Here is a 43214-nt window from a genome sequence, read left to right as displayed (position 1 = left end):
ACAGCATTAACTTTGGTGCAATTCATCAATAAATTTATTTTTGAAAGACCAATAAACAATATTAAAACACAAATAATTTAATTGCACCCAACGGGTTAATTATACTCTTTTTATTCCTCCTCATTATTTAATTTATCTTCTATTACCTACGGATGATGCAATTTTCTATATAAATTGCATCATTTTTTTTATATTATTATTACTGATTTAATTACTTAAATGTGTGAATAATGTAATATTAACAAAAAATTATGTAAGGCAAAACAAAGGAAATGCTCTCACCTTTGTGTTGTGACAATTAAGTCACAACCCAAATCTTTTATAATGAAATTAAAAAATGTTTTTTCAACCGTAGCAATGCTTGCGGTTGTTTTACTGTCCAGTTGTGATAATCAAGAAAGCTACCCTACAGCTTCTACAACAACTCCAGAAACTTTATTAACAGCTCCATTATCTACAGAACTTTCTGCAGAAGCCAACTCCATTGAGGGAGTAAACCTTGGTGTTGCCGGTAATTTTGTAATTCTGTCAAAAACAGGAATTACCAGTGTTTACAAATCTACTATAACTGGAGATATTGGTACAAGCCCAATCACTGGTGCAGCTATGGTAGTAAGTTGTGGCGAAGTAACAGGAAATGTGTTTTCTGTTGATGCTGCTGGCCCTGCATGTAAGACTACTAGTGCTACTATGTTAACGGCTGCCATAGGTGATATGCAAACAGCATACACTGATGCTGCCGGACGATCTAATCCTGATTTTTTGAATTTGGGTGCTGGAACCATAGGCGGAAAAACACTTACTCCTGGATTGTATAAATGGACAAGCTCAGTTAACATTCCAACAGATATTACCATTTCTGGAAGCTCAACTGATGTATTTATTTTCCAAGTTGCTGGTACTCTAAAAATGAGTTCTTCTGTTAGGGTTACTCTAGCTGGAGGAGTACAAGCTAAAAATATTTTTTGGGTAGTTTCTGATGCAGTTACTTTCGGAACCACTAGTCATTTTGAAGGAAATATTCTTGGAATGACAGGAATAAATATGCAAACAGGCGCAACGATTAACGGAAGAATGTTGGCTCAAACTGCTGTAACACTTCAAATGAATACCGTTACACGTCCACAATAAATTAAAGTTTTTAATATCAAAGAGGCTATCGAGAGATAGCCTCTTTTTTATTGTCCTAAAATCAAGATTATCAGACATCAAGTGTGAATGATATAACTTTTAGGAGAAATTGTGTAACACATTTTGCCGCAAACAAGCGCAACTTTGTACTGTCAATATTAATTAATTAATTTGAAGGAGTGAATATTGATTTATGTTAATAATATAAAGAGCTTAAAGATTGTCATTCGATAATGTATAAAAGACTCAAAATAATTTAATTCATTAAAAAACAAGATTATGAAAAAATTCATTTTTTTTGCTAGTATGGTAGTAATGGTAACATTATTTAATTCCTGTTCAGTAGGCTATGTTGCCCAGGAACCGGTGTATCATACCTATAACAGACCACAACGTCCAAGCAACGATTATATTTGGATAGAAGGCGGCTGGAACTGGAACAGCGGAACCAATTCGTATACTCAGGTGAATGGTAACTGGGAGAGACATGATAATGGTCGTAAACACAAACAAGGTCATTGGAAAAAAAATAAACATGGTTCCAGATGGGTAAACGGTTCACATAGATAAACCTTGTATAAATTCTAAAGAAAGTCTGAAAACACAAAGTTGTTTTCTTTCTTTAAAAAATAAAAAAGGGTGTCTAAAAAAGGGGTTAAACCACAAGGTACAGTAGCAGTTATTTAGACTATATTGTATTGTTATTTAAAATCAGCATAATGTATTCTTGTTGAACACTATTGTACTTTTTGTGGTTTATTACTTTCTTTATTTGATATCCTTTTTTTAAAATATTTTAATTATCCTTTTTTCGCCAAATTTTATTACCTATTACTTCAAAAGAAACACCAAACCCTACGCTAGCTTTTAGCGGTGTTTTTTTTATAATATCATTAAATTCAAACATTATGAAAACATTAAGTAAAACATTTATCCTAATCTTTGCTCTCAATGCACTTGTTTGGCTAGCGCCACAAAAAGCATCTGCACAAGTATCCATTAACTTTCAAATCTTTTATGATAATTTAAGTCCTTACGGGGATTGGGTATATAATTCAGACTATGGATATGTTTGGATTCCTGATGTGTCTAATGGGTTTACTCCTTATGGCACAAATGGATATTGGACATTCACTAATGTAGGCTGGACATGGGTTTCCAATTATTCATGGGGATGGGCTCCTTTTCACTATGGCCGCTGGATGCATGATAATTATTACGGATGGGTTTGGGTTCCTGGAGACGAATGGGGTCCGGGATGGGTTAGTTGGAGAAGATCTGAAGGTTATTATGGCTGGGCACCAATAGGACCTGGCATCAATATTACTTTTGCTTATAGCAGCGGTTACAGATTGCCTTACAATCAGTGGACCTTTGTCAGAGATAGAGATTTTGGAAGAACAAATATCAATAATTACTATATCAATTCCTCCAGTAACATTACAATCTTTAACAATTCAACAGTCATCAATAATGTTCAGATAGATAAATCAAGTCGTGTACGATATAATACAGGACCTAGTAAAACAGAGGTTCAAAAGAGAACCGGTAAGTCAGTAGCTCCTGTTATGCTAAGAGAAAGAAATATTCCCGGACAAGCTGTAGACAGAGGGGAACTTCAGATATACAGACCACGTGTACAAAAAAGTACTGCAGGTGGAAATAAACCTGTTCCAAACAGAGTGTCAAGAAAGGAAGAAGTGAAGTCTGTAAGTCAAAGGAATAGTAATACTCAACAAGAAAGAAACAATCAACAAGCTAAACAACAGCAAGAGCAACAACGTAATAATCAACAAGAAAGAAACAATCAGCAGGCTAAACAACAGCAAGAGCAACAGCAAAGTAATAACCAGCAAGCTAAACAACAACAAGAGCAACAGCAACGTAATAATCAGCAGGCTAAACAACAGCAAGAGCAACAGCAACGTAACAATCAGCAGGCTAAACAGCAGCAAGAGCAACAACGTAATGCTCAACCTACTAAACAACGTAATAACCAGCAGTCTAGACAACAGCAACAGCAAAGCAATAATCAAAAAGCTCAAGAACAGCAAGCACAACAACAACTTAATAATCAGCAGGCTCAACAACAACAAGAGCAACAACAACGTAACAATCAGCAGGCTCAAGAACAACAAGCGCAACAACAACGTAACAATCAGCAGGTTCAAGAGCAACAAGCACAACAACAACGTAACAATCAGCAAGCACAACAACAGCAAGCAGAACAACAAAATAATAATCAGCGAGCACAACAACAGCAAGCAGAACAGCAAAATAATAATCAGCGAGCTCAAGAACAGCAAGAGCAACAGCAAAATAATAATCAGCAGGCTCAAGAACAGCAAGTTCAACAGCAAAAAAATAATCAGCAGGCTCAACAGCAGCAAGACAAAAAGAAGAAAAAATAATTAGTCTGGCTCTGATACATTTGAATAATTAGAATCTATATATTAAATAATGCTGCCTTTTTTTAAATATTAAAGGCAGCATTCCTAAAAAAAATCATTTATTAAACATTACTAACCTTTAAAATTTAACAACATGAATATCAAAAGAATCTTCGGAGCATTGCTCACAGCCTTAGGAATAGGTGGTCTTATCTATACTGCCGTAGTTTTTGCCGATACATCAGGTGATACGCGAGATGTAAAAGATCTTATCATTTACGGAGTATTAGGTATTATATTCTTCATTTCAGGCATTAGTCTTGTACGTACCACAAAAGACGAATCATAATTAAAATTTTTATAATAAACAAAAGACTAAAAAGTATGCAACAGCAAATACTTAGGTAATATAAAACTGTTGCTACTTTTTTTTTTCGAGCTTGGATTATGCCAAATTCTCTCATTGCCTAAAAAAAATATAATTATGAATTTCATTTCCATCATTTCATCCACCTCCAAAAGCAAAATTGTTTTTGTTTTATTAATTGCTTTAACAATTTTGGGATGCAAGGATAAAGGATCTTCCAAAACAAGTATTTACAAAGATCAAAACTACACGGATTTAGTTCTTGATGAAACTTCTGTAAATGACTATTTTGACGCATTTCCAGAAAGCGATACCATTAAAAATGAAGTTATTCGGTTTTATGAAAACCGGGAATATCAATTTGCCTGGTTCAATAAAAAAGGAATGACCGCTTCGGTTCCGATTTTCTACAACCAAATCCAAAATTACAGTGCTGATTTTAATGATAAAAGTTTCAAAAATATCCCATTAGATTCTTTAATTACTCTAATTGAAACCGATGAGAAATCTTCTCTTGTTAAAGAAAACAGAGTGAAAGAATTAGAATTGTTGCTTACAACCACCTTTTTTAAGTATTCAAAAAAAGTGTATGGAGGAATATCAAAAAATCCGAAGGAACTGGAATGGTTTATTCCAAGAAAAAAGAAAAATTATCAAATTCTGCTCGATTCCTTGGTTGATTTAGATAAAGGAGAAAGAATATCGGAACCAGTTAATCCGTACTACAAAACCTTAAAAGAAAAACTAAGAGACTATCGCGACATCTATAAAAAAGGAGGATTCCCGGTCGTGGTTACCACAAAAAAACTTTTATCGGTTTCAGAAAGTGATTCTTGTTTACTAGCAGTAAAAAAGCACCTATTCCTGACAGGCGATTTAAAAACAAATGATGGTTCAATTGTTTTTACAGATCAATTGGCCAAAGCGGTTACTAATTTTCAGCATCGAATGGGATTAATTGAAAACGGAAAGATAAATGCCCAAACCATAACTCAATTAAATAAACCTGTCGCGTTTCGCATTAAACAAATGATGATGAATTTAGAGCGATTGCGCTGGGTTCCTGTAGCAATGGAAAACGAATTTTTAATCGTCAATATTCCAGAATATAAACTGCATATTATTGAAAACGGCAAATTAGTCTGGACTACTAATGTAGTGGTAGGAAAAGACGTAAAACAAACCAGTATTTTCAAAGGGAATATTTCCAGCATCATCCTTAATCCCTATTGGAATATCCCCAACAGCATCATAAAAAGCGAAATTATCCCAAATATAAAAGAAAATCCAAATTATCTTAAAGACAATAATATGGAAGTGCTTTCCGGCGATAAAGTTATCAATTCGTCAAACATAAATTGGAATAAATACAAAGGAGATGTTCCTTTTACCATTCGACAAAAACCTGGTCTGGACAACGCTTTAGGAAAAATGAAGTTTTTATTTCCCAATAATTTCAATATTTATTTACACGATACACCTTCAAAAGGGCTGTTCAACGAATCAAAACGTGCTTTTAGTCACGGTTGTATCAGAGTTGAAAACCCTAAAAAATTACTAATGTATTTCCTTCGAAACGATACCTCTTGGAATCCGGAAAAAGTGGAATCCGTTTTTAAAACCGGCAAAGAAACTGGCATTCCAATTAAGCCAACAGTTCCTGTTTATATTGTTTATTTCACTTCCTGGGTTGACAATGCCGGGCAATTGAATTTCAGAAATGATATTTATAATTTAGATGAACAACTATCCAATGAAATTTTTGGAGAATGATTTTTTTTTGGTTTTTTGGTTGGGAGGCTGTCTTTTTAAGACGGCCTCTTTTTTTTGAAATTTTAGACTAGGGTGCTTTTTATGGCAAAAGTGTGAATGATATAACTTATTCAAAAAGTTATATAACTTCTTTGTTTTTATAAAATCGACCTTTATAATTCATTTAAATTAAGTAATTCCTTGAATTAAAAGTTATGATAGCAGTAAAAAAAGACGGAATAATACTCACGAAGACAGCGCTTATTTTTGAAAATGAAGGTGTTTTAAATCCAGCAGCCATTAGAGAAGGAGGCTTTGTTCATATGTTTTATAGAGCGGTGAGCGAAGGAAACCATTCCAGTATTGGCTATTGCAAACTTATGGGACCATTAGAAGTAGAACAACGGCTGGACGTACCTTTGATCTCCCCTGAATTTGAGTATGAAAAACACGGTATTGAAGATCCAAGAATCGTAAAAATAGAAGATTTGTATTATCTCACCTACACGGCTTATGATGGTGTAAACGCATTGGGTGCATTGGCAACTTCGAAAGATTTAATTCATTTTGACAAAAAAGGAATCATTGTTCCTCAAATGACTTATGAAGAATTTAATCGTTTGGCTGAAACAGATGTGGTCATGGACGAAAAGTATTATCGCTTCAATCAGCACAATCATATTGTTGAAAAAGAAGGTCTAAAAATGTTGCTCTGGGACAAAAATGTTATTTTCTTTCCAAGAAAAATCAATGGCAAATTATGTTTCTTTCATCGCATTCGACCCGAAATACAAGTTTTGGTTCAAATTGAATCATTAGAAGAGTTAACCAAAGAATTTTGGAAAGAGTACTTCATCCATTTTAATGATTATGTAGTTCTTTCACCAAAATACGACCACGAAATAAGCTATGTAGGTGGAGGTTGTCCGCCAATAGAGACTGAATTGGGCTGGCTTATCATTTATCACGGTGTTCACGAATCTATAAAAGGCTATGTGTATTCGGCTTGTGCCTCTATGTTGGATTTAGAACATCCACAGATAGAAATTGCCAGATTGCCTTATCCATTATTCAAACCCGAGGAAATTTGGGAATTAAAAGGCGAAGTAAACAATGTGTGTTTTCCAACAGGAGCCGTAGTTTTTGACGATACTTTATATATCTATTACGGTGCTGCCGACGAAAGAATTGCTTGTGCCTCTATGAGTTTATCTGAATTATTAAAAGAAGTAATGCTAAATAAAAAAATAAAATGAGAACTAAAAGAACAATCAATCCTAACAATTTGCTTTCCATAAAAAAACAGCTTCAAAATAGTTCTGAAAATGAATTAAATTTTAAGAAAAACAAAATCAAGTTACCTGAGATTTTAATTATCACCACTTTCCCACCTCGAGAATGCGGTATTGCAACGTATTCTCAAGATTTAATTTTTGCCTTAAAAAACAAATTCAAAAAATCGTTTGCCTTAGAAATTGTTGCTTTAGAATTAGAAAAAGAAAAGCACACTTATGCGGAAGATATCTATGCAGTTTTAGAAACTGACAATCAAAATTCGTATTTGGAATTAGCTGAAAATATTAATGAGAATACCAATATTGAAATTGTTTTAATTCAACACGAATTTGGTTTATTCAGAACCAATGAAGCTGATTTTATATCTTTTTTAAAATCGGTTCATAAACCAAAAATTGTAGTTTTTCATACCGTTTTACCACGTCCGGGAGAAAAACTTAAATTGCAAGTTCAGCAAATTAATAATGCTGTTGATGCATTTATCGTAATGACAAATACATCTGCAAAAATATTAGAAAATGATTATGATGTTTTGCAGGATAAAATCACTGTAATTCCACACGGAACGCATTTAGTAGAACATTCGAACAAGGAAGTTCTCAAAGAAAAATACAATTTAACGGGACGAAAGATTATTTCGACCTTTGGATTATTGAGTTCCGGAAAATGTATTGAAACTTCTATAGATGCTTTGCAAACCATTGTTAAAGAACAACCCGAAGTATTATTTCTTGTTATCGGAAAAACACATCCAACGGTTGTTAAAAACGAGGGTGAAATATACCGAGATTCGCTAGAAGCTAAAATTATTGCATTAGGATTACAAAAAAATGTAAAATTCATCAATCAATATTTGCCGTTAGATGCACTTTTAGAATACTTGCAGCTAACTGATATTTACCTTTTTACAACCAAAGATAGAAATCAGGCTGTAAGCGGTACTTTCTCTTATGCTATAAGTTGCGGTTGTCCCATTATTTCTACACCAATTCCGCATGCTGTCGAAGTATTGCAAAACGGAACAGGAATTATTATCGATTTTGAAAATCCAGAACAATTAGCCGAACAAGTTATTCGTTTGTTGAATGATAATAAATTGCGCAAAAGTATTTCTGCAAATGGCATTCATAAATTAGCCCCAACTGCCTGGGAAAACTCGGCAATTGCACACGCTATGTTATTTAAAAAAATTTCTGATAAAGGAATAGTTTTAAATTATAGAATTCCTAAGATCAACCTCAACCATTTCAAAAATTTAACAACTCCATTTGGAATGATTCAGTTTTCTAAGATCAATCAGCCAGATTTAGATTCGGGCTATACTTTAGATGACAATTCACGAGCTTTGGTGGCGATTTGCCAACATTACGAATTGACAAATGATGAAGCAGATCTGGAATACATTAAACTTTATTTCAATTTTATAAAATTCTGTTTTCAATCTGATGGTTCTTTCTTGAATTATGTAGATGAAAATGAAAAATTCACAATACAAAATAGTGAAAACCTTGATGATGCAAACGGAAGAGCTATTTGGGCTTTGGGATATCTTATTTCGATAGGTGATATATTGCCAACAGTATTATATGAAAAAGCAGTGTTAACCTTCCAAATAGCATTGATTAATGTCGGTGAAATACATTCCACTCGAGCCATGGCTTTTATTATAAAAGGAATTTATTATAGTAGTTTAAACAGCAATTTTATTCAAAATATAGATTTATTGAAGCAACTTACCAATAAATTAGTTCAGATGTACAAACACGAAGCAGAGGAGAACTGGCATTGGTTCGAGAGTTATCTCACGTATGCTAATAGTATTTTGCCTGAAGCGATGTTGTGTGCCTATTTAGCAACTGGCGATAATGGCTATAAGCAAATTGCTATAAAATCTTTTGATTTCTTATTGTCAAAAATATTTAGAAACAATAGTATTAAAGTAATATCAAATAAGGGTTGGCATACCAAAGGAGAAGTATTAAATTATGCAAAAGTGGGTGGAGAACAACCCATAGACGTCTCTTATACTATTCTTGCGCTGAGTAAATTTTACACTACTTTCAAGGACGAAAAGTATTTGCAAAAAATGGAAACAGGTTTCAGCTGGTTTTTAGGAAACAACCATTTACACCAAATTATCTACAATCCTTGTACCGGAGGTTGTTATGACGGCTTAGAAGACCTTTATATCAATTTGAATCAAGGTGCCGAATCCACAGTGAGTTATTTAATGGCAAGATTTACGATGGAAAAATATTTGAACAATAGAGTTAAAATAGGCACCGATAAAAAGGTTGTTTCTAGGAAAATCAAGTCAAAATCAAGTCTTTATGACTTAAAATGAGGCACTTATGAATCCAATAAACTAGGAATTATATAACTTTTCTCAAAAATTATGTAACAGTTTAACGATTTAATTTAATGAATTTTACAGTGTAGAAAGTTAATAGCAATTAATTTCTAAATAAAAATGATCAGTGTTGTTTAGTCAAGAGAAGAAGAAACTCACCACAATTTAATGCGTGGTACTAACAAATGGCATTGATGATTTTTAGAGTTATTCTGAAAAGAATAGTTAAAAGTTTTGAAAAAAGGTCGAGGTTGTTTAGTCAAGAGAAGAAGAAACTCACCAAAATTTAATACGTTGGTACTAACAAATGACATTGATGATTTTTTAAAATTATTCTGAAGAGAATAGTTAAAAGTATTGAAAAAATAATCAGTGTTGTTTAGTCAAGAGAAGAAGATCCTCACCAAAATTTAAATTTGATGGTACTAACAAATGACATCGATTATTTTGAAAATTATTCTGAAAAGAATAGTTAAAAGTATTGAAAAAAATAATCAGTGTTGTTTAGTCAAGAGAAGAAGAAACTCACCAGAAATTAAATTTGATGGTACTAACAAATGACATTGATGATTTTTTTTAAATATTTTAAAAAATTAAAATATTGAAAATTAATAAATTAAATAATATGATCCCTAAAATTGGAATTACCGAAATTCATTTACAAAAAAGCAACAGTCTTCTTTCCGTTATATTATCAGATGAAATGACGCTTTACATCAAAACCAGAAAATTTCACTGGAATGTAGCTGGCGAAAGTTTTATGGAATTGCATAAATTATTTGAAGCACAATACACAGAATTAGAAGCTCTTATTGATACTGTTGCAGAACGAATCGGAAAATTGGGAGGAAAAACCATTGGTACAATGAACGAGTTTTCATTGCTTTCCAGAATTGTGGAACATCCCAACAAATATCCAGTTCAAAAAGCAATGCTTTCAGAGTTGCTATCTGATCACGAAACTCTTATAAGCGAATTGCGTAAAGATATCGATATCTGTACTAACGATAATCACGATGCTGGGACAGCTGATTTACTTACGGGAATTATGCAACAACACGAATCCATTGCCTGGATTTTAAGACGCTATTTGAGTTAATATCATTATAAACAAATACATCGTTATAAAAATAAATAGTTAGAATTGGTTTTTGGTTAGTAGCTGCCTCTCAGAGGCAGCTACTTTTTTTATACGACACCAGACTTGGTATTTCATAAGGCAAAAAGTGTGAATAATGTAACTTATTTCTAAAGTTATATAACATTATTTAAGGTTAATAGGCTCAACTTTACCCTTTTATAATTTAATTGTCATCATATGATAAGAATGCGTTCTCATTCTAAAAATTAAAAACCAAAAACTATGAAACCAACAAAAAAATTAGGGATATGGATGGATCATTCCATTGCTTATCTAATGGAGTTTACCTCTAATCCATTTGAGATTAAAACCATTGAATCAAAATTTACCCATCTCAAAAAGATGGAAGCTTTAGCTAAAAGTGAAAGTCTAATGCATAATAAAGAGCAGCAATATCTTTCAAGTTATTATAGAAAATTGAGTGAAGTAATAAAAGATTACAAGCGAGTTCTGCTTTTTGGTCCTACCAATGCAAAAACGGAATTATTTGATTTTTTAAGCGAAGATGAGCGTTTCGTAAATATAAAAATCGAAATCAAAGAAACGGACAAAATGACCACAAATCAAAAAGATGCATTTGTAAAGATCTATTTTTCGAAAGCTTAATTTCAGTTTTTCGAAAAGAATTTATAGGAATAAGAAACAAGTTTAAAACGAGAAAAATGAATACAAAAAATCTTGGAATAGGATTAATAATATTGGGGATAATAATGACAGTGTATACTGGATTCAATTATGTGACTACTGAAAAAGTTGTTGAAATAGGTCCAATTAAAATAAACAAAGAAAAAAACCATCCTGTACAATGGACGCCTATTATTGGGGTGTTAATAATTGTTGGAGGGATTGTCATCATTGGGGGCAGTAGAAAAAAACAATAGAACTTAATTTACAATCCTGCAATCTCGATTTAGCCAACATAGCACTGACATGGGTTACATAAGTTCTTTTGCCCAAAATCACATTCTTTTTTATAGTTTAAAAATTCTGGTACTATTAGAATTGACTCTTAAATAATTTAAAAAATTATTAACATCCAAATAACAAAATAAAATTTTGATATTATATCTAAAAAATATTTTTAATGATGCAGGCAATATTACCCAATTTGCCTTAAGGTTTTATAAAGAACTTTTTAAACCTGCTTTTCAATTCAGAGAATTTGTCAGGCAGTGCTTCGCTGTTGGATACAAAACATTACCATTAATAAGCATTACAGGATTTATAATGGGATTAGTGCTCACTATTCAATCACGGCCAACTTTATTAAAATTTGGAGCTGAATCCTGGTTGCCAAGTATGGTTTCGTTGTCCTTAATCAGAGAAATTGCACCTGTGGTTACCGCTTTAATTTGTGCCGGAAAAATAGCTTCCGGAATTGGTGCTGAATTAGGTTCTATGAAAGTTACAGAACAAATTGACGCTATGGAAGTTTCTGCAATAAATCCTTATAAATATCTAGTAGTTACCCGAATTTTAGCCACTACTCTTATGGTTCCACTTTTAGTGCTATATGCTGATTTTATTGGAATTTATGGAGGTTATGTAGGTTACAACATACACGGAAGTATGGGTTTGTATCCTTATTTCTCAGATGTAATGGAACATCTTGAATATTTAGATTTTCTGCCAGCATTTATTAAAACCTTTTTCTTCGGTTTTTTTATAGGATTAATAGGTTGTTACAAAGGTTTTAATGCCTCAAATGGAACAGCAAGTGTAGGAATTGCGGCTAATGAAGCGGTTGTATCTGCTTCACTTTCTGTTTTTATTATTGATATGATGGCTGTACAATTAACCGATTTATTTTTCTAAAATTATGGAAAAACAAGCTATTATAGCCATTAGTAATTTATATAAATCTTTTGGAAAAAATAAAATTTTAAAAGGAATTAATATTACTGTAAACAAAGGAGAAAGTTTGGTGATTCTTGGTCGTTCCGGTTGCGGAAAATCAGTGACCATAAAATGTCTAGTCGGATTAGTTGGAGCGGATAAGGGTAAAATAAAAATTTTTGGCACAGAAATCACCTCATTAAACAACAACGAACTCAACGAAATCAGGGTTAGGATTGGTTTTATGTTTCAAAATGGCGCCTTGTATGATTCGATGTCCATAAGACAAAACCTGGCATTCACCTTAAAACATCATACTCGAAATTTGCCTGAACCTGAAATAGAAAGTCTGATTATTGAAGCATTGGACAGTGTTGGTCTGAAAGAATCTATTGATAAAATGCCTGCAGAATTATCGGGCGGAATGAAAAAGAGAATTGCCTTGGCAAGAGCCATTATCATCAATCCCGAAATTATTTTGTATGACGAACCCACTTCGGGTCTGGACACCATAACCTCAAGAGAAATCAGTGAATTGATATTGTCTGTCCAAAAAAAATACAAGACAACATCCATCATAATTACCCACGACATGGCTTGTGCAAAAATGACAGGAAACCGGATTTTGATTCTGAAAGACGGAGTAATTAATGCCGAAGGTACTTATGCGGCCTTGGAAAAAAGTAAGGACGAATGGGTACGTTCTTTTTTTATTTAAACAAAAAACATAAATCATGAATAAAGATACCGGATCAAATTGGAAATTAGGAATGTTTGTAATAATTGGATTAATACTATTGGTTCTAACCATTTATCTTATTGGGAAACAACAAAATTTGTTTGGTTCCACCTTTTACTTAAAATCAAAATTTAAAACTGTAAGTGGACTCACCGTGGGAAATAATGTGCGCTTTTCAGGAATAAATGTTGGAACAGTAGACGGAATTGAACTTATAACAGATTCCAGTGTAGTAGTTGTTTTAAAGATAAAAAAAGAGGTACAAAAGTTTATTAAAACGGATGCTATGGCCAGTATAGGTTCAGACGGATTAATGGGCGATAAAGTCCTGACAGTTTCACCTGGAACTTCATCCAATAAAATAATCAAAGACAATGATTTTATTGTCTCAAAAAGTGCTGTGGAAGTAGAAGATCTTATGAATAGCATAAAAATTACTTTAGATAATGCTGGGGTAATTACGACTCAATTAGCTCAATTTACCTATAGTATGAATAATGGAAATGGGACTTTGTCAAAATTGATGAATGACAAAGAATTTGCCATCAGTTTAAAAAATACGCTTGCCAATCTAGAAGTTAGTACTAATGAATTTTCCAAATTCACAACAAGTATGAATAACGGAAAAGGTGTATTGTCAAAACTGGTCAGTGATGAAGAGTTAGGAAAAAAATTAGATTCCACAATGTCAAATCTTCAATCAGGAACAAAAGGACTAAGTGAAAATATGGATGCGGCAAAAGAAAATTTCTTATTAAAAGGCTATTTCAATAAGAAGAAAAAAGCCGAAGCAAAAAAGCAGGAAGAATTAAAAAAGAAAAAGGATTCAACAAAGTCTGAAAAGATAATTCCAAAAAAATAATTTGTTTGTTATTGTACTGAAAAAACAAAAGCGTAAATAATATAACTTAATACTAAAGTTATGTAACACTTCGTTATATTAATGTAATCACCTTTACAAGATTGTAAAAATTAATTTGCAACACTAAATAAATTGAAAATGAAAAAGTTAAATTTTATTCTAATGATCCTATTTTTTGGATTTATGATGAATTCGTGCAGTAATGACAGCACAAAATCTTCTTACCCAGTCGCCATAAAAATGACAGATGCACCTGGTCCTTATGAAGCCGTATTTGTTGATGTGCAAGGAGTGGAAATAACTGGAAGCGGTGGAGAAACAGTAACCTTGAACGCAAAAAAAGGTATTTACGACTTACTTAAACTTTCAAATGGCGTTAGCACATTAATTGCTACCGATACCTTAGAAACTTCTAAGATAGAGCAAATACGACTGATACTTGGAACAAACAACACAGTAGTTCTTGGTGGTGTTAGTTATCCATTAAGTACTCCAAGTGCAGATCAATCCGGATTGAAACTCCAAGTACATCAAACGCTTCAGCAAGGTATTTTGTATGCGATACTTCTTGATTTTGATGCTAATAAGTCTATCGTGACAACTGGAAACGGAAGCTATAAACTGAAACCAGTTATCAGAACCATTCAAACCGCAACCAGTGGCTCCATAAAAGGAAAAATTTCACCTATTGGATTAGCAACTGTTAGCGTAGTCAGTGCCACAGATGCTACTCTTACTTTTTCAACAAATGTAAATGCCGAAGGTAATTTTACGGTTATGGGACTTCCTCCTGGAACTTATAACCTGACCATTACTCCAGTATTGCCTTTACTTCCTGTTGTCAAAAGTAATATTGTAGTTACTGCGGGAATTAATACAGATATTGGAACTATTATATTATAAGGTTTTAAAAAAGCATTCTAAAAACACCTCGGTTTCTTAAAAAAAGCTGAGGTGTTTTTTTGTATCATAAATAAATTGTTTTTTGTAAAATGCACATTTACAATACTCGATTCCCTTTTTTAAAATATGTGAATGATGTAACTTTTTCTAAAAGTTATGTAACCCTTCCTATACAAAACCAAGTCATCTTTGTAACGTCATGAAAATTCATTCATGGCAAAAATTAAAAACAAAATGGCAGATATGACAAACCTATTTAAAGCAGCAGAATTTCAAGATGCTTTAGCAGAAAATCAAGATTTATTTGATAGTAACAATAGTAATGCACGTTGTCACGAAGGTTTCTCCATGTATCCTGATGAAGTTTCCAATCAGTTGGAAAAAGAATATTATGACAGAGCCAGTGGATGTTCTGTAAAAGCTCAGGAAAATAATATTTTTGATTATCAAGTTTATCTAAAAAATTATTAAAGTTAAGCTTTAGTTCAATAATCAAAAAAAATATTTATCATGAAAACAGAAAATAAAATCAACAATGCCATTCTGAAAATTACCATGAAAATAAAGGAACAATTTCCGGAATTATCAAAATATATTTTAGAGATGCCAGTCACTATTCCGAATGTGGAAAATCCAGAAATGAACAGTAAAGCATTACAAGATTACTATGATTCATTAAATGTGTTATTAAAAGATTACACCGAAAATCACAAAATAGTTTCAAAACAAAATGAATAAATTAAAAGATATATACGGTTTCACAGAGAAAATTTTTGAAAGACTAGTTTCTTTGGCAACCTCCATTTTGGGTAACTCCATCACTTTTATTCTGGCTTTATGCTTGGTATTATTCTGGTGGGCTAACAATCTATTTACCACTCGGGATGTTCATCAAATTATTGGTGATATCATTTTTGGAACAACATTTTTGAGTTTGTTTATTATTCAAAAATCATTCAACAGGTTTTCGGGTTCAATAAATTTAAAAATAAATGAATTGGTTTCTTCACACGAACCAGCCAACAATTCGGTGATAAATGCCGAAGAAAAAACAGAACGAGAAATAACGGAACTTTCTAAAGAGTATGCCGAATTAGCTGAACAAGTCAAAGGGCTAGAGGAAGAAAATGATAAAAATTAATTTTTACTTCTCAGTCAAATTCAATCTATAATTCTTGTAAGTCCAGTTTAACTTTACTGCTGACTTTCTACTGAAATGTGTGAATAATGTAAGTTCTTACTAAAGTTATGTAACACTTTAAACATGTTAAGCAACCACCTTTGTATCGTTGTGAAAATCCTTTCACATATAAATTAAAAAAAAATGAATACTACAGAACTAAAAGGGGACTGGGAACAACAAAAGGGTAAACTAAAACAAAAGTTTGCCGCTTTAACTGACAATGATTTGCTATTTGTAAAAGGCAAAAAAGAAGAAATGCTAGGAAAACTTCAAATTAAACTTGGCAAAACAAAAGAAGAATTATTTAAAATCATTGGAAAATTATAATATAAAAACTTAAAAACTAAAAAAAATTAAAATCATGAAAAAAAATATTTTATTAGCTACTATGCTATTCGGTTTAGCAATTAGCGTACAGGCACAAGACATTTCGAAAAATGCAATTGGTTTGCGATTGGGCGATAATGACGGATTTGGAACTGAAGTTTCTTATCAGGCTAGACTTTCTCCTAAAAACAGATTAGAGTTGGATTTAGGTTTTAGAAACAACAACAATGAAAATAATATAAAATTAGCAGGTTTATACCAATGGGTTTGGAATATTGACGGTGGTTTCAATTGGTATGCCGGAGTAGGTGGAGGAATTGGAAGCTGGAGATACGATAATAATAATGGTGTAACTGACAATGGCTCATTTGCTTTTGCAGCAGGTGATGTAGGAATTGAATATAATTTTGATTTTCCATTACAACTTTCATTGGATGTACGTCCGGAATTGTATTTTGCTTCAAATTCATACGTAGATAACAATTTTGGACCAGACGTAGCATTAGGAGTGAGATACAGATTTTAATAACTTATTGACAAATAAGCTATACAATAGTATTGGTAATTTCAATTTTCAAACAAACTTAGGATTCTACTTTTAGACAAAAGCCAAAAAATTTCTGACATTGTCTAAAAGTGTGAATCTTGTAATTCTACTTTAAAATTGTATAAAATTTTATAATTCAGCTGGTTGTATCTTTGTATTGTTAAGATAAAACATAATATAATAAAAAATGGACACTACAAATATAAACGGTAGCTGGGAAGAACTAAAAAGTAAATTGAAACAAAAATTTACCGATTTGAATGACGATGATTTGCAATTAGAAGACAGCAAAAAAGAAGAAATAATTGAAAAAATACAATTGCAAGTTGGTAAAACCAAAGAGGAATTATACAAAATAATAAGAGGTTTTTAAACTGTATCTATTAATTAAGAGATATGTCGAGTTTAAAATTCAATCGAAAAATCACAAAAATGAAAAAGTCAATTTCTACCCTGGCATTTTTAATATTTATTGCAGGAACACTAATGATAAGTTGTAAATCTTCAACAAAAGAAGAAACAGAATCACAGGAAAAAGTACAAGACGCCAGAGAAAATGTACAAGATGCAAAAGATAGTCTGGTAGTGGCAAAAAAGGCTGCAACCGCCGAAGAATGGAAAGCTTTCAAGAATGAAACAGATTCAGTAATCAATGATAACAAAGCCAGAATCGCTGAATTAAAATTGAAAATGAAAAAGACTGATGAATCTATTGATGCTAAGTACCAAAAAAATATTGATATCCTTGAACAAAAAAACAAGGATCTTAAAGTTAAAATGGATACTTATAAAAATGATGCAAATAGTGACTGGCAATCTTTTAAACGAGAATTCAATCACGATATGGACGAAATTGGTCAAGCCTTTAAAGATCTTACAGTTGACAACAAAAAATAATAAAAAGGCGAGTTGATTCTCGCCTTTTTTATTAGATTAAATTGAAAAAAGTGTGAATGTTATAACTATTGAAAATAGTTATGTAACAGTTTTAAATTCTATTCAGCTGACCTTTGTATTATGATTCATTGCTAATATTGGGTGAAGAAAAAACCTATTTAGGAATCAATATTAATTTTTCTTATTCCAATTTTTAACTTTTAAAAACAATTATTATGAGCAATCTACTTTACACAATCGCAGTTATCCTAATCATTTTTTGGGCAATCGGATTTTTCGCCTATAGTGCGGGATCCATCATTCACATTCTTCTAGTTATAGCCATAGTTGCTATTTTATTAAGACTTATTCAAGGTAGAAGATTATAAATAAATTAAACATTAAAAATAAAAATCATGAATTCAAGTAAAGTATTATTAGGCGTTTTAGGTGGAGTAGCTGTTGGAGCATTAGCGGGAATCTTGTTAGCACCCGATAAAGGATCAAAAACAAGAAAAAAAATCATGAATAAAGGCAAAGATTTTGCCGATGACATGAAAGAAAAATTTGAAGATTTGTATGAAAATGTAGCTGACAAATATGATACTCTTTTGCAAGATGCAAAAGGATTAGTTTCAAACCATGAAGTTAAAGTGAAATAAAATTTCATTTCAATATCGTTTTAAAGATTCAATTATGAAAAATAGTGCTACAACAATAGGAATTTACTCTGAAAAAAAAGAGAATTCTAGAGGGGAAAATTCAAAAATGTTACCCCTAAGTTTGAAAGACAAAATAGCCGATGCTTTATCGTCTTTTTTGTCAGAATTGGTAATTTCTATTGTTGTTACTCTATTTAATCAACTTATAAAAATCAAAGCATTAGAATGCCTCTCTGGTTTTTGTTATCATAATATATCTGAATCACGATTAATAAAAAGCAAGATAAAATGAATACTGTTAAAGAAGCCGAATTTATGAAAGAATCCATCCTTTTGATGGAAACTAAACTTGACAGGAAATTATCCTTAGCCACAAAAAAATTAGTGCTTAAAAACGAAGAAATAGAAAAAAATTCAAAAGAATTAATTTTTGCAAACAAAGAACTCAGTTTTCAATACAAAGAAAGAGGTAATCTTGCTGCCGAGTTAATCTTGGCTAACAAAAATCTTGCCTTTCAATATGAGGAGAAGGAAAAACGAGCTGCCGAGTTAGATGTTGCAAATACTGAACTTGCCTATCAAAATGTTGAGAAAGAGAAACGTGCCTCAGAGTTAGTTATTGCAAACAATGAGATTGCATTTCAAAATGAAGAGAAAGAAAAAAGGGCAGTAGAATTAATTATTGCGAACCGGGAACTTGCTTTTCAGAAATTAGAAAAAAACATACGGTCATCAGAGCTTATTATTGCTAATAAAAAGCTGATTTTTAAAACTCAGGAAAGGGAAATAAAAACAGCCGAACTCAATATTGTAAACCGAGACCTTAAAATAGCCAGAGAAAATCAAAAAGAATATATAAGAGGCTTAGAAGAAATGATATTTATGACTTCACATAAAGTGAGGCAACCTATTGCTAATATTATAGGATTTTCTAATATTCTGGATGAATCCACAATTTCACCTGACGATTTAAAACGATCAATAGACAGTATCAAAGAATCAGCTCTTGCTCTTGACCTTTTTACAAGAGAATTGACAACATTAATTTGTGAATTAAGTGAAAAAATGGGAAAAATAAAAAATAAGAAATAACACCATTATTTTAACATATAGTAGAACTAAATATTTGAAACCTACTTTAGTTCTTTAAAAGAAATCGAGGCTTATAAACCTCGATTTTTTTTGTGATATACCTAATTTAAATATTTTCAATTGGAAAAAAAAGAAACTGTAAATATTTTTTAATGATTTGGTAGTTAATTAAATATGATTTTTTTAGCAATACTTATTTTTTTAAAATGTGTGAATGATATAACTCTTTGCTAGAATTGTATAATACTTCTAAACTAAAACTGTCTAACCTTTGTACCATAAATATTTAATATTTTAAAAAAATTAATAAAAAACCCAAAAAAAAATGAAAACAAGAAAATTACTCTCGATCCTTGCAATACTGTTTATTGCTTTAATGTCGGGTTGTGCCAGTGATGATTTCAATGAAGTCGTTGGCATATGCCCAATTGTAGTATCAACGAACCCGCTTGATGGTGCCACTGGTGTTCCTTTTAACCAGATTGTTTCAGCCACTTTCAACGAAGAGATGAATCCTGCAACTATTAATCAATCCTCATTTATCTTAACAGTAGGAGGAACACCTGTCTCTGGAACGGTAACGCTTTCTGGAGCAGTCGCATCATTTACCCCAAGCAGCCTTCTTATAGCTAACACTATTTATACTGCAAAAGTGACAACATTATCAAAGGATTTAGATGGAAATGCATTGCAAGCAGATCATATTTGGACATTTACAACAGGTATTTTACCTGTAGTTGTTTCAACTAGCCCAATAAACCTTGCTACTGGTGTTGCACTTAATAAGATAATTACAGCAACTTTTAATATGCCAATGGATCCTTTGACATTGACCAATCTTACCTATACAGTTAAACAAGGAACAACTACTATACTAGGGACAATTTCCTATTCTGGATCAACAGTTTCTTTCACGCCAACTTCTCAATTAGTAGGTAATAAAGTTTATACTTGTACTATTACTACAGGCGCTAAAAATGTTGCCGGTACTTCATTAGCCAATGATTATGTTTGGAGCTTTACAACAGTGATTGCAGTAATTGTAACACCTCCACCAACAGGAACAAGCGGTTTATTCTTTGGAGTTTTCGGAGGTAATGCAGGAATAACCAATCAAGGATTATTTACAGTAGTTAATGGTAAAATAGGAACTACTGCTGCCTCAACTTTGGTAACAGGTTTCAAAGATGGTATGACTGCTGATGTTTATACTGTAACACCTCTTAATAACGGACTTGTTACTGGTGGAATATACGCTGCTGCGCCACCTCCAGGAAATGCTGTAAATGCAGCAATCGCAACTCAAGGACTTGTTGATGCAACAGCTGCTTATCTAAGTATTTCTCCAGCTTCAATGCCTGGTGGAATTGATCCAGGTGCTGGCGAATTAGGTTCATTAACTTTGGCCCCTGGTGTTTATAAATCTGCAAGCGGTACTTTCAAGATAACAAATGGAGATCTTACATTAGATGCTCAAGGTGATCCTAATGCAGTATTCGTTTTTCAATGTGCTTCTGCTTTGACAGTAGGGGATTCAGCTCCAAGTAATGTTAAATTAATAGGCGGAGCCTTGGCTAAAAATGTGTACTGGTATGTAGGTAGTACAGCTGTTATTAACTACGCCGGAGGTGGAATTATGACTGGAAATATTATCGCTAATTCGGGAGTGACTTTGTCTTCTCCAGCTAACAGCACAAATTCAAGTGTAACAACATTAAACGGTAGAGCAATTTCATTAGTATCTTCGGTTACTATGGTAAATACAGTGATTAACGTACCTAACTAAGGCGTAAAAAAAATAATTTAATATTCAAGAAATATATCCCGTCTCAGGGCGGGATTTATTCTAAACCAAAAAAAATTAAATAAAAAATAAAAAAAATGAAAGTTAAAACTAATTTTAAAGTGGATTCCTGTAAGACATGGTTTCCTAATCTTACCCTTAAAAGCATTATATTAATTGCTTTGGTATGGTTCAATATTCAAACGCCTGTTCAGGCTCAGGAAATACAATATACGAAACCATCATGGTGGTTTGGAGTTGCAGGCGGTGCCAATTTTAATTTCTATCGCGGTTCAACAAACCAGTTGAATGCTGATTTAACTCCTCCGGTAACTTTTCACGATGGTAAAGGTGTTGGTCTTTTTATTGCGCCTCTTATGGAATTTCACCGTCCGGATTCAAGATGGGGATTTATGCTACAAGCAGGATATGACAATCGTAAAGCGAAGTTTGACCAAGTAGTTTCTCCGTGTAACTGCCCTGCAGATTTAACGGCTAACATAAGTTACATTACTGTAGAACCAAGTTTGCGTTTGGCTCCTTTTAAATCAAATTTTTATTTGTATGGAGGTCCACGTTTGGCATTCAATATGGATAAATCATTTACTTACCAATTAGGAATCAACCCTGCTTATCCTAATCAAGTTCCAAGTCCTGAAGTAAAAGGAGATTTAAGTGACATCAATAAAACTATTATTTCGATGCAAGTTGGATTAGGATATGATATTCCGCTTTCTTCACAAAATCACAAAACACAATTCGTTCTTTCCCCTTTTGCCTCATTTCAACCCTACTTCGGGCAAAATCCACGTTCTATAGAAACATTGAACATTACAACTGTTAGAGCTGGTGTTGCACTTAAATTTGGCCGAGGAAAACTAATCACGACACCAGAAGAAAAAGCTGCAGTGGTTGTAGAACCAGAAGTTCAATTTTCAGTTTATGCTCCCGCTAATGTTCCTACACAGAGACGTGTAAGAGAAGTATTTCCACTACGTAACTATATTTTCTTTAACATTGGTTCAACTGAAATACCAAATCGTTATGTAATGCTTAAAAAAGAAGATGTAAAATCATTCAGAGAAGATCAACTTGAAATGGTAACCCCTATAGATCAATCTGGTCGTTCAAAAAGACAAATGAATGTGTATTATAATGTTATCAATATCCTTGGTGACAGAATGATAAAAAATCCTACAACAACAATTACCTTAGTCGGATCATCAGAAAAAGGACCTAAAGAAGGTAAAGAAATGGCTGAATCAGTTAAATTCTACTTGGTAAACACTTTCGAAATTAGTGCTTCAAGAATTAAAACTAAAGGTCAGTTTAAACCAAATATCCCATCAGAACAACCAGGAGGAACTCGTGAATTAGATCTTCTTCGTGAAGGTGACAGAAGAGTCTCTATCGAAAGTAGTTCTCCTGTATTATTGGTAGAATTTCAAAGTGGTTCTAACGCTGCTATGCCTTCTGAAAATGTAACAATGCAAGAAGCACCAATTGAAAGTTATGTAGTATTTGATGTAAAAGGAGCCAACGAAGCTTTCTCAGCGTGGTCAATCCAAGTTGTAGATGAATCAGGAAAAATGCAGTCTTTTGGACCATATACTCAAGAAAGTGTAAGTTTATCCGGAAAAGATATTTTGGGTACACGAACTGAAGGAGATTATAAAATAACTTTGATTGGTCAAACCAAAAGCGGCAAAGTTGTAAACAAAGAAACAACTGCACATGTAGTTCTTTGGGAACCAGCCAGAATTGACGAAGGTTTAAGATATAGTATCATTTTTGAATTCAACGAATCAAAAGCGATTTCAATTTATGAAAAATACTTGAGAGACGTTGTAGCACCTAAGATTCCTATAAATGGAACTGTTATTATCCACGGTCATGCTGACATTATTGGAGATGATGCTTACAATTTAAAATTGTCTATTGCTCGTGCAAACGAGGTGAAAAACATTATTGAAAGTGCCTTGACAAAATCTGGAAGAACTGATGTTAAATTTGAATTAAGCGGTTATGGTGAGGATTTAAATTATTCTCCTTTTAAAAATGAATTCCCAGAGGAACGTTTTTATAATCGTACAGTAATCATTGATATTTTTAACAATGGTAAATAAAATGAGAGAAAACTAGACAATACTTTTGTCAAGACAGCAAAGAGGATAGGGATTTAAATTCCTATCCTCTTTTTGATTGTATTAAAAGGTTTTTTTAAATGTGTGAATTTTGCAAATAACAATAATAAATGTGTAACATATTAATTTTGAATGATTCGCACCTTTACATCATAAATAATTTAATAAAATAGAAATGAAAACTTTAAAATTAATTACCCTAGGGATAGTAATGTTTTTCGCATCGAGTACGATGCACTCACAAGTGTCAATAAGTGTCAATTTAGGATTGCAACCCTCTTGGGGTCCAGTAGGATATTCTTCAGTAAACTATTATTATCTTCCGGATATTCAGGCCTATTATGACATAAGATCTTCTCAGTTTATTTATATCAGTGGAGGAACCTGGATTCGATCAAGATATTTACCAAGACAATATAGAAACTATGATTTAGACAATGGTTATAAAGTCGTATTGAATGATTACCACGGTTCAAGACCTTATTCTAATTACAAATATGACAAAATAAAATATTATAAAGGATATAGCAGACCACAAGAATCTATTGGGCATAGAAAAGAGAACCATGGAAATAATGGAAATTATAAAAATCAAGGAAATAATGGAAACAATGAGCATTATAATGGAGGAAGAAATGAAGGTCGTGGAAACGAAGGTCATGGAAATGGTGGACGTGGACACGGAAAAAAATAATTTCCTATTCTCCTAAAGATATCAATTGTATAAATATACAGGTTAAAAAATATCGGGATTTAAATCCCGATATTTTTGTGTTTTATACTTTTATTTGGATAAAGTAAAGATTAATCTAGTTTTCAATATCGTTATTCTTGATTTGTTTGGCATCTAAAAAATTAAGCATTCTGGTATTTACAGTTTCAGCCTGGTCAATTGATAAAAAGTGACCTGCATTTTTTATAATGCCAGTTTCAGAATGTGGCAATAACTCTTTTGCTTTTTCAACACTTTTTTCATTATTGACGATGTCATGGTCTCCTATCAATACTAAAATAGGCATAGTAAGCGATTTTAATTCCTTATCCGAAAATGGAATCATTTTTAAAAGAAACATACTGTTTGTTGCTTTTTGTGTGGCAATAAAATATTGGTCAATATATGCCTTTTTGATTTTATCAACATCAAAGGATATTGTTTCTAAAACATTTCTTAAGCGCTTTCGTTTTGGCGTAATCATATAAGTTAAATTAGTCAAAACTTTGGCTCCGGGACGAATCCATATAAATGTTTGTGCAGGACTTAAGAGAATAATTTTTTTGATTTGGTACTTTTGTTGTAGTGCTATATTTATGGACAGCCATCCTCCTCTGGAAGCTCCAATTAAACTGAATTTTTTAAGATTCAGCTGGTTGAATATTTCATCGTACCAATTCATAACTTCCTTCATCTCCTTTACTTCTCCATTCATGTGAGATTTTCCCGGTTCGAGCAAAAAATCTATAGCATACACTCTGTGATTTTCTGAAAGTGCTTTTATATTAGGGTACCACATTGTAGAACTGGCATTCATTCCGTGTAGCAATACCAAGGGTTCGGCATTTTTAGGGCCGCTTACAATTACATGTGCATTCCCAAAGTTTGTTTTGATATTCAGTTCATGAAAAGGTATTTTCCAAAGTTTTAAAGCTTTATCATAAGCCTTATAATAGCCAAGATCTTCGGGTTTTACTTCTTCTTTGTATTCCCCAAACTCCTCCCTTAATTGCTCTTGTAAGTCTTTATGAATTTCTCTCTTTTCAGGAATTGTTTTGACTCCTTTTCTTTCTTTCTTTTCACAGCTGGATAATGCCAAAACAATGACAGCTAATGCAATATATTTTATAAAAAAGTTCATAGATTTTTATTCGTTAGAGAAATCAAAGATACTCAATTAAAGGCTGCATCCCGCCTTTCATTTATTTAGCTGTTGCCATTATTGAAAATAGAAATCTCCTATTTAGAGATTGTTTTTGTGCATAAACAGGTTTAACCTATTTGGAAAACACTAAAAATCAAAAGTTAGTTGTAAATAGCAAAAATTGAATATTTAAGTTCTGAAATCCGGCAATTTTGACTTATTTTTGTAGCGTTTAAAAATATAAAAGAAACTTTCTATGTCAACTACAATCGAAAAAATTAAATGCCTAATTATTGGGTCTGGTCCTGCTGGTTATACAGCAGCCATTTATGCAGCTCGTGCTAATATGAATCCTGTTTTATATCAAGGAATGCAACCTGGAGGCCAACTAACCACTACTAATGAAGTTGAAAATTGGCCTGGAAATCCTGAAGGAATAACCGGTCCACAAATGATGGTGGGTATACAAGAACAAGCAGAACGATTTGGTGCTGATATCCGAGATGGCTGGGCAACTAAAGTTGATTTTAGCGGTGATGTTCATAAAGTATGGATTAATGACAGCATCGAATTGCATTGTGAAACTGTCATTATATCCACTGGAGCATCTGCAAAATATTTAGGATTGGATTCCGAACAACATTACTTAAAAATGGGTGGTGGCGTTTCAGCTTGTGCTGTTTGTGACGGATTTTTCTACAGAAACCAAGAGGTAGTAATTGTTGGTGCAGGAGATTCTGCTTGTGAGGAAGCCCATTATTTGTCTAAATTGTGTTCTAAAGTAACTATGTTAGTGCGAAGTGAGAAATTTAGAGCTTCAAAAATTATGGAAGCCCGAGTTCGCAAAACTGAAAACATTACCATTTTAATGAACCACGATACCGTTGAGGTTTTAGGAGATGGTCAGGTGGTTACTGGAGTGAAAGCAAAAAATAAAACTACAGGAGACATTTTTGATATTCCTGCAACGGGTTTCTTTGCAGCCATTGGTCATACACCTAACACAGTTATTTTCAAAGATTTTCTTACCCTTGATGAAACGGGTTACATAATCAATATTGCTGGAACTTCAAAAACAAATATTGAGGGTGTTTTTGTATCTGGAGATGCTGCAGACCATGTTTATCGTCAGGCTATTACTGCTGCCGGAACTGGTTGTATGGCTGCTTTGGATGCCGAAAGATATTTGGCTTCAAAAGAATAATCCTGATAGGATAATGTATTGCATAAAAAAGTCCCAATTTTTTTAGTTGGGACTTTTTGTTTGTGATTATTTCGTAGGTTTCTTGTTCAAATTTGCATTATCCATAAATCGCTTGATTTCTACCTTTTGTTCCCCATAAATTTTAATGTCTGAATTTCCGGAAGCTTCAACACTTAGATTCGTATTTACATTAATGCTACAATGCGAATAACCTTCGGCTATTAATTCTGCGGTTTTTATAACTAGATTATTTCCGGAAAATTCAGCATTGTTATCCAACCGAATGACTGCATTGGTTATGTCTCCTTCCAGATTTGCTTTTGATTTTTGATACATGTCGCATTTTAAATTAATAGATGTGATTAAGGCTTTCAAAGTTGAATTTTTACTCAATTCAATTGTTGCTTTCTCGGATTTTAAATTGAGTTCCGTTTTTGAATCGTTGTCTGTCTGCAAAATAAAATCATTTGAATTCACATTTAAATTAAGTTTAGAATCATCGAATGCTTTTAAAGTAATTTCGTTCAGTTGAATTTCCTGAATTGCATTTATGATGGCGCTATTTTTTGAAGTTACCATTTTCAACTCATTGGTATACGTAACTCTTACAATAAGTTTCTTGAAGTTTACTGCTTTTTTTGAAGTGTTTATTCTTAGCGTATTAGAACTTAAATCGATATTGATAATATCGTGAAGATTATCATCGGCTTCAATTTTTAATTCGCTTTTTTCGCCTCTATCCAAATAAACTTCAATATTGCCTCCAACTTCAAGTGAGTCAAAACTACCAATTTCCTTTTGCTCTATTGTCACTATTTTAGAGCCTTTTATTTTTTCGTTTTTTTGTGCCAATGCAAATGTGGAAACGAATAAGAACATCAGCAAAACAGAATAATTTTTCATTTTTTATTGAATTAAGAATACTACAAATATAAAAAAATCATCCACTTTTAGTGAATGATTTTTTATTTTTTTGGCAAAAGGAAATTCTTATTTTTCGTCTACGCTTCCGCCTGATGATTCTTCTTTTGATATTGTTTTCGGGATTTTATGATAACTTATAGAGCTACCACTTGAGGCTTTTGCATCAAGTTTTACAATCGGATTAACTGAAGTGCTACTTCCGCTAGAGGTTTGTGAAATCACTTCGTTTGCCATTAAATTTTCGGCGTTAATTTCACTTCCACTTGAAGAAGACGTTTCTAATTTTAATGCTTTTCCGCCTGCTTCAATACTGCTTCCACTAGTGCTTTCCAGAGAAATAGCATCGGCTTCGACATCAATATTTATTTGACTTCCACTACTCGATTTTACATCGATGTTTTCGGTTGTTAATACATTAGAACTTGTAATTTCAGATCCGCTACTAGCGCTCAAGCCATTGATAACAACCATTTTTACATTTACAACTGGTGTTTCGGTTGAATTGTAGTTTTTATCGGATTCAATTATCAAAACACCATTTTCTATTTTGGTAATAATGTGTTTTTGCAAATTATCATCGGCTTCGACAGAAATAGATTTAGTGTCAGATTGTTCTACATTCACTTTAATTCCCTGACTCACTTCAATGCTTTTGAAATCTTCATTCACCGTTCTTGTTTCGGTTGTGATGTTCCCGCTTCCTTCGATACTATTGCCAAAATTTAGAGAATGTCCACAGGATGAAAATAACAATGCTATTAGAGTGGCAACAATAAATTTAGTTATTATCGTGATGATTTTAATCATGGCTATTTCGTTTTGATTATTACTCCGTCTTTGTCTACTGATAACCCTTTTTTAGTACCTGTTTTATTAACTGTTACTGCTTCTCCATTTACTGTGACTGTAGTTGTAACAATACTGTCGTTTTCTTTTGAGTCTTGTGTATAATTTACATCGACATCGTTGTGTTCATTTTCATCTTTTGGGCAATTGAGGCATTTCACTTGATCATTTTCCACTTTATAAAGATAATCGCTGGAACTATAATGTAAATTGAAATATTCGTCGTCAGAACGATCGTAATCTTGTATACTTGAATCTGCTTTAAATAAAGTTTCTTTAGGCAAATATAAGGTAATTTCAATTATCTGATCACGGAATTTTTCTTTTAAATCGGTCAATAAATAATTATCTAAAATTAATTGATTTCCTACAATTTTATAACTATATTTTATCTTCTCCGCTCTTTGTTTTGCTTCGAAAAGTGTTTTTCCTTTTGCTTCTCTTTCAATTTGAATGTAAGGCAATTTCGCATCCGTTTTTTCGATTTTAAAACGGACAGTATTAGAATAGATTACATCATTTCCTGTAGAATCTAAGGTGATTTTAAAATCATCATGATCATTGATGCTTTTAGCAAAATATTCATTATGCTTGAATTTTATATAAAGGGTATCCGTTGGTTTCAGGTTTATAGTTTCTTTTTGAACTACTCTTCCATCAACAGCAAAGGCTGTAGCTTGTTTTATTCCTATGGTAATGGCTAATGAAATTGAAATTAACCAAATAGCCAGCAAGGTATATTTTGCTATGTTTCCAATGGATTTCAAGTTGGGAGATAATAATTTAAAGCCCAATAACGATAAGAAAAAGAATGGAATTCCAACTGCAAAAAACATCAATAATCCAAATGTCCAAACAGGGTAATCCGTAAAATTTCCAGCCTCAATAAAACTTTGCCAAGGCACCTCGATTACAGATGAAGAACCTAAAGTAAAGACACCGATAAACAATGCTGCCAATACAAACAATCCGGCAATAATCAAAATCACGCCAAGAAATTTAGAGAAAGCTCTCAATACGGCTATAATAAAATTCCCAAAAGAACTCCCTATTTTTTCAGCACCGGTTTTTACGCGGTTTCCCATTTCGTCATAATTGGCATTTTTGAATTTTTCGGACACCGTTTCAAATTCTTCACGAACTTTTTTTTCGATGTTCGAAATAGTTACAGGTTCGCCTGTCATTTCCAGTTTTTCGGCTGTTGTTTTTGCTTCTGGCATTACAATCCACAGAATGATATAGGCTAAGAAACCAGTTCCCCAAGCAAAAATCATTATCAAAAGAAATACTCGAAGCCAAACTTTGTCTATGCCAAAATAATGACCCAAACCAGCAAGGACACCACCAACCATCGCGTTTTCAGTATCGCGGTATAGTTTTCTTGTTTTAGAAGAAGAATAACTTGTTGAAGTATTTTCAGTTCCTTCTTCGTCAATTCTATAATCTTCCGGTTGTCCCATTACAGCAATAACTTCATCAACTTCTTTCATTGCAACAACGTGTTTGTCCGTTTTTTGCTTTTCAGTCAACAATTCCGAAACGCGCATTTCAATATCTTTTATGATTTCGTCTTGCCCTGATGAATTGGAAAGTGAGCGCTTTATCGCGTCAAAATAACGTGTTAGTTTTTGGTATGCATCTTCGTCAATATGGAAGAACATTCCGCCTAGATTTATGTTTACAGTTTTGTTCATGACTATAGTTTTTGTTTGGTGATTAGGTTTACTGCATCAGACAATTCAGTCCAGGTGCCATTTAATTCGTTTAAAAAAGTTTGTCCAATTTCGGTTAGTCCATAATATTTTCTTGGTGGACCGGATAACGATTCTTCCCAACGGTAGTTGAGCAATCCGTCATTTTTCAATCGGGTAAGTAGCGGATAAACCGTTCCCTCCACAACCAGTAATTTTGCGTTTTTCAAAGTATCTAATATTTCTGAAGTGTATGCTTCTTTGTCTTTTAATACTGACAAGATGCAAAACTCAAGAACACCTTTGCGCATTTGGGCTTTTGTATTTTCAATGTTCATGATTCTCTTTTTGTTTTTTTTTGATTAAATTTAACTGTTCATTTTTTGATTTATTGATGATGATTATTTAATAAAAGGTATCGTCAGCGGATACATGTATTTTTCTCCATTAGATGCTTTTACCGAAGCATAAATGATTAAAAAGAATTCCGCAACTTTCAGGCCAACAAATATAAAAATGGCGATTAGTGCAACGATTACAATTCCGGTTATATTTTCTACACTAAAATGATTCATAACAAAGTCATGGTCATTCATTACTGCATTTAAAGGAATATTGCTAAAAATTGTAATTATGAAAATAGGAATAGCAATCATTGCAAGAACTAAGGAGTATAATAATATACTCAATTGAAAGTTAAGCACTTGCTTTCCGTGATAATCTACAAATTCTGATTTATCTTTATTGGTGCTCCAAATCAATATTGGAAAAATATAATTCCCAAACGGGATGCAATATTGACTCAATGTGCTCAAATGTGTAAATGTTGCCAGGTTTTTTTCGTTCGTTGTTTCCATAGTTTAAAAGTATATAGTAATTTCTTATGCAAATATATGTCTAAAAGACAGTATCTTGTATCGCATAGTAGTAAATATTAACAAAATATTAACATTTAAATTTAACATGAATGTTGCTTTTTGGATGGTAACGGCTTATAATACAATGATTTTATGTATTTAAATAAAATTGAGTTGCTTCATAAATTTTAAGGGTATTATTTGTTATTTTTACCGAAATAAAAACATAATAAATGAAAATTTCAGTATCTAAGCTTAATAAATTTCTTTTTTTTAAATTGCCATCGGCATTTATATGCGGAGTCAGGGTAAAACATATTGATGATACTAAATGTGTGGTGACTGTGAAACATCGATGGATTAACCAGAATCCGTTTAATTCGATGTATTTTGCAGTACAAGCAATGGCTGCTGAACTATCGACAGGGGCTTTGGTTATGAATTATATTCAAAAAAGCGACAAAAAAATTTCGATGTTAGTGGCTAATAATAAAGGAAATTTCACTAAAAAAGCAACAGGAAGAATTTCTTTCGTATGCAATGACGGTCATTTGGCAGAACAGGCGATTCAGGAAGCAATATCCACTAAAGAAGGACAAACATTTTGGATGAAATCCATTGGAACCAATGAAAAAGGAGAACAAGTATCCGAAATGGATTTTGAATGGAGTGTTAGAACAAAATTAGTTTAATTTTCTTTTAATGAATCAAACAAAAAAAGCTTCGTTTACTAAACGAAGCTTTTTTTAAATATAATACATTGTGAATTAATAATAATTTAAAGTCCAGAGCCTAACCTTTAAGTTTTGTTTTAAAATCTATTCCAGATTTTAATCTTCACAAATTTATACAAACTAAATCGTGATAGTCTTAAAATTATATTAAATTTTTATTTCGACAGGAAGACAGATTTTTTTAATTAGAAATCACAACCCCATGAATCGAAATCAAATCTTAATAATTAATAGTGACAATTTGACATTTTAAAAGATTTGGCAGTACTTTTGCAATTAGTATAAAAGAATAAAAATGAAGTTTAAGAATTTTTTTAAAAATAGTACAAGAATGACGACTGAAAACAAGCTAAACGACGAAATTGTTGATCAAACTCCAATTGAAAACAATGAAAATAATGCTGATGACTTAGATGCCACAATCGAAGAAAGAGTAGAGGAAATATCTAAAGAAGAACAATTAACACAAGATTTAGCCTCCGAAAAAGACAAATTCCTGCGATTATTTGCTGAATTTGAAAATTACAAACGAAGAACTGCTAGAGAACGTATTGAGTTGTTTAAAACTGCAAATCAAGAAGTTTTGCTTGCTATGCTTCCTGTTATGGATGATTTTGACAGAGCATTAGCCGAGATTAAAAAGACTGATGATAACATCTTAATTCAGGGTGTAGAACTCATTCAGGAAAAATTAAAAAGCACTTTAGTTTCTAAAGGTTTAGAAGAAGTCGAAATAAAAGCAGGAGACGCTTTTGATGCTGATTTTGCCGAAGCAATTACTCAAATTCCAGCTTCATCTCCTAAGATGAAAGGAAAGATTGTTGATGTTATAGAAAAAGGATACAAATTAGGAGACAAAATTATTCGTTTTCCAAAGGTTGTTATTGGAAATTAATTCCTAAATCCCAATGTCACCCTGAGCGCAGTCGAAGGGCAAATTCTAAATTATAAAATGAAAAAAGATTTTTACGAAATACTTGGTATTACCAAAAATGCCGATGCTGCGGAAATAAAAAAAGCGTACAGAAAAAAAGCGCTCGAGTTTCACCCTGACAAAAATCCAGGTAATGCTGCTGCAGAAGAAAAATTCAAATTAGCTGCTGAAGCTTATGAAGTACTGAGTGATCCAAATAAAAAAGCAAAATACGATCAATACGGTCATCAGGCCTTTGACAATGGAGGTGGCGGTTATGGTGGTGGTGGTCACATGAATATGGATGATATTTTCAGCCAGTTTGGAGATATTTTCGGAAGCGCTTTTGGCGGAGGCGGAGGTTTTGGAGGCGGAGGCGGAGGCTCTCGTCGCGTAAAAGGAAGCAACCTACGCATCAAAGTAAAACTGACTCTTGAAGAAATAGCAAACGGAGTTGAGAAAAAAGTAAAAGTAAAACGTAAAGTTCAGGCTCCAGGAGTTTCCTATAAAACCTGTTCGACCTGTAATGGTCAAGGACAAGTAATGCGAGTGACTAACACGATTTTGGGCCGAATGCAATCAGCATCAACGTGTCCAACTTGCGGAGGTTCAGGTCAAATATTAGATAAAAAACCATCGGAAGCAGATTCTCAAGGAATGATTTTGGAAGACGAAACTGTAACCATAAAAATTCCTGCAGGAGTAGTTGACGGAATGCAACTTAAAGTGTCCAATAAAGGAAATGATGCACCCGGAAACAGTGTTCCTGGTGATTTAATCGTTGCTATCGAAGAAATTGAGCACGAATTTCTGAAACGTGAGGGCGAAAATTTACATTTTGATTTGTACATCAGCTTCTCCGAAGCGGTTCTTGGAATATCAAAAGATATCTCAGCCATCAACGGAAAAGTAAGAATAAAACTCGATGAAGGAATTCAATCCGGTAAAATCCTAAGATTAAAAGGAAAAGGTATTCCAAACATCAACGGATACGGTAACGGAGATTTATTAGTTCATGTGAATGTCTGGACTCCAAAAACATTAAATAAAGAACAAAAACAGTTTTTTGAAGCCAATCTCGAAAACGAGAATTTTATTCCAAATCCTGAAAAAAGCGATAAGTCCTTTTTTGAAAAAGTCAAAGATATGTTCTCATAATTTTTAATTATGTGAATTTTTCCCATCCTTGTGAAAACAAGGGTGGGTTTTTTTGTTTTATTTAACACGTTATTAGCACTATTTTTCTATTTTTACAAACCCGAGGCCGAAAGGCCAAACTGCCGAAATAAATTCAAAAAATCAGTATGAATAATATACTTGAAGTAAAAAATGTTGTCAAGAAATATGGTGATTATGTTGCCCTTAATGAAGTTTCTCTTACCGTTCCAAAAGGTAGTATTTATGGGCTTTTAGGTCCAAATGGCGCTGGAAAAACATCACTTATCCGTATAATTAACCAAATTACAATGCCAGATAGTGGCGAAATTATACTCGATGGAGAGAAACTAAGCCCAAAGCATATTCAACAAATAGGATATTTGCCTGAAGAGCGCGGTTTGTATAAAACGATGAAAGTGGGAGAACAATGTCTGTATTTGGCACAGATGAAAGGACTTTCACATGCCGAAGCTAAAAAACAATTGGAATATTGGTTCGAAAGACTAGGAATTCAAGGTTGGTGGAACAGGAAAATCCAAGAGCTTTCTAAAGGAATGGCACAAAAAGTTCAATTTGTGGTTTGCGTTTTGCACAAGCCGAAATTATTGATTTTTGACGAACCTTTTTCCGGTTTTGATCCTGTAAATGCAAATGTAATTAAAGACGAAATTCTGGAATTGAGAAATCAGGGTTCTACGATAATTTTCTCCACTCACAGAATGGAAAGCGTTGAAGAATTGTGTGATCATATAGCCTTAATTCACAAATCGAACAAACTCATCGAAGGAAGATTAGACGATGTGAAACGAAAATTCAGAACTAATAGTTTTGAAGTTGGTATTTTATCTGATAATGTTGAAGGTTTAATGTATGACATTACGCAGAAATTCAAAGTGGGTCAAACAAATTTCAAATCATTAAACAATGAAATAAAACTCGAAATCCAACTGGGAAATGCAACACCAAATGAATTATTAAATGTTCTTGTGCAAAGAGGACAAGTAACCCATTTTTTGGAAAAAATCCCTAGTGTAACCGATATTTTTATTCAGGCAGTAAGCGAAAAGTAATTTTAAAGTATTGTCACCCTGAGCGCAGTCGAAGGGCTAAATCCTAAATTCTAAATCAAAAAATGAGCATCATATCACTAATAATTAAAAGAGAATTTACTGCTAAAGTCCGCAATAAATCATTCATCGTAATGACTTTTTTAAGTCCCTTGCTTTTTGTAGGAATAGCCGTTTTTGTTGGCTATTTAAGCTCTATGAAAGCAGATACCAAAAAGATTGTCATTCACGATGAAACGGGTTTATTTGCTAATGAATTTAAGGCTTTAAACAGCAAGGATGGAGAATATGCTTATCAGGATTTATCCTCAATTGATGTAAAATCACTTAAAGACAGTATAACAAAAGAGAGTTATGAAGGCTTGCTTTATATTCCAAAAGTGACCAACGACAAGGATTTGGAAAATAAAATCCAGTTCATTTCGAACGAAAGCCCAAGTATTTCATTTATTGAAAATGTTCAGGATGTAATTTCAAAAAAACTCACCCAAGACAATTTCGAAAAAGCCAAATTGGATACATTGGCCATAAAAAATGCCGAAGCCAAAGTCAATATTAGTTTAGCCAAAGCTTCCGGGGAAGAAAGTTTGAAAGGACTTAACGAAATCAAGATTGCCATTGGAGGTGCTTTTGGATATCTCATTATGATGTTTATCATAATATATGGCAATATGGTAATGCGAAGCGTCATCGAAGAAAAAACAAATCGCATTGTCGAAATTATTATTTCCTCAGTTAAACCATTTCAATTGATGATGGGGAAAATCATTGGAACCTCATTGGCAGGATTGCTGCAATTCTTTATTTGGGCTATTATCGGCTTGACATTAATGATTGCTGCATCCGCTTTTTTAGGCATCGATGCCAGTCCAGTAGCAAAACTTCCTCCCACAATTATACAAAATGCCCATCAGGAATTTGCCGGAACCGCACAAATGTACATCAAGGAATTATGGGGTTTGCCTATCGCGACAATCCTTATTAGTTTTGTGATTTATTTCATAGGCGGTTACTTTTTGTATAGTTCATTCTATGCGTCAATTGGAGCTGCAGTAGACAACGAAACCGATTCGCAACAGTTTCTTTTGCCTATTATTATGCCATTGATTTTAGCCGTTTACATCGGATTTTTTACTGTCATCAACGATCCGCACGGAACAATTGCCGTCGTATTTTCGATGATTCCGCTCACATCGCCCATCGTGATGCTGATGCGAATTCCATTTGGTGTGCCTTGGTGGCAACTCGCCATTTCTATTACGTTACTTTTTGGAACCTTCTTTTTTGTAGTTTGGTTTGCCGCAAAAATATACCGAGTTGGAATATTGATGTATGGCAAAAAACCAACGTGGAAAGAATTATATAAATGGTTGAAATATTAAAATAATTAGGAGCTATTTACTTCGTCAATTCGCTTCGCTCGTGTCCCGCTTTCCGTGGCAATTCACGCCAAAAAGCGTGGGATTTCCACTGCAAACGAAGTTCACTGAACTCCGATGAAAGTAGAAATAAAGTGAAGTAATCGGGGCTAGGAATTCCGTTATAAATAAACTTGTGAACTTTGCGAAAAACTTTGCGAACTTTGCGGTAAAAGAACAAATAGATGTCAAAAATACTAATCATAGAAGACGAAGCCGCTATTCGAAGAGTGCTTGCCAAAATACTTTCCGAAGAGAATGATACCTATCAGGTTGAAGATGCTGAAGATGGACTTGCCGGACTCGAAAAAATAAAAAACAATGACTACGACCTTGTTTTGTGCGATATCAAAATGCCCAAAATGGACGGTGTCGAAGTGCTTGAGGCGGTCAAAAAAATAAAACCAGAAATCCCAATGGTGATGATTTCAGGTCACGGCGATATGGAAACTGCTATCCAAACGATGCGTTTGGGCGCTTTTGATTATATCTCAAAACCACCGGATTTGAACCGATTGTTGAATACGGTTCGCAATGCTTTGGACAAAAAACAACTTGTGGTTGAAAATAAAATTCTAAAGAAAAAAGTCAGCAAGAATTACGAAATGATTGGTGAAAGCGAACCTATCAACCATATCAAACTGATGATTGAAAAGGTAGCCCAAACCGAAGCCAGAGTTTTAATAACGGGACCAAACGGAACCGGAAAAGAGCTCGTTGCCCATCAATTGCACGAAAAAAGCCAAAGAGCTAATTTTCCATTAATAGAAGTGAATTGTGCTGCTATTCCAAGTGAATTGATAGAAAGCGAATTGTTTGGCCACGTTAAAGGTGCTTTTACATCTGCGGTGAAAGACCGTGCCGGAAAATTTGAAGCAGCTGATAAAGGAACAATTTTCCTGGATGAAATTGGAGATATGAGCCTTTCGGCTCAAGCCAAGGTTTTACGTGCTTTGCAGGAAAATATAATTACCAGAGTCGGTGCTGATAAAGACATCAAGGTTGATGTTCGTGTTGTTGCGGCAACCAATAAAGACTTGAAAAAAGAAATTGCTGAAGGGCGGTTCCGTGAGGATTTGTACCATCGATTAGCTGTAATTCTGATAAATGTTCCTTCGCTGAACGAAAGAAGAGACGATATTCCGTTGTTGATTTCGCATTTTGCCGAAAAAATCGCTTCTGAACAAGGAAATACTGTAAAAGAATTTTCACCGAAAGCCATCAAATTATTGCAGGAATACGATTGGACGGGAAACATTCGCGAATTGCGAAATGTGGTCGAACGATTAATTATCCTTGGCGGAAACGAGATTTCCGAAAATGATGTGAGGATGTTTGCATCAAAATAAATTTATATTTCCTACTTGTCCTCCCGAGCGCAGTCGAGGGACGAAAGGTAAAATCCTAAATTAGAAAATGAAACTAAAAAAAATAAACGAAAACCTTCAACAAGCGCTCATCGAAAACGGTTTGACCGAACCCAATGAAATGCAGCAAGAAACATTTTCGACCCTGAAAAGTGGTGCTGATTGTATTATTATTGCTCCAAAAGGAAGTGGTAAATCAACCACCATTGTGCTGAATGTTATTCAACAATTAAAAGGAGAAGGAGAAGAATCGCCTCGTGCCCTTATTATTGTGGAAGACAAAACCAAGGTTTTGGAAATGGAAGAGCTTTTCGAAAAGTATGGAAAATATACGGATTTGCGCGTGTATGGCGTTCACGATAAAGGCGATATGGAATATGATAAGAATTATATTTCAACGGGAATTGACGTTTTGATTGGCACTCCTTTTAAATTGAGTGAAATGTTTACCACGGCGGGTTACAATGTAAACCGATTGAAAATGTTTATTCTTGACGATGCTGATCCAATTTTGAAATTGCGTCACGAAACTCGTATTATGCGTATTTCAAATAGCATCAACAAAACGCAACGCATTATTTTTTCGGAAGAATTTACAGAGAGAATAGAAATACTTGCTGAGAAAATGCTCGTTGAACCGTTTGAATTCGATTTTGAGCGAGATGAAGAAAGTGAAGAAGAAACAGAAGAATAATTAAAAAATAAAAAAAAATGGGATTAATGAAAGTGTTTTCGGGAAGTGAGATTTTAGCAGTGGCTCTTAAGAGTAAAATTGAAGCTATAGGAATAACCACTGTTATTAGGGATAATAATCAATCTAATGTTTTGCCAAGTATTGAAAATGCAAAAGCAGTAGAATTATTTATTCAGGAAACTGACTTTTCAAAAGCAAATCCTGTGATTGAAGAGTTTAGATTAAGTATTTAGCAATGCTCCGCAAAGTCGCCGACTTTGAGGATGTGTTTTTCAGTCTTTGACTGAACATTAAAGAAAGTAGATGAAAGATAAGGAAGGATATATCATCAGAGATCAATCAAAATCACATTTTATAACAGCAACGGTTGTTGACTGGGTTGATGTTTTTACCAGAAAATCCTATAGAGATTGCATAATCGAAAGTCTTGAATTTTGTATAAAAAACAAAGGAATGATTTTGTATGGCTATATTATAATGTCCAATCACATTCATTTAATTATACAATCTGAAAATAATAAACTATCTGATTTGATTCGGGATTTCAAAAAGTTTACTGCTAATAGTATTTTGAATAAAATTGAAACAGAACCAGAAAGTAGAGCCGATTGGATGCTAAAACGTTTTGAATTTACTTGCAAAAGTAATAGCCGAAATGAAAAATATCAGTTTTGGCAATATGGAAATCATCCCGAAGAAATCTTTTCAGAACAATTCTTTTGGTCGAAATTAGATTACATTCATTTGAATCCTGTTCGTGCAGGAATTGTTGCTAAAGCTTCTCATTATATTTATTCCAGTGCTTCCAATTATGTTGACGATAATGGACTACTAGCAATTACAAAAGTAGATAATCCAGTAATTGATGTCTTAAAACCAAAAACGATTAGTACTATTTACAATTGGTAAAGGTCAGAGACCTTTTGTCACATCCTCAAAGTCGGAGACTTTGCGGAGCAAATTTTAAAATAAAATAAATAATGAAATATAAAATGCTGGTCGTAGATATGGACGACACCTTGTTGACCGACGATCACGAAATTTCAATTGAGAATGCAGCTATGCTTTTGAAAGCACAGGAGATGGGTGTTTATGTAGTTTTAGCTTCAGGAAGACCAACTTCCGCAATGTTAGCGTATGCAAAAGAATTGCAATGTGATATTAATAATTCTTATATGATTTCTTTTAATGGTTCTACGATAACGGATTTAAAAGCAGATGAGATTATTTTTGAACACATGCTGACCAAAGAACAAATTCATTCCCTATATGATTTTAGTCAGCAAAACAATACTCATATTATTACATATTTAGATGGGAAAATAATAAGTGAAAGCAATTCAGAATATATTGATATAGAAAGAGATATCACAGGTTTAGAACTTGTAATTGTTCCTAATTTTAAAGAAGCAGTTGCCACTTCGGCTGTAAAATGTCTTTTATTAGAAGAACCAAGCTATCTCAAAAGTGTTGAAAAAGTATTGAAAGCTGCAATGCCTGATTTGAGTGTTTGTATGTCGAAACCTTTTTTTTTGGAAGCCGCACCAAACGGAATTGACAAAGGAGCCGGCATTAAATTTTTGGCCGAAAGGCTGAATATTCATCAAAGTGAAATTATCGCAATTGGAAATGCTGGAAACGATTTAACGATGGTTCAATATGCCGGATTAGGCGTTTGGGTCGATAATGTCGATGATGAATTAAGAGAATTTGGCGATATTATTGTGGCTTCTAATAATAATCATGGCGTTGCCGAAGTGGTGAGGAGATTTATTTTGGAGGAATCAATTCTTTAAATCTGCTGTTAAATACCTTTTTTAGATTCACTAACAGATTGTTATTTAAATCTATATATTCTAAAATTGCCCAATTCCTCAATTAATCTATCTTTGCCACTTTTAAAAAATGTTCCAGTTTAACATATTTAAACTTTTGAACATTAAACTTTAAACCATACTAATGATTACAGTTAACGATATCTCCGTGCAATTTGGCGGAACTACTTTATTTAGCGATATTTCTTTTGCCATCAACGAAAATGACAAAATAGCCCTTATGGGAAAAAATGGAGCAGGAAAATCAACGCTTTTAAAGATTATTGCAGGCCAAAGCAAACCTTCGACAGGGAATATTTCAGCACCAAAAGAGGCTATTATTGCTTATTTGCCACAGCATTTATTGACATCGGACAGTTGCACTGTTGTGGAAGAAACATCTAAGGCCTTTGGAGAAATCTTTAGTATGAAAGCGGAGATTGACGAAATCAACGAGCAATTGACCATTCGCACCGATTATGAAAGTGATGCGTATATGAAATTGATCGAAAGAGTTTCGGACTTGAGCGAGAAATTTTATGCTATCGAAGAAGTCAATTACGAAGCTGAAGTGGAGAAAATCCTGATAGGTTTGGGTTTTGTTCGCGAAGATTTCTCACGTCAAACCTCTGAGTTTTCGGGTGGTTGGAGAATGCGAATCGAATTGGCTAAAATCCTTTTACAAAAACCAGATTTGATTTTACTAGATGAACCTACGAACCATATGGACATTGAAAGTATTCAATGGTTGGAGGATTTCTTGATCAATTCTGCCAAAGCGGTTGTGGTGATTTCGCACGACAGAGCCTTTGTCGATAACATTACCAATCGTACTATTGAAGTGACGATGGGTCGAATTTATGATTATAAAACCAAATATTCTCATTATTTGGAACTCAGAAAAGACAGAAGAGTACATCAGCAAAAAGCTTACGATGAGCAGCAACGCATGATTGCCGATAATCAAGAATTTATAGACCGTTTTAAAGGGACTTTTTCTAAAACCTTATCCGTGCAATCGCGTGTGAAAATGTTGGAAAAAATTGTTCCTGTAGAGGTTGACGAAATAGATACTTCGGCTTTGAAATTGAAGTTTCCATCCTCGATTCGTTCGGGACAATATCCAGTAATTGTTAAAGATTTGTCGAAATCGTATGGTGACCACGTAGTTTTCAAGGATGCTAATATTGTGATTGAAAGAGGCGAAAAAGTAGCTTTCGTCGGGAAAAATGGGGAAGGAAAATCGACGATGATTAAAGCGATAATGAAGGAAATTGGCATTGATGGCGGTAGTCTCGAAATTGGTCATAACGCACAAATTGGCTATTTTGCCCAAAATCAAGCCGCTTTATTGGACGAAAACGCTACGATTTTCGAAACTATTGATGATGTGGCTGTGGGAGATGTTCGAACAAAAATCAAGGATATTTTAGGAGCTTTTATGTTTCACGGAGACGATGTGACCAAAAAAGTAAAAGTGCTTTCGGGTGGTGAAAAAACCCGTTTGGCAATGATAAAATTACTATTAGAACCCGTAAATTTGTTGATTCTAGATGAACCTTCCAATCACTTGGATATGAAAACCAAGGACATCATCAAAGAAGCTTTGCGTGATTTTGATGGGACGTTGATCCTAGTTTCGCACGATAGAGATTTCTTGGATGGTTTGGCGACTAAAGTTTTCGAATTTGGAAACAAGCGAGTAAAAGAACATTTTGAAGATATTGCCGGTTTCTTGGCACACAAAAAAATGGAAAACCTGAGGGAGATTGAGAAATAAAAATTACTATATGATTATTAACGTATAAAGAGCTTGGTTACAATGATATAAACAGTATAAATATAATTTTATGACTAAATATTTTAATTTCACAAATGCTTTTGTAGTAATCGCAATTTTGTTTTTTTTATCCGCGAAGGGACAATCAGGATTGTTGTCGAAAAAGGCAAACTCCTTTCAAACGCTTACCGAAATTTGGGAATTGGAACCAGATACCCAAAAAGGAACCTTTTTTCTCTCGAAATACAAACCAATTTATGTCTTGCCATTTAGGTATACAATTAAACCAAATGAACTGCCTTATAATTCCGGTACAGAAGTTGTTTCGGATAAATATGTGCATATTGATGATTTAGAAACTAAATTTCAGTTGAGTTTCAAAGTTAAATTGGCACAAGACATCATATTTGGTAAAGCTGATTTGTGGATGGCATATAGCCAAAAATCATTTTGGCAAATTTACAATGCAGAGTTTTCAAGACCTTTTAGAGAAACCAATTATGAACCAGAGGTCATTTTGAGTCTTCCATCAAATTTTAAGATTTTTGGTCTTGATGGTAAAATGTTTGGAGTTTCTTTTAATCATCAATCCAATGGAAGAACACAGACGCTTACCCGAAGTTGGAATAGAATTATTGGTTTTGCTGCTTTTGAAAAAAAAAATTGTAGTTTTATTGTAAGGGCTTGGTATGCTTTTCAAATAAATGAAAATCCAGACATAAAGGATTACACAGGAAGGGCAGATGCTACTCTTGTTTATCTATTGAACAAAAACATTATTACCATTCACGGGCAACATTCTCTAAGAACGGGGCCATTAAATCATGGACAAATTCAGGTGGATTGGGGCTTTCCAATAAAAGGAAATCTAAGAGGCCATTTCCAATTTTTTGATGGATATGGAGATACGATGATTGATTATAATTATAAATAAACTGTTTTTGGAATTGGATTTTCTTTTGCTGAATTCTTGTGATAAATTGGTATATAGACAAAAAGCTATCATTAGAATTAATTAATTCGGGTCTCATACGATGGTAATTTTCCGGATGGTTTGGCTGCCAAAGTTTTCGAATTTGGAAACAAGCGAGTAAAAGAACATTTTGAAGATATTGCTGGTTTCTTGGCACACAAAAAAATGGAACACTTGAGGGAGATTAAAAAGTAAATTTTTCACAATATAAGTGATTAGAAAGATATATTGTCGCACTATCAAAATAGGATAAAACAATCACTAAAAAGAATTTTAGCCACAGATTTCAAGGATTAAAAAGATTTTTAAGGTATGTTACAAATTAATCTGTGCTAATCTGTGAAATCTGTGGCTAAAAATGTATTTTTAAATGTGACATTAAATTTTAGTCATTACTTAATTAAAAAGGTCGATGCTTGAAAATACAGTATCGGATTTTTTTTTAATCAAAAGAATTCCTCGAAGCTCTGCTTCGGGGTTCGATGGTAAGTAAAATTATTATCTTTGTTTTATGAGCGAACACATTCATAAGAGACA

Annotated in this window: 47 protein-coding genes; 41 read left to right on the top strand and 6 right to left on the bottom strand. The window is 33.3% G+C overall.

Annotated elements, in window-relative coordinates; translation table 11 throughout:
* Nucleotides 1-324 precede the first annotated feature (324 nt).
* The 28 genes from ACH2BV_RS08225 (at nucleotide 325) to ACH2BV_RS08090 (ending at nucleotide 24075) form a co-directional block, all read left to right on the top strand.
* The gene (locus tag ACH2BV_RS08225; protein WP_395050242.1) at nucleotides 325-1131 is read left to right on the top strand and encodes an ice-binding protein; all 807 of its coding nucleotides are present in this window, start codon (nucleotides 325-327) and stop codon (nucleotides 1129-1131) included.
* A 279-nt stretch (nucleotides 1132-1410) separates the two neighbouring features.
* Entirely contained in the window at nucleotides 1411-1701 is a 291-nt protein-coding gene (locus ACH2BV_RS08220) for a hypothetical protein (protein WP_395050241.1), read from the top strand.
* A 338-nt stretch (nucleotides 1702-2039) separates the two neighbouring features.
* Entirely contained in the window at nucleotides 2040-3542 is a 1503-nt protein-coding gene (locus ACH2BV_RS08215) for a DUF6600 domain-containing protein (protein WP_395050240.1), read from the top strand.
* A gap of 160 nt (nucleotides 3543-3702) precedes the next feature.
* Nucleotides 3703-3870: a hypothetical protein gene (locus ACH2BV_RS08210; RefSeq protein WP_395050239.1), complete on the top strand. Its 168-nt coding sequence runs from the start codon at nucleotides 3703-3705 to the stop codon at nucleotides 3868-3870.
* 135 nt (nucleotides 3871-4005) lie between these two features.
* Nucleotides 4006-5661 carry a murein L,D-transpeptidase gene (locus tag ACH2BV_RS08205; RefSeq protein ID WP_395050238.1) on the top strand — a complete coding sequence of 552 codons (1656 nt, stop codon included), beginning with the start codon at nucleotides 4006-4008 and terminating at the stop codon, nucleotides 5659-5661.
* A 194-nt stretch (nucleotides 5662-5855) separates the two neighbouring features.
* Nucleotides 5856-6896, top strand: a complete 1041-nt coding sequence (locus ACH2BV_RS08200) for a pesticidal protein Cry7Aa (RefSeq protein ID WP_395050237.1) — start codon at nucleotides 5856-5858, stop codon at nucleotides 6894-6896.
* Nucleotides 6893-9280, top strand: coding sequence for a glycosyltransferase (locus ACH2BV_RS08195; RefSeq protein WP_395050236.1), 2388 nt, complete (start codon nucleotides 6893-6895; stop codon nucleotides 9278-9280). The genes ACH2BV_RS08200 and ACH2BV_RS08195 overlap by 4 nt, the downstream gene beginning before the upstream one ends.
* Before the next feature lie 631 nt (nucleotides 9281-9911).
* Nucleotides 9912-10385: a Dps family protein gene (locus ACH2BV_RS08190; protein ID WP_395050235.1), complete on the top strand. Its 474-nt coding sequence runs from the start codon at nucleotides 9912-9914 to the stop codon at nucleotides 10383-10385.
* 264 nt (nucleotides 10386-10649) lie between these two features.
* The gene (locus ACH2BV_RS08185; RefSeq protein ID WP_395050234.1) at nucleotides 10650-11033 is read left to right on the top strand and encodes a hypothetical protein; all 384 of its coding nucleotides are present in this window, start codon (nucleotides 10650-10652) and stop codon (nucleotides 11031-11033) included.
* Nucleotides 11034-11089: 56 nt separating this feature from the next.
* Nucleotides 11090-11308 (top strand): hypothetical protein, encoded by a 219-nt coding sequence (locus ACH2BV_RS08180; RefSeq protein WP_395050233.1) that lies wholly within the window; start codon nucleotides 11090-11092, stop codon nucleotides 11306-11308.
* 175 nt (nucleotides 11309-11483) lie between these two features.
* A complete protein-coding gene (locus ACH2BV_RS08175; RefSeq protein WP_395050232.1) occupies nucleotides 11484-12242 on the top strand; it encodes an MlaE family ABC transporter permease in 759 nt (252 codons plus the stop codon).
* Nucleotides 12243-12246: 4 nt separating this feature from the next.
* Complete coding sequence (locus ACH2BV_RS08170; RefSeq protein ID WP_395050231.1) at nucleotides 12247-12981, top strand: ABC transporter ATP-binding protein; 735 nt, start codon at nucleotides 12247-12249, stop codon at nucleotides 12979-12981.
* A 16-nt stretch (nucleotides 12982-12997) separates the two neighbouring features.
* Complete coding sequence (locus ACH2BV_RS08165) at nucleotides 12998-13864, top strand: MlaD family protein (protein ID WP_395050230.1); 867 nt, start codon at nucleotides 12998-13000, stop codon at nucleotides 13862-13864.
* A 138-nt stretch (nucleotides 13865-14002) separates the two neighbouring features.
* Nucleotides 14003-14767: a DUF4382 domain-containing protein gene (locus ACH2BV_RS08160; protein ID WP_395050229.1), complete on the top strand. Its 765-nt coding sequence runs from the start codon at nucleotides 14003-14005 to the stop codon at nucleotides 14765-14767.
* Between the two features lie 234 nt (nucleotides 14768-15001).
* Nucleotides 15002-15238 (top strand): hypothetical protein, encoded by a 237-nt coding sequence (locus ACH2BV_RS08155; RefSeq protein ID WP_395050228.1) that lies wholly within the window; start codon nucleotides 15002-15004, stop codon nucleotides 15236-15238.
* 39 nt (nucleotides 15239-15277) lie between these two features.
* Nucleotides 15278-15505 carry a hypothetical protein gene (locus ACH2BV_RS08150; RefSeq protein WP_395050227.1) on the top strand — a complete coding sequence of 76 codons (228 nt, stop codon included), beginning with the start codon at nucleotides 15278-15280 and terminating at the stop codon, nucleotides 15503-15505.
* Nucleotides 15498-15908: a low affinity iron permease family protein gene (locus ACH2BV_RS08145; RefSeq protein WP_395050226.1), complete on the top strand. Its 411-nt coding sequence runs from the start codon at nucleotides 15498-15500 to the stop codon at nucleotides 15906-15908. Before ACH2BV_RS08150 ends, ACH2BV_RS08145 begins: the two co-directional genes overlap by 8 nt.
* 183 nt (nucleotides 15909-16091) lie before the next feature.
* Nucleotides 16092-16277 carry a CsbD family protein gene (locus ACH2BV_RS08140; protein ID WP_395050225.1) on the top strand — a complete coding sequence of 62 codons (186 nt, stop codon included), beginning with the start codon at nucleotides 16092-16094 and terminating at the stop codon, nucleotides 16275-16277.
* Between the two features lie 34 nt (nucleotides 16278-16311).
* The gene (locus tag ACH2BV_RS08135) at nucleotides 16312-16803 is read left to right on the top strand and encodes a hypothetical protein (RefSeq protein WP_395050224.1); all 492 of its coding nucleotides are present in this window, start codon (nucleotides 16312-16314) and stop codon (nucleotides 16801-16803) included.
* Nucleotides 16804-17011: 208 nt separating this feature from the next.
* Nucleotides 17012-17197, top strand: a complete 186-nt coding sequence (locus tag ACH2BV_RS08130) for a general stress protein CsbD (RefSeq protein WP_395050223.1) — start codon at nucleotides 17012-17014, stop codon at nucleotides 17195-17197.
* Nucleotides 17198-17256: 59 nt separating this feature from the next.
* Nucleotides 17257-17721 carry a peptidase M23 gene (locus ACH2BV_RS08125; protein ID WP_395050221.1) on the top strand — a complete coding sequence of 155 codons (465 nt, stop codon included), beginning with the start codon at nucleotides 17257-17259 and terminating at the stop codon, nucleotides 17719-17721.
* A gap of 215 nt (nucleotides 17722-17936) precedes the next feature.
* Nucleotides 17937-18089 carry a lmo0937 family membrane protein gene (locus ACH2BV_RS08120; protein ID WP_395050220.1) on the top strand — a complete coding sequence of 51 codons (153 nt, stop codon included), beginning with the start codon at nucleotides 17937-17939 and terminating at the stop codon, nucleotides 18087-18089.
* 27 nt (nucleotides 18090-18116) lie between these two features.
* Nucleotides 18117-18362: a YtxH domain-containing protein gene (locus tag ACH2BV_RS08115; protein WP_395050219.1), complete on the top strand. Its 246-nt coding sequence runs from the start codon at nucleotides 18117-18119 to the stop codon at nucleotides 18360-18362.
* A gap of 34 nt (nucleotides 18363-18396) precedes the next feature.
* The gene (locus ACH2BV_RS08110; protein WP_395050218.1) at nucleotides 18397-18654 is read left to right on the top strand and encodes a hypothetical protein; all 258 of its coding nucleotides are present in this window, start codon (nucleotides 18397-18399) and stop codon (nucleotides 18652-18654) included.
* Nucleotides 18655-18698: 44 nt separating this feature from the next.
* Nucleotides 18699-19454 (top strand): diguanylate cyclase, encoded by a 756-nt coding sequence (locus ACH2BV_RS08105; protein WP_395050217.1) that lies wholly within the window; start codon nucleotides 18699-18701, stop codon nucleotides 19452-19454.
* Between the two features lie 325 nt (nucleotides 19455-19779).
* On the top strand, nucleotides 19780-21240 hold the full coding sequence (locus ACH2BV_RS08100) for an ice-binding family protein (protein WP_395050216.1): 1461 nt from the start codon (nucleotides 19780-19782) through the stop codon (nucleotides 21238-21240).
* A 95-nt stretch (nucleotides 21241-21335) separates the two neighbouring features.
* Nucleotides 21336-23363, top strand: a complete 2028-nt coding sequence (locus ACH2BV_RS08095) for an OmpA family protein (protein ID WP_395050215.1) — start codon at nucleotides 21336-21338, stop codon at nucleotides 23361-23363.
* A gap of 193 nt (nucleotides 23364-23556) precedes the next feature.
* Nucleotides 23557-24075: a hypothetical protein gene (locus tag ACH2BV_RS08090; RefSeq protein ID WP_395050213.1), complete on the top strand. Its 519-nt coding sequence runs from the start codon at nucleotides 23557-23559 to the stop codon at nucleotides 24073-24075.
* Between the two features lie 115 nt (nucleotides 24076-24190).
* Here the strand turns inward: ACH2BV_RS08090 and ACH2BV_RS08085 are convergent, their stop codons facing one another.
* On the bottom strand, nucleotides 24191-25234 hold the full coding sequence (locus ACH2BV_RS08085) for an alpha/beta fold hydrolase (protein ID WP_395050212.1): 1044 nt from the start codon (nucleotides 25232-25234) through the stop codon (nucleotides 24191-24193).
* A gap of 259 nt (nucleotides 25235-25493) precedes the next feature.
* Here ACH2BV_RS08085 and trxB point away from each other — a divergent pair, with 259 nt between their 5' ends.
* Nucleotides 25494-26441: a thioredoxin-disulfide reductase gene (trxB, locus tag ACH2BV_RS08080; RefSeq protein WP_395050211.1), complete on the top strand. Its 948-nt coding sequence runs from the start codon at nucleotides 25494-25496 to the stop codon at nucleotides 26439-26441.
* 66 nt (nucleotides 26442-26507) lie between these two features.
* Here trxB and ACH2BV_RS08075 read toward each other — a convergent pair whose 3' ends face one another.
* The 5 genes from ACH2BV_RS08075 to ACH2BV_RS08055 all read right to left on the bottom strand — a co-directional run bounded on the left by ACH2BV_RS08075 (nucleotide 26508) and on the right by ACH2BV_RS08055 (nucleotide 30759).
* Complete coding sequence (locus tag ACH2BV_RS08075; RefSeq protein ID WP_395050210.1) at nucleotides 26508-27344, bottom strand: GIN domain-containing protein; 837 nt, start codon at nucleotides 27342-27344, stop codon at nucleotides 26508-26510.
* 87 nt (nucleotides 27345-27431) lie between these two features.
* Entirely contained in the window at nucleotides 27432-28172 is a 741-nt protein-coding gene (locus ACH2BV_RS08070) for a head GIN domain-containing protein (RefSeq protein ID WP_395050208.1), read from the bottom strand.
* A gap of 2 nt (nucleotides 28173-28174) precedes the next feature.
* Nucleotides 28175-29905 carry a PspC domain-containing protein gene (locus ACH2BV_RS08065; RefSeq protein ID WP_395050207.1) on the bottom strand — a complete coding sequence of 577 codons (1731 nt, stop codon included), beginning with the start codon at nucleotides 29903-29905 and terminating at the stop codon, nucleotides 28175-28177.
* A 2-nt stretch (nucleotides 29906-29907) separates the two neighbouring features.
* Nucleotides 29908-30240 (bottom strand): PadR family transcriptional regulator, encoded by a 333-nt coding sequence (locus tag ACH2BV_RS08060; RefSeq protein ID WP_194311883.1) that lies wholly within the window; start codon nucleotides 30238-30240, stop codon nucleotides 29908-29910.
* A 63-nt stretch (nucleotides 30241-30303) separates the two neighbouring features.
* Complete coding sequence (locus ACH2BV_RS08055; RefSeq protein ID WP_395050206.1) at nucleotides 30304-30759, bottom strand: DUF4870 domain-containing protein; 456 nt, start codon at nucleotides 30757-30759, stop codon at nucleotides 30304-30306.
* Nucleotides 30760-30992: 233 nt separating this feature from the next.
* On the opposite strand from ACH2BV_RS08055, the gene ACH2BV_RS08050 reads away from it, so the two are divergent.
* From ACH2BV_RS08050 to ACH2BV_RS07995, 12 genes are all read left to right on the top strand, one after another.
* Entirely contained in the window at nucleotides 30993-31451 is a 459-nt protein-coding gene (locus ACH2BV_RS08050) for a DUF4442 domain-containing protein (protein ID WP_395050205.1), read from the top strand.
* Nucleotides 31452-31788: 337 nt separating this feature from the next.
* Nucleotides 31789-32388: a nucleotide exchange factor GrpE gene (locus tag ACH2BV_RS08045; RefSeq protein WP_395050204.1), complete on the top strand. Its 600-nt coding sequence runs from the start codon at nucleotides 31789-31791 to the stop codon at nucleotides 32386-32388.
* Between the two features lie 57 nt (nucleotides 32389-32445).
* Nucleotides 32446-33564 (top strand): molecular chaperone DnaJ, encoded by a 1119-nt coding sequence (dnaJ, locus tag ACH2BV_RS08040; RefSeq protein ID WP_395050203.1) that lies wholly within the window; start codon nucleotides 32446-32448, stop codon nucleotides 33562-33564.
* 146 nt (nucleotides 33565-33710) lie between these two features.
* Nucleotides 33711-34634 (top strand): ABC transporter ATP-binding protein, encoded by a 924-nt coding sequence (locus tag ACH2BV_RS08035; protein ID WP_395050202.1) that lies wholly within the window; start codon nucleotides 33711-33713, stop codon nucleotides 34632-34634.
* A gap of 62 nt (nucleotides 34635-34696) precedes the next feature.
* Nucleotides 34697-36013 (top strand): ABC transporter permease, encoded by a 1317-nt coding sequence (locus ACH2BV_RS08030; RefSeq protein ID WP_395050201.1) that lies wholly within the window; start codon nucleotides 34697-34699, stop codon nucleotides 36011-36013.
* Between the two features lie 221 nt (nucleotides 36014-36234).
* Nucleotides 36235-37398: a sigma-54-dependent transcriptional regulator gene (locus ACH2BV_RS08025; protein ID WP_395050200.1), complete on the top strand. Its 1164-nt coding sequence runs from the start codon at nucleotides 36235-36237 to the stop codon at nucleotides 37396-37398.
* Nucleotides 37399-37465: 67 nt separating this feature from the next.
* Entirely contained in the window at nucleotides 37466-38110 is a 645-nt protein-coding gene (locus tag ACH2BV_RS08020) for a DEAD/DEAH box helicase (protein WP_395050199.1), read from the top strand.
* 17 nt (nucleotides 38111-38127) lie between these two features.
* Entirely contained in the window at nucleotides 38128-38343 is a 216-nt protein-coding gene (locus ACH2BV_RS08015) for a putative signal transducing protein (RefSeq protein ID WP_395050198.1), read from the top strand.
* 70 nt (nucleotides 38344-38413) lie between these two features.
* Entirely contained in the window at nucleotides 38414-39019 is a 606-nt protein-coding gene (locus ACH2BV_RS08010; RefSeq protein WP_395050197.1) for an REP-associated tyrosine transposase, read from the top strand.
* A 71-nt stretch (nucleotides 39020-39090) separates the two neighbouring features.
* On the top strand, nucleotides 39091-39906 hold the full coding sequence (locus ACH2BV_RS08005) for a Cof-type HAD-IIB family hydrolase (RefSeq protein WP_395050196.1): 816 nt from the start codon (nucleotides 39091-39093) through the stop codon (nucleotides 39904-39906).
* Between the two features lie 163 nt (nucleotides 39907-40069).
* A complete protein-coding gene (locus ACH2BV_RS08000; protein ID WP_395050195.1) occupies nucleotides 40070-41704 on the top strand; it encodes an ABC-F family ATP-binding cassette domain-containing protein in 1635 nt (544 codons plus the stop codon).
* A 70-nt stretch (nucleotides 41705-41774) separates the two neighbouring features.
* Nucleotides 41775-42638, top strand: coding sequence for a phospholipase A (locus ACH2BV_RS07995; protein ID WP_395050194.1), 864 nt, complete (start codon nucleotides 41775-41777; stop codon nucleotides 42636-42638).
* Nucleotides 42639-43214 lie beyond the last annotated feature (576 nt).

This window comes from Flavobacterium sp. (genome assembly GCF_043780635.1).
Taxonomy (GTDB): Bacteria; Bacteroidota; Bacteroidia; order Flavobacteriales; family Flavobacteriaceae; genus Flavobacterium.
This window is presented reverse-complemented; position numbering and strand designations above follow the sequence as displayed.

Excerpts from the sequence above, each read along its gene's own strand:
- ACH2BV_RS08205 (WP_395050238.1), top strand. The coding sequence starts at position 4,006 with ATGAATTTCATTTCCATCATTTCATCCACCTCCAAAAGCAAAATTGTT.
- ACH2BV_RS08155 (WP_395050228.1), top strand. The coding sequence starts at position 15,002 with ATGGCAGATATGACAAACCTATTTAAAGCAGCAGAATTTCAAGATGCT.
- ACH2BV_RS08050 (WP_395050205.1), top strand. The coding sequence starts at position 30,993 with ATGAAAATTTCAGTATCTAAGCTTAATAAATTTCTTTTTTTTAAATTG.
- ACH2BV_RS07995 (WP_395050194.1), top strand. The coding sequence starts at position 41,775 with ATGACTAAATATTTTAATTTCACAAATGCTTTTGTAGTAATCGCAATT.
- ACH2BV_RS08100 (WP_395050216.1), top strand. The coding sequence starts at position 19,780 with ATGAAAACAAGAAAATTACTCTCGATCCTTGCAATACTGTTTATTGCT.
- ACH2BV_RS08060 (WP_194311883.1), bottom strand. The coding sequence starts at position 30,240 with ATGAACATTGAAAATACAAAAGCCCAAATGCGCAAAGGTGTTCTTGAG.
- ACH2BV_RS08130 (WP_395050223.1), top strand. The coding sequence starts at position 17,012 with ATGGACACTACAAATATAAACGGTAGCTGGGAAGAACTAAAAAGTAAA.
- ACH2BV_RS08190 (WP_395050235.1), top strand. The coding sequence starts at position 9,912 with ATGATCCCTAAAATTGGAATTACCGAAATTCATTTACAAAAAAGCAAC.
- ACH2BV_RS08110 (WP_395050218.1), top strand. The coding sequence starts at position 18,397 with ATGAAAAATAGTGCTACAACAATAGGAATTTACTCTGAAAAAAAAGAG.
- ACH2BV_RS08085 (WP_395050212.1), bottom strand. The coding sequence starts at position 25,234 with ATGAACTTTTTTATAAAATATATTGCATTAGCTGTCATTGTTTTGGCA.
- ACH2BV_RS08180 (WP_395050233.1), top strand. The coding sequence starts at position 11,090 with ATGAATACAAAAAATCTTGGAATAGGATTAATAATATTGGGGATAATA.
- ACH2BV_RS08000 (WP_395050195.1), top strand. The coding sequence starts at position 40,070 with ATGATTACAGTTAACGATATCTCCGTGCAATTTGGCGGAACTACTTTA.
- ACH2BV_RS08055 (WP_395050206.1), bottom strand. The coding sequence starts at position 30,759 with ATGGAAACAACGAACGAAAAAAACCTGGCAACATTTACACATTTGAGC.
- ACH2BV_RS08090 (WP_395050213.1), top strand. The coding sequence starts at position 23,557 with ATGAAAACTTTAAAATTAATTACCCTAGGGATAGTAATGTTTTTCGCA.
- ACH2BV_RS08025 (WP_395050200.1), top strand. The coding sequence starts at position 36,235 with ATGTCAAAAATACTAATCATAGAAGACGAAGCCGCTATTCGAAGAGTG.
- ACH2BV_RS08145 (WP_395050226.1), top strand. The coding sequence starts at position 15,498 with ATGAATAAATTAAAAGATATATACGGTTTCACAGAGAAAATTTTTGAA.
- ACH2BV_RS08225 (WP_395050242.1), top strand. The coding sequence starts at position 325 with ATGAAATTAAAAAATGTTTTTTCAACCGTAGCAATGCTTGCGGTTGTT.
- ACH2BV_RS08185 (WP_395050234.1), top strand. The coding sequence starts at position 10,650 with ATGAAACCAACAAAAAAATTAGGGATATGGATGGATCATTCCATTGCT.
- ACH2BV_RS08010 (WP_395050197.1), top strand. The coding sequence starts at position 38,414 with ATGAAAGATAAGGAAGGATATATCATCAGAGATCAATCAAAATCACAT.
- ACH2BV_RS08120 (WP_395050220.1), top strand. The coding sequence starts at position 17,937 with ATGAGCAATCTACTTTACACAATCGCAGTTATCCTAATCATTTTTTGG.
- ACH2BV_RS08195 (WP_395050236.1), top strand. The coding sequence starts at position 6,893 with ATGAGAACTAAAAGAACAATCAATCCTAACAATTTGCTTTCCATAAAA.
- ACH2BV_RS08220 (WP_395050241.1), top strand. The coding sequence starts at position 1,411 with ATGAAAAAATTCATTTTTTTTGCTAGTATGGTAGTAATGGTAACATTA.
- trxB (WP_395050211.1), top strand. The coding sequence starts at position 25,494 with ATGTCAACTACAATCGAAAAAATTAAATGCCTAATTATTGGGTCTGGT.
- ACH2BV_RS08005 (WP_395050196.1), top strand. The coding sequence starts at position 39,091 with ATGAAATATAAAATGCTGGTCGTAGATATGGACGACACCTTGTTGACC.
- ACH2BV_RS08125 (WP_395050221.1), top strand. The coding sequence starts at position 17,257 with ATGAAAAAGTCAATTTCTACCCTGGCATTTTTAATATTTATTGCAGGA.
- ACH2BV_RS08070 (WP_395050208.1), bottom strand. The coding sequence starts at position 28,172 with ATGATTAAAATCATCACGATAATAACTAAATTTATTGTTGCCACTCTA.
- ACH2BV_RS08200 (WP_395050237.1), top strand. The coding sequence starts at position 5,856 with ATGATAGCAGTAAAAAAAGACGGAATAATACTCACGAAGACAGCGCTT.
- ACH2BV_RS08095 (WP_395050215.1), top strand. The coding sequence starts at position 21,336 with ATGAAAGTTAAAACTAATTTTAAAGTGGATTCCTGTAAGACATGGTTT.
- ACH2BV_RS08135 (WP_395050224.1), top strand. The coding sequence starts at position 16,312 with ATGAAAAAAAATATTTTATTAGCTACTATGCTATTCGGTTTAGCAATT.
- ACH2BV_RS08015 (WP_395050198.1), top strand. The coding sequence starts at position 38,128 with ATGGGATTAATGAAAGTGTTTTCGGGAAGTGAGATTTTAGCAGTGGCT.
- ACH2BV_RS08140 (WP_395050225.1), top strand. The coding sequence starts at position 16,092 with ATGAATACTACAGAACTAAAAGGGGACTGGGAACAACAAAAGGGTAAA.
- ACH2BV_RS08045 (WP_395050204.1), top strand. The coding sequence starts at position 31,789 with ATGAAGTTTAAGAATTTTTTTAAAAATAGTACAAGAATGACGACTGAA.
- ACH2BV_RS08115 (WP_395050219.1), top strand. The coding sequence starts at position 18,117 with ATGAATTCAAGTAAAGTATTATTAGGCGTTTTAGGTGGAGTAGCTGTT.
- ACH2BV_RS08170 (WP_395050231.1), top strand. The coding sequence starts at position 12,247 with ATGGAAAAACAAGCTATTATAGCCATTAGTAATTTATATAAATCTTTT.
- ACH2BV_RS08215 (WP_395050240.1), top strand. The coding sequence starts at position 2,040 with ATGAAAACATTAAGTAAAACATTTATCCTAATCTTTGCTCTCAATGCA.
- ACH2BV_RS08105 (WP_395050217.1), top strand. The coding sequence starts at position 18,699 with ATGGAAACTAAACTTGACAGGAAATTATCCTTAGCCACAAAAAAATTA.
- ACH2BV_RS08065 (WP_395050207.1), bottom strand. The coding sequence starts at position 29,905 with ATGAACAAAACTGTAAACATAAATCTAGGCGGAATGTTCTTCCATATT.
- ACH2BV_RS08075 (WP_395050210.1), bottom strand. The coding sequence starts at position 27,344 with ATGAAAAATTATTCTGTTTTGCTGATGTTCTTATTCGTTTCCACATTT.
- dnaJ (WP_395050203.1), top strand. The coding sequence starts at position 32,446 with ATGAAAAAAGATTTTTACGAAATACTTGGTATTACCAAAAATGCCGAT.
- ACH2BV_RS08030 (WP_395050201.1), top strand. The coding sequence starts at position 34,697 with ATGAGCATCATATCACTAATAATTAAAAGAGAATTTACTGCTAAAGTC.
- ACH2BV_RS08160 (WP_395050229.1), top strand. The coding sequence starts at position 14,003 with ATGAAAAAGTTAAATTTTATTCTAATGATCCTATTTTTTGGATTTATG.
- ACH2BV_RS08150 (WP_395050227.1), top strand. The coding sequence starts at position 15,278 with ATGAAAACAGAAAATAAAATCAACAATGCCATTCTGAAAATTACCATG.
- ACH2BV_RS08035 (WP_395050202.1), top strand. The coding sequence starts at position 33,711 with ATGAATAATATACTTGAAGTAAAAAATGTTGTCAAGAAATATGGTGAT.
- ACH2BV_RS08165 (WP_395050230.1), top strand. The coding sequence starts at position 12,998 with ATGAATAAAGATACCGGATCAAATTGGAAATTAGGAATGTTTGTAATA.
- ACH2BV_RS08020 (WP_395050199.1), top strand. The coding sequence starts at position 37,466 with ATGAAACTAAAAAAAATAAACGAAAACCTTCAACAAGCGCTCATCGAA.